General features: G+C 70.4%; 55 protein-coding genes and 1 pseudogene (1 of these 56 running past the window's edge). 26 read left to right on the plus strand and 30 right to left on the minus strand.

Annotated features, from left to right (window positions below):
* The 4 genes from J2X55_RS03065 to J2X55_RS03080 all read left to right on the plus strand — a co-directional run.
* Positions 1-328, plus strand: the 3' end of a protein-coding gene (locus J2X55_RS03065; RefSeq protein ID WP_115916258.1) for a 6-phospho-beta-glucosidase. It extends 1,013 nt beyond the left edge of the window; 328 of the gene's 1,341 nt are visible here — the last part of the coding sequence; the start codon falls outside the window, past its left edge; the stop codon is at positions 326-328.
* Between the two features lie 125 nt (positions 329-453).
* Positions 454-3,528: a glycoside hydrolase family 38 C-terminal domain-containing protein gene (locus J2X55_RS03070; RefSeq protein WP_115916256.1), complete on the plus strand. Its 3,075-nt coding sequence runs from the start codon at positions 454-456 to the stop codon at positions 3,526-3,528.
* Entirely contained in the window at positions 3,525-4,808 is a 1,284-nt protein-coding gene (locus J2X55_RS03075) for a nitrate/nitrite transporter (protein WP_115916254.1), read from the plus strand. Before J2X55_RS03070 ends, J2X55_RS03075 begins: the two co-directional genes overlap by 4 nt.
* An 88-nt stretch (positions 4,809-4,896) precedes the next feature.
* Positions 4,897-5,166 (plus strand): DUF6457 domain-containing protein, encoded by a 270-nt coding sequence (locus J2X55_RS03080; protein WP_309821774.1) that lies wholly within the window; start codon positions 4,897-4,899, stop codon positions 5,164-5,166.
* A 47-nt stretch (positions 5,167-5,213) separates the two neighbouring features.
* On the opposite strand, the gene J2X55_RS03085 is transcribed toward J2X55_RS03080, so the two are convergent.
* On the minus strand, positions 5,214-5,603 hold the full coding sequence (locus J2X55_RS03085) for a hypothetical protein (protein ID WP_309821775.1): 390 nt from the start codon (positions 5,601-5,603) through the stop codon (positions 5,214-5,216).
* Positions 5,604-5,742: 139 nt separating this feature from the next.
* Entirely contained in the window at positions 5,743-6,924 is a 1,182-nt protein-coding gene (locus J2X55_RS03090) for a citrate synthase (protein ID WP_309821776.1), read from the minus strand.
* 52 nt (positions 6,925-6,976) lie between these two features.
* Between J2X55_RS03090 and J2X55_RS03095 the strand changes: the two genes are divergently transcribed.
* Positions 6,977-8,059: a citrate/2-methylcitrate synthase gene (locus J2X55_RS03095; RefSeq protein WP_309821777.1), complete on the plus strand. Its 1,083-nt coding sequence runs from the start codon at positions 6,977-6,979 to the stop codon at positions 8,057-8,059.
* Between the two features lie 86 nt (positions 8,060-8,145).
* Positions 8,146-9,342, plus strand: a complete 1,197-nt coding sequence (locus J2X55_RS03100; protein ID WP_309821778.1) for an MFS transporter — start codon at positions 8,146-8,148, stop codon at positions 9,340-9,342.
* A gap of 39 nt (positions 9,343-9,381) precedes the next feature.
* On the opposite strand, the gene J2X55_RS03105 is transcribed toward J2X55_RS03100, so the two are convergent.
* A complete protein-coding gene (locus tag J2X55_RS03105; protein WP_309821779.1) occupies positions 9,382-10,269 on the minus strand; it encodes an AraC family transcriptional regulator in 888 nt (295 codons plus the stop codon).
* Between the two features lie 43 nt (positions 10,270-10,312).
* A complete protein-coding gene (locus J2X55_RS03110) occupies positions 10,313-10,684 on the minus strand; it encodes a hypothetical protein (RefSeq protein ID WP_115916244.1) in 372 nt (123 codons plus the stop codon).
* 83 nt (positions 10,685-10,767) lie between these two features.
* Between J2X55_RS03110 and J2X55_RS03115 the strand changes: the two genes are divergently transcribed.
* Positions 10,768-11,517: a DUF429 domain-containing protein gene (locus J2X55_RS03115; protein ID WP_309821780.1), complete on the plus strand. Its 750-nt coding sequence runs from the start codon at positions 10,768-10,770 to the stop codon at positions 11,515-11,517.
* A 9-nt stretch (positions 11,518-11,526) separates the two neighbouring features.
* Positions 11,527-12,600, plus strand: a complete 1,074-nt coding sequence (locus J2X55_RS03120; protein ID WP_309821783.1) for a DUF4241 domain-containing protein — start codon at positions 11,527-11,529, stop codon at positions 12,598-12,600.
* 65 nt (positions 12,601-12,665) lie between these two features.
* On the opposite strand, the gene J2X55_RS03125 is transcribed toward J2X55_RS03120, so the two are convergent.
* The 5 genes from J2X55_RS03125 to J2X55_RS03145 form a co-directional block, all read right to left on the minus strand.
* Complete coding sequence (locus J2X55_RS03125; protein WP_309821785.1) at positions 12,666-12,878, minus strand: hypothetical protein; 213 nt, start codon at positions 12,876-12,878, stop codon at positions 12,666-12,668.
* Between the two features lie 172 nt (positions 12,879-13,050).
* The gene (locus J2X55_RS03130; protein WP_309821787.1) at positions 13,051-13,830 is read right to left on the minus strand and encodes a DUF6671 family protein; all 780 of its coding nucleotides are present in this window, start codon (positions 13,828-13,830) and stop codon (positions 13,051-13,053) included.
* Positions 13,831-13,883: 53 nt separating this feature from the next.
* Complete coding sequence (locus J2X55_RS03135; protein WP_115916234.1) at positions 13,884-14,207, minus strand: P-II family nitrogen regulator; 324 nt, start codon at positions 14,205-14,207, stop codon at positions 13,884-13,886.
* Positions 14,207-16,753: a DUF2309 domain-containing protein gene (locus tag J2X55_RS03140; protein WP_309821789.1), complete on the minus strand. Its 2,547-nt coding sequence runs from the start codon at positions 16,751-16,753 to the stop codon at positions 14,207-14,209. Before J2X55_RS03140 ends, J2X55_RS03135 begins: the two co-directional genes overlap by 1 nt.
* Positions 16,753-18,228, minus strand: a complete 1,476-nt coding sequence (locus tag J2X55_RS03145) for a proton-conducting transporter membrane subunit (RefSeq protein WP_309821790.1) — start codon at positions 18,226-18,228, stop codon at positions 16,753-16,755. Before J2X55_RS03145 ends, J2X55_RS03140 begins: the two co-directional genes overlap by 1 nt.
* A 98-nt stretch (positions 18,229-18,326) precedes the next feature.
* On the opposite strand from J2X55_RS03145, the gene J2X55_RS03150 reads away from it, so the two are divergent.
* The 4 genes and pseudogenes from J2X55_RS03150 (at position 18,327) to J2X55_RS03170 (ending at position 21,035) form a co-directional block, all read left to right on the plus strand.
* The gene (locus tag J2X55_RS03150) at positions 18,327-18,599 is read left to right on the plus strand and encodes a winged helix-turn-helix domain-containing protein (protein ID WP_115916228.1); all 273 of its coding nucleotides are present in this window, start codon (positions 18,327-18,329) and stop codon (positions 18,597-18,599) included.
* Between the two features lie 34 nt (positions 18,600-18,633).
* A pseudogene (locus J2X55_RS17350) lies at positions 18,634-19,538 on the plus strand (arginase family protein).
* A 138-nt stretch (positions 19,539-19,676) separates the two neighbouring features.
* Positions 19,677-20,039 carry an ArsR/SmtB family transcription factor gene (locus J2X55_RS03165; RefSeq protein WP_396653239.1) on the plus strand — a complete coding sequence of 121 codons (363 nt, stop codon included), beginning with the start codon at positions 19,677-19,679 and terminating at the stop codon, positions 20,037-20,039.
* An 18-nt stretch (positions 20,040-20,057) separates the two neighbouring features.
* The gene (locus J2X55_RS03170) at positions 20,058-21,035 is read left to right on the plus strand and encodes an SRPBCC family protein (protein WP_309821795.1); all 978 of its coding nucleotides are present in this window, start codon (positions 20,058-20,060) and stop codon (positions 21,033-21,035) included.
* A gap of 144 nt (positions 21,036-21,179) precedes the next feature.
* On the opposite strand, the gene J2X55_RS03175 is transcribed toward J2X55_RS03170, so the two are convergent.
* The 4 genes from J2X55_RS03175 to J2X55_RS03190 form a co-directional block, all read right to left on the minus strand.
* Complete coding sequence (locus J2X55_RS03175) at positions 21,180-23,165, minus strand: Ig-like domain repeat protein (protein WP_309821796.1); 1,986 nt, start codon at positions 23,163-23,165, stop codon at positions 21,180-21,182.
* A 451-nt stretch (positions 23,166-23,616) separates the two neighbouring features.
* Positions 23,617-24,060 carry an iron chaperone gene (locus tag J2X55_RS03180; RefSeq protein WP_115916220.1) on the minus strand — a complete coding sequence of 148 codons (444 nt, stop codon included), beginning with the start codon at positions 24,058-24,060 and terminating at the stop codon, positions 23,617-23,619.
* 178 nt (positions 24,061-24,238) lie between these two features.
* On the minus strand, positions 24,239-24,694 hold the full coding sequence (gene sufU, locus J2X55_RS03185; RefSeq protein ID WP_115916218.1) for a Fe-S cluster assembly sulfur transfer protein SufU: 456 nt from the start codon (positions 24,692-24,694) through the stop codon (positions 24,239-24,241).
* On the minus strand, positions 24,691-25,932 hold the full coding sequence (locus J2X55_RS03190; protein WP_309821800.1) for a SufS family cysteine desulfurase: 1,242 nt from the start codon (positions 25,930-25,932) through the stop codon (positions 24,691-24,693). Before J2X55_RS03190 ends, sufU begins: the two co-directional genes overlap by 4 nt.
* A 112-nt stretch (positions 25,933-26,044) precedes the next feature.
* On the opposite strand from J2X55_RS03190, the gene J2X55_RS03195 reads away from it, so the two are divergent.
* From J2X55_RS03195 to J2X55_RS03205, 3 genes are all read left to right on the plus strand, one after another.
* Positions 26,045-26,476, plus strand: coding sequence for a chemotaxis protein CheY (locus J2X55_RS03195; RefSeq protein WP_115916214.1), 432 nt, complete (start codon positions 26,045-26,047; stop codon positions 26,474-26,476).
* Complete coding sequence (locus tag J2X55_RS03200; RefSeq protein ID WP_103211037.1) at positions 26,473-26,784, plus strand: transcriptional regulator; 312 nt, start codon at positions 26,473-26,475, stop codon at positions 26,782-26,784. Before J2X55_RS03195 ends, J2X55_RS03200 begins: the two co-directional genes overlap by 4 nt.
* Before the next feature lie 155 nt (positions 26,785-26,939).
* Positions 26,940-27,416: a hypothetical protein gene (locus J2X55_RS03205; RefSeq protein WP_309821802.1), complete on the plus strand. Its 477-nt coding sequence runs from the start codon at positions 26,940-26,942 to the stop codon at positions 27,414-27,416.
* Positions 27,417-27,700: 284 nt separating this feature from the next.
* Here J2X55_RS03205 and J2X55_RS03210 read toward each other — a convergent pair whose 3' ends face one another.
* Genes J2X55_RS03210 through J2X55_RS03245 form a run of 8 tightly spaced genes read right to left on the minus strand, consistent with a single transcriptional unit; the run spans position 27,701 to position 35,726 of the window.
* Complete coding sequence (locus J2X55_RS03210; protein WP_103211041.1) at positions 27,701-28,372, minus strand: response regulator; 672 nt, start codon at positions 28,370-28,372, stop codon at positions 27,701-27,703.
* Positions 28,369-30,891, minus strand: a complete 2,523-nt coding sequence (locus J2X55_RS03215; protein WP_309821805.1) for an ATP-binding protein — start codon at positions 30,889-30,891, stop codon at positions 28,369-28,371. The genes J2X55_RS03210 and J2X55_RS03215 overlap by 4 nt, the downstream gene beginning before the upstream one ends.
* Positions 30,888-31,043 carry a hypothetical protein gene (locus J2X55_RS03220; protein WP_181906379.1) on the minus strand — a complete coding sequence of 52 codons (156 nt, stop codon included), beginning with the start codon at positions 31,041-31,043 and terminating at the stop codon, positions 30,888-30,890. The genes J2X55_RS03215 and J2X55_RS03220 overlap by 4 nt, the downstream gene beginning before the upstream one ends.
* 18 nt (positions 31,044-31,061) lie before the next feature.
* Positions 31,062-31,646, minus strand: a complete 585-nt coding sequence (kdpC, locus tag J2X55_RS03225; RefSeq protein ID WP_309821807.1) for a potassium-transporting ATPase subunit KdpC — start codon at positions 31,644-31,646, stop codon at positions 31,062-31,064.
* An 11-nt stretch (positions 31,647-31,657) separates the two neighbouring features.
* Positions 31,658-33,811, minus strand: coding sequence for a potassium-transporting ATPase subunit KdpB (gene kdpB / locus J2X55_RS03230; RefSeq protein ID WP_309821808.1), 2,154 nt, complete (start codon positions 33,809-33,811; stop codon positions 31,658-31,660).
* A complete protein-coding gene (kdpA, locus tag J2X55_RS03235; protein ID WP_309821810.1) occupies positions 33,811-35,496 on the minus strand; it encodes a potassium-transporting ATPase subunit KdpA in 1,686 nt (561 codons plus the stop codon). The genes kdpB and kdpA overlap by 1 nt, the downstream gene beginning before the upstream one ends.
* 3 nt (positions 35,497-35,499) lie before the next feature.
* Entirely contained in the window at positions 35,500-35,589 is a 90-nt protein-coding gene (gene kdpF, locus J2X55_RS03240) for a K(+)-transporting ATPase subunit F (RefSeq protein WP_074696280.1), read from the minus strand.
* Positions 35,586-35,726 (minus strand): hypothetical protein, encoded by a 141-nt coding sequence (locus J2X55_RS03245; RefSeq protein ID WP_309821811.1) that lies wholly within the window; start codon positions 35,724-35,726, stop codon positions 35,586-35,588. Before J2X55_RS03245 ends, kdpF begins: the two co-directional genes overlap by 4 nt.
* Positions 35,727-35,992: 266 nt before the next feature.
* Between J2X55_RS03245 and arfB the strand changes: the two genes are divergently transcribed.
* Positions 35,993-36,430, plus strand: coding sequence for an alternative ribosome rescue aminoacyl-tRNA hydrolase ArfB (gene arfB / locus J2X55_RS03250; protein WP_309821812.1), 438 nt, complete (start codon positions 35,993-35,995; stop codon positions 36,428-36,430).
* A gap of 188 nt (positions 36,431-36,618) precedes the next feature.
* Here arfB and J2X55_RS03255 read toward each other — a convergent pair whose 3' ends face one another.
* The 3 genes from J2X55_RS03255 to J2X55_RS03265 form a co-directional block, all read right to left on the minus strand.
* Positions 36,619-36,987 (minus strand): PLD nuclease N-terminal domain-containing protein, encoded by a 369-nt coding sequence (locus tag J2X55_RS03255; RefSeq protein ID WP_115916200.1) that lies wholly within the window; start codon positions 36,985-36,987, stop codon positions 36,619-36,621.
* A gap of 247 nt (positions 36,988-37,234) precedes the next feature.
* Positions 37,235-39,328, minus strand: a complete 2,094-nt coding sequence (locus J2X55_RS03260; RefSeq protein WP_309821815.1) for an APC family permease — start codon at positions 39,326-39,328, stop codon at positions 37,235-37,237.
* A 100-nt stretch (positions 39,329-39,428) separates the two neighbouring features.
* Complete coding sequence (locus J2X55_RS03265; RefSeq protein ID WP_309821817.1) at positions 39,429-40,277, minus strand: serine hydrolase; 849 nt, start codon at positions 40,275-40,277, stop codon at positions 39,429-39,431.
* A 44-nt stretch (positions 40,278-40,321) separates the two neighbouring features.
* On the opposite strand from J2X55_RS03265, the gene J2X55_RS03270 reads away from it, so the two are divergent.
* Genes J2X55_RS03270 through J2X55_RS03280 form a run of 3 tightly spaced genes read left to right on the plus strand, consistent with a single transcriptional unit; the run spans position 40,322 to position 41,989 of the window.
* Positions 40,322-41,413 (plus strand): VanZ family protein, encoded by a 1,092-nt coding sequence (locus J2X55_RS03270; RefSeq protein ID WP_309821819.1) that lies wholly within the window; start codon positions 40,322-40,324, stop codon positions 41,411-41,413.
* Positions 41,414-41,444: 31 nt separating this feature from the next.
* Complete coding sequence (locus J2X55_RS03275) at positions 41,445-41,678, plus strand: type II toxin-antitoxin system ParD family antitoxin (protein ID WP_210111750.1); 234 nt, start codon at positions 41,445-41,447, stop codon at positions 41,676-41,678.
* Positions 41,675-41,989 (plus strand): type II toxin-antitoxin system RelE/ParE family toxin, encoded by a 315-nt coding sequence (locus J2X55_RS03280; protein ID WP_309821821.1) that lies wholly within the window; start codon positions 41,675-41,677, stop codon positions 41,987-41,989. The genes J2X55_RS03275 and J2X55_RS03280 overlap by 4 nt, the downstream gene beginning before the upstream one ends.
* A 7-nt stretch (positions 41,990-41,996) precedes the next feature.
* Here the strand turns inward: J2X55_RS03280 and J2X55_RS03285 are convergent, their stop codons facing one another.
* Both J2X55_RS03285 and J2X55_RS03290 read right to left on the minus strand, forming a co-directional pair.
* Complete coding sequence (locus J2X55_RS03285; RefSeq protein WP_309821823.1) at positions 41,997-42,581, minus strand: GNAT family protein; 585 nt, start codon at positions 42,579-42,581, stop codon at positions 41,997-41,999.
* Between the two features lie 100 nt (positions 42,582-42,681).
* Positions 42,682-43,203 carry a hypothetical protein gene (locus J2X55_RS03290; RefSeq protein ID WP_309821825.1) on the minus strand — a complete coding sequence of 174 codons (522 nt, stop codon included), beginning with the start codon at positions 43,201-43,203 and terminating at the stop codon, positions 42,682-42,684.
* Between the two features lie 403 nt (positions 43,204-43,606).
* On the opposite strand from J2X55_RS03290, the gene J2X55_RS03295 reads away from it, so the two are divergent.
* The 3 genes from J2X55_RS03295 to J2X55_RS03305 all read left to right on the plus strand — a co-directional run bounded on the left by J2X55_RS03295 (position 43,607) and on the right by J2X55_RS03305 (position 45,630).
* Positions 43,607-44,197, plus strand: coding sequence for a hypothetical protein (locus tag J2X55_RS03295; protein WP_309821827.1), 591 nt, complete (start codon positions 43,607-43,609; stop codon positions 44,195-44,197).
* 69 nt (positions 44,198-44,266) lie between these two features.
* Complete coding sequence (locus tag J2X55_RS03300; protein WP_309821829.1) at positions 44,267-45,019, plus strand: YcnI family protein; 753 nt, start codon at positions 44,267-44,269, stop codon at positions 45,017-45,019.
* Positions 45,019-45,630: a copper resistance protein CopC gene (locus J2X55_RS03305; RefSeq protein WP_309821831.1), complete on the plus strand. Its 612-nt coding sequence runs from the start codon at positions 45,019-45,021 to the stop codon at positions 45,628-45,630. Before J2X55_RS03300 ends, J2X55_RS03305 begins: the two co-directional genes overlap by 1 nt.
* Positions 45,631-45,757: 127 nt before the next feature.
* Here J2X55_RS03305 and J2X55_RS03310 read toward each other — a convergent pair whose 3' ends face one another.
* On the minus strand, positions 45,758-46,465 hold the full coding sequence (locus tag J2X55_RS03310) for a neutral zinc metallopeptidase (protein WP_309823004.1): 708 nt from the start codon (positions 46,463-46,465) through the stop codon (positions 45,758-45,760).
* Positions 46,449-46,634, minus strand: a complete 186-nt coding sequence (locus tag J2X55_RS03315; protein WP_309821833.1) for a hypothetical protein — start codon at positions 46,632-46,634, stop codon at positions 46,449-46,451. Before J2X55_RS03315 ends, J2X55_RS03310 begins: the two co-directional genes overlap by 17 nt.
* Before the next feature lie 258 nt (positions 46,635-46,892).
* Here J2X55_RS03315 and J2X55_RS03320 point away from each other — a divergent pair, with 258 nt between their 5' ends.
* Positions 46,893-48,464 (plus strand): fibronectin type III domain-containing protein, encoded by a 1,572-nt coding sequence (locus tag J2X55_RS03320; protein WP_309821835.1) that lies wholly within the window; start codon positions 46,893-46,895, stop codon positions 48,462-48,464.
* Positions 48,465-48,592: 128 nt separating this feature from the next.
* On the opposite strand, the gene J2X55_RS03325 is transcribed toward J2X55_RS03320, so the two are convergent.
* Positions 48,593-49,807 (minus strand): amidohydrolase, encoded by a 1,215-nt coding sequence (locus J2X55_RS03325; protein ID WP_309821837.1) that lies wholly within the window; start codon positions 49,805-49,807, stop codon positions 48,593-48,595.
* A 205-nt stretch (positions 49,808-50,012) separates the two neighbouring features.
* On the opposite strand from J2X55_RS03325, the gene J2X55_RS03330 reads away from it, so the two are divergent.
* From J2X55_RS03330 to J2X55_RS03340, 3 genes are all read left to right on the plus strand, one after another.
* A complete protein-coding gene (locus tag J2X55_RS03330) occupies positions 50,013-51,206 on the plus strand; it encodes an FAD-dependent oxidoreductase (RefSeq protein ID WP_115916188.1) in 1,194 nt (397 codons plus the stop codon).
* 137 nt (positions 51,207-51,343) lie between these two features.
* Positions 51,344-52,594, plus strand: coding sequence for a septum formation family protein (locus tag J2X55_RS03335; RefSeq protein WP_309821839.1), 1,251 nt, complete (start codon positions 51,344-51,346; stop codon positions 52,592-52,594).
* A 405-nt stretch (positions 52,595-52,999) separates the two neighbouring features.
* On the plus strand, positions 53,000-54,988 hold the full coding sequence (locus tag J2X55_RS03340; protein ID WP_309821842.1) for a ricin-type beta-trefoil lectin domain protein: 1,989 nt from the start codon (positions 53,000-53,002) through the stop codon (positions 54,986-54,988).
* A 124-nt stretch (positions 54,989-55,112) separates the two neighbouring features.
* Here J2X55_RS03340 and J2X55_RS03345 read toward each other — a convergent pair whose 3' ends face one another.
* Positions 55,113-55,544, minus strand: coding sequence for a hypothetical protein (locus J2X55_RS03345; protein ID WP_309821845.1), 432 nt, complete (start codon positions 55,542-55,544; stop codon positions 55,113-55,115).
* Positions 55,545-55,587: the final 43 nt, after the last annotated feature.

The raw sequence follows: 55,587 nt of genomic DNA on the forward strand, positions 1-55,587 counted from the left end.
CGACCAGTCGGCGCGCCTCATCCTCAACGTGCCCGGTGGCGGTGTGCTCGCCGGCCTCGACGATGAGGCCGTGGTCGAGGTGCCGTGCGTCGTCGGCGCCGACGGCCCCCGCCCGATCGCGAGCGCGGCCGTTCCCGACTTCGGTCTCGGGCTCGTCACGACCGTGAAGTACGTCGAGCGCCAGACCATCGAGGCAGCTCTCCACGGCTCGCGCGCCGCCGCCCTGCGCGCGCTCGCGCACCACCCGCTCATCGACTCGGTGCGGGTCGCCCGGGCGCTGCTCGACGACGCCGGCTCCAGCTTCGCCGACCTGTCGTACCTCCGCTGACCCGGGGGTGCGGTGCCGACCCGAGGCGCCGCACCCCCGCACCACGTCCTCGCTCCCACCCGAAGAACCGCGAACCCCGAACCGCGCGGCCCCGAACCCCGCGCAGCCCCGAATCGGAGACCACCGTGCACCAGAACCTCACGCTCGTCGAAGAGCGCATCCACCGCGTCCTCACCGAGCGCATCGTTCCCGCCGTCTACTCGGCCCGCGTCCCCGTCTCCCTCAAAGCCTGGATGGTCCCCGACGAGCCGGTCCCGGCATCCGAGGCCCTGGCTGCCGAGTACACGCCCTTCGCCGTCGGTGACAGCTGGGGTCGCGCATGGTCGACGTGGTGGTTCGAGGTCACCGGTGAGATCCCCACCGACTGGGCCGGTCGTACGGTCGAGCTGCTGCTCGACCCCGGCTTTCAGGGCGACTGGCCCGGCAACCAGGCCGAGGCGCTCGTGCACACCCCCGACGGCGTGCAGGTGAAGGGCATCCACCCCCGCAACCACTACGTGCGCCTCGCCGATGAAGCGGCGGGCGGCGAGCCGGTGCACTTCTTCGTCGAGGCCGCGGCCAACCCCGACATCCTCGTGAACGATTTCGTCCCCACGGCCTTCGGCTCGAAGAAGACCGCTCCCGAGAAGCCGATCTACACCTTCCGCACCGCCGAGCTCGCGGTGTTCGAGCCCGAGGTGTGGGCGCTGCAGTTCGACGTCGAGGTGCTGTACCAGCTCCTGAAGGAGCTGCCCGAGACCGAGCCCCGCCGCCACGAGGTCATGCGGGCGCTCGAGCGGGCGCTCAACGTGCTGCGCCTCGACGACATCGTCGGCACCGCAGCCGCCGCCCGCGCCGAGCTGGTCGACGTGCTCTCGCGCCCGGCATCCGCCTCCGCTCACCGCCTCTCGGGGATCGGTCACGCGCACATCGACACCGCGTGGCTCTGGCCCATCCGCGAGACCAAGCGCAAGACCGCCCGCACGTTCTCGAACGTCCTCGCCCTCGCCGAGCAGTACCCCGACTTCCGTTTCGCCGCGTCGTCGGCCCAGCAGTACGCGTGGGTCAAGGAGCGCTACCCGCACGTCTGGGAGGGGATCAAGGCCGCGATCGCGAAAGGCCAGTGGATCGTCGTGGGCTCGCAGTGGGTCGAGCCCGACGGCAACCTGCCCAGCGGTGAGGCGATGGTGCGCCAGATCACGCAGGGTATGCGCTTCTTCCGCGACGAGCTCGGCGTCGAGACGCACGGCATCTGGCTACCCGACTCGTTCGGCTACACCGCCGCGTTCCCGCAGATCGCGAAGCTCGCGGGGCTCGACTGGTTCCTCACGCAGAAGATCTCGTGGAGCCAGACCAACAAATTCCCGCACCACACCTTCTGGTGGGAGGGCATCGACGGTTCGCGCATCTTCACGCACTTCCCGCCGATCGATACCTACAACTCCACGCTCGAGGGCGAGGAGCTGCACCACGCCGTGCGGCAGTTCCGCGACAAGGGCAAGGCGACGACCTCGCTCGTGCCCTTCGGCTACGGCGACGGCGGCGGCGGACCCATCCGCGAGATGATGGAGCGCCAGCGCCGCGTCGAGTCGCTCGAGGGCTCTCCCCGCGTCGAGATCGAGCACCCCGACGACTTCTTCGCCGCCGCCCGAGCCGAGTACCCCGACGCTCCCGTGTGGGTCGGCGAGCTGTACCTCGAGCTCCACCGCGGCACGTTCACCTCGCACGCCCGCGAGAAGCGGGGCAACCGCGAGGCCGAGAACCGCCTGCGCGAGGCCGAGCTGTGGTGGACCGCCGCCGCGCTCAAGGGCGCCGAGTACCCCTACGGGGCGCTCGACCGCCTGTGGCAGGGCGTGCTGCTGCAGCAGTTCCACGACATCCTGCCCGGCTCCTCCATCCAGTGGGTGCACGAGCAGAACGAAGAGGACTACGCGATCGCGCTCGCCGAGCTGGAGCGCTTGATCGCGGAGGCTCTCGAGGCTGCGGGTCTCTCGGCCGCGGTCGTGAACTCGGCCGATCACGCGCGCCGGTCTCTGGCCCTGGATGCCGAGGGCACGCCGCTCGCACTGGTGGAGGCGCCGGCGCTGGGCGTGGCATCCCTCGTTCCCGTCGTCCCCGCGCACCCGGTCTCCGCGCAGCGCGACGGCGAGACCATCGTGCTCGAGAACGGCCTCGTCCGCGTGACGGTGGACGCCCGCGGTCTCGTCACCTCGATCATTGACCTCGTCGAGCAGCGCGAGCTCGTGCCCGCCGGCCGCGTCGCCAACCTGCTGCAGCTGCACCAGGACCTGCCGAACGCGTGGGACGCGTGGGACATCGACGCGCACTACCGCCACACCTTCGACGATCTGGATGCCGCCGACGCGGTCGAGCTGCTCGTCGACGGCGATCTGCGAGCCCGGGTGGTCGTGACCCGCGCGTTCGGCACGTCGCGGGTGACGCAGACCATCGCGGTGCAGGCCGACGACGTGCGCGTGCACTTCGCCGTCGACCTCGACTGGAACGAGCGCGAGAAGCTGCTGAAGGCGTCGCTGCCGTTCGTCGTGCACGCCCACCACCACAGCGCCGAGATCCAGTACGGGCACGTTCGACGCGCGACCCACACGAACACCTCGTGGGAAGACGCGAAGTTCGAGGTCATGGCCCACCGCTGGGTACACGTCGAGGAGCCCGGTTACGGCATCGGCGTGACCAACGCGGCCACCTACGGTCACGACATCACCCGCACCGTCGGTGCGTCGGGCGAGGTCGAGACCGAGGTGCGCCTGAGCCTCGTGCGCGCCGCGAATTCTCCCGACCCGATCCAGGATGCCGGCCACCACACGTTCGCGTACGCGGTGCACCCGGGAGCCGACATCGCGGCGGTCGTGGCATCGGGTTACGAGCAGAACCTGCCGCTGCGCCGGCCCGCCGCCGAGGGCGGCGTCGAGTCGTGGAGCGTGCTGCGCTCGACCAACGAGGGCGTCCGGATCGAGGCCGTGAAGCTCGCCGACGACCGCTCGGGTGATGTGATCGTGCGTGCGTACGAGGCGCTGGGTCGCCGCGCGGCGACGACTCTCGTGCCCGGCTTCGCCGTGGCATCCGTCGACGAGGTCGACCTGCTCGAGCGCCCGCTCGGCGCCGACATGGCGCGTTCGCGCCACCTCGCGCACGAGGGCGACGAGCTCCAGCTCGAGCTGCGGCCGTTCCAGGTCGTGACGCTGCGGTTGACCCGCGGATGAGCCTCAGCACGACCCCGACGGCCCCCTGGCGACAGCGCATCGGCGTGCTCGCCGTGTGGCTCGTCGGGGTCGTCGCGTACGTGGTCTCGATCGTCAACCGCACCTCCCTCTCGGCCCTCGGGCTCGAGGCGGCGGACCGGTTCGCGATCACCGCGGCGACGCTGTCGCTTCTGGCCGTCGTGCAGCTCGCCATCTACGGCGCGCTGCAGCTGCCGGTCGGGCTGCTCCTCGACCGATTCGGGGCGCGTACCGTGCTCACGGTCGGCATGTTCGTGATGGCGGCGGCGCAGGTGCTTCTCGCGGTCGCCCCGAGCGTGGGCCTCGCGATCGCCGCGCGTCTGCTCATGGGTGCCGGCGAGGCCGCGATCTTCCCCGGCCTGCTGAGGGTCATCGGGATGCGCTTCCCCCGACGCCTCGCACCGACGGCCGTGCAGGTGACCGGACTCCTGGGGCAATTCGGTCAGATCATCAGCGTCGTTCCGCTCGCGGCCCTCGTCGGTCTGTCGGGGTGGACGTCGGCCTTCCTCGCGGTGGCCGCGGTCACGGCTTTGGTGGGCGTGTTGGTCGTGGTCGTCGTCCACGAGCGCGGGTCGGCCGCCGGCGCACGGGAGCCGATCGGCCGGTCCGTGCGCGCGGCCTGGCGTGCGGCGGGCACCCGGCTGGCGTTCTGGGTGCACTTCGTCACCTCGTTATCGGGCAACGCCTTCGCGATCCTCTGGGGCTTCCCCTTCCTCGTGGCCGGACAGGGCCTGGATGCCGCGACCGCGGGCGGACTGTTCACGGTCTATGTCGTCGGCGGTATCGTCTTCGGGCCGCTCGTGGGTGCCGTCTCCGGGAGGTTCCCCCGTGCTCGGACCGCCCTCGTGATGGCTCTCGTCGCCGCGCAAGCGGCGTCGTGGGCGGCGGTTCTGGTGTTTCCCGACCGGGCGCCGCTGCCCCTTCTCGTCGTGCTCGCCATCGCTATGTGCGTTGGGGGGCCCGCGTCGATGATCGCGTTCGACATCGTGCGCGACCACAACCCGCCCGAGCGGCTGAGCACGGCGACGGGGGTGGTGAACGGCGCGGGTTTCCTCTCGAGCATCCTCGTGATCCTGGCGATCGGCGCCGTGCTCACCCTGCAGGCCGGTGGGGGAGAGTTCTCGCTCGCCGCGTTCCGTCTGGCGGAGCTCGTGCAGGTGCCCTTCTGGGCGATCGGGCTCCTCCTCGTGATGCGCGCGCATCGCCAGGTGACGAGCCGCGGCATCGTGGCGTCCCGCGCGGGAGTCGGCGTCGTCGGATAGCGACGGAGCGATCGGATGGACGGCGGCCGGATGCCACCTTCTCCGGCCGTCCTCGTGGGACGATCTCCCCACGGCCCGAGGAGGAACCATGACCGAGTCCCGCACGCTGCCCCCCGAAGCGCTGAACGACTGGAGCGCCGCTCTGGCGGAGCGCTTCGGCCTCGCCGAGGGCGACATCCCCATCTCTCTGATCCTCGACCTCGCGCGCGACGTCGCGAACGATGTCGCCCGGCCCGCGGCCCCGCTCAGCGCCTTCGTCGCCGGTCTCGTCGCCGGCCGGGCGGGCGGCTCACCCGCCGACACCGAGGCCGCCGTGGCGGCGGTGGTGCAGATGGCGCGCGAGTGGGAGAACCGCTGAGGTCGGATACCCAGCAGCGTGACCCCGGCGCGCGTCGCCTGCCGGTGTCACTCGAAGAGGCCCGACAGCACGATCGTGCGCGCGCGAGGATCCAGGGCGACGGTCGCGCTGTGACCGGACGCCGAGAACAGCTCGTCGAGCGCGGGGCTGCCCTCGAAGGGCCCGGCCGGCAGTTTCGCGCGCATCCCCGACACGAGCTCGGGCGGCTGCACGGAGTCGAGGTCTCCCGCCGCCTGCAGGGCGTCGACCTCGGACTGTGGGACGACCGCCACGACGTCGACCCAGTACGTCGTCGGCCCCACGTCGGAGGTGCCGGTCGTGCCGCCCATCCACTCGATCGACTCCGCCGATGCGAGCTGCGGGTAGCGCGTCGCGATCGGCGCGAGGTCGGTGCGCAGGGTGCCGTCCCCCTGCTTCGCCGCCGGGTCGCTCGTCATGTCGTTCCCCCTGGGGTGTGGTGAGGTGGGCGCGCAGCCCGTCGTGCTCGCGATCGCGACCGCGAGAAGAGCGATCGCCAGATATCGACGCATCATCTATCGACCTTCGTTCGGTGGCGAAACGGGCGGAGGCGACCGGTCACGGCCCCACGTACTCCCCGCGGGGGCGCAGCCGCATCGCCGGCTCGGCGTACTCCGCGGCGATGTGCGCGATCCATCCGGCTATCCGCCCGAGCACGAAGATCGTGCTCGCCGCGTCCTCGGGGAGGCGGGCTCCGGATGCCAGGGCCGCGAGCGCCAGGTCCACGTTGGGCCGCAACCCCGCCCGGTCGGCGACGACGTCGGACAGCCGCCGCACGGCATCCATCGTCCGTTCCCCGTCGGGCAGCTCGGCGAGGAGCGGGAAGAGGGCTTCGGCCCGGTCGTCGCCCCCGGAATAGAGGGGGTGCCCGAAGCCCGGGATGCCGTTGCCCTCGTGCAGCGTGTCGGTCAGCGCCCGCTCGGGTTCCTGGCCCCGCCGCACGCGCGTGAGCAGGCGGGCGGTCCGGGTGGCCGCGGAGATGTGCAGCGGCGAATCGGCCGCGCCGAGGGCGGCGCTGACGGCGGCGTATCCGTCGGCGCGTGCCGAGGCCGCAACGCGTGCGGCGAAGGTCGACACCGCGAGGTCGTGGTCGATCAGCAGCACGAGCGCGGCGTTGACGGCGGCGATGGTCGCCGGGCCGGTCGGCGCGTTCCAGACGCTGACCAACGACCGCGCGATGTCGGCGTCGGGGTGGCCGCCGAGCGCGACGGGAAGACCCGTGAGGAGCGTCCACCCGATGCGGTGGGCCGACGCGGTCGACGCGTCGTAGCGCAGCGGGTCGTCGGAGGCGAAGCCGGTCACCGCGGCGCGCAGGCGGTCCATCGATCCCGCGTGCAGGGGCAGGGCCTCGACCATCGCGCGGGCGCTGCCGATCGCGGGGTCGGGGGCGTCGACGCGGGGCGCATCCCACAGCCAGGCGACGATCTCGGCGAAGGGCTCGGTCATCAGGTCGCGGGCGCGGCGGCCGCGGTACAGCAGCTCATCGTCTTCGATGTCGGCGATGTCGGTCTGCACGATGCCGAGGGGCATGCCGGTCGTGGGGTGCGTCGGCGTTCGCGGCGCCGTGCGACGGCGGCCCGAGGCGAAGGCCTCCACCTCGAGCGCGTCGAACGTCGAGCCGCGGGCGTCGCGCTCGCGGTGGAGCAGTCCGCGCGAGACATACGCGTACACGGTCTCGGCTTTCACGCCGAGGCGCGCGGCGACCTGGGCTGCGGAAAGACGGGGGAGGGATGCGGTCATCTTGATCCGATCAACGTTGACGCTGAGATCGTCATGTTCGCACACTGAGCGCATGAGCGACCTGATCGATGTGCCCCGCGGACTGAACGGCGTCGTCGCGGCCGAGACGACCATCAGCGATGTCGACGGCGACGCCGGCGTCTACCACTACCGGGGCTCCTCCGCGGTGGAGCTGGCGCGCACGCGTTCCTTCGAGGACGTCTGGCAGCTACTGGTGGTGGGGGAACTCCCGGATGCTACGACCCGAGCCGCCTTCGCCGCGCGCGTCGCGAATGTCCAGGCCGACCCCGCCCTGCCCGGGCTGATCGCCGCGGTCACGGCCCGCACCGATCAGCCGCTCGCGGCGCTCCGCGCGGTGTGGACGCTCGCGGCATCCGCCCGCTCGTCCGCGGCGCTGTACGACCTCGATTCCGATGCGCGGCTCGACGAGGCGATCGCCTTCGCCGCCCTGGCCCCGCTCGCTCTCGCGCCCGGGGCGGCGGGCGGTCGCGGCGTGGTGGCCGACTACCTCGAGCGCGTGACCGGGACGGCTCCCGACGACGCCCACGTCCGGGCGCTGTCGGCCTACCTGGTCGCGGCGATGGACCACGGCTTCAACGCCTCGACCTTCACGGCCCGGGTCATCGCGTCGACGGGGGCCGACATGGCATCCTGCCTCTCCGGCGCGCTCGGCGCGCTCTCGGGGCCGCTGCACGGCGGAGCCCCGGCCCGCGCCCTCGACAGTCTCGACCGCGCGGACGACGACCCCGCCGCCTGGATCGCGGGAGAGCTCGATGCGGGACGCAGACTGATGGGCTTCGGGCACGCGGTGTACCGCACGGCCGATCCGCGCTCCGAGCTGCTGCGCGAGGTCGCGCGCGGCCTCGGCGGCGACCGCGTGACCCAGGCGCTGGCCTTCCAAGAAGAGGCCGAGCGTCAGCTCGCACAGCGCCGGCCCGAGCGCCCGCTGCACGCCAACGTCGAGTTCTACGCCGCGGTGGTGATGGAGCAGTGCGGTATCCCGCGCGCGATGTTCACCCCCACCTTCGCCCTCGCCCGCACGATCGGATGGACCGCGCACGTGCTCGAGCAAGCGCGGGACCCGAAGATCATCCGGCCGGCGGCGCGGTACGTGGGGCGCGCGTACGGGCGCTGACGGCCCGCCGGGATGACCGGACGAATGGTCGGATGCCGCGGACGATCGGTCGGGCGCGGAGGGCGACACCGGATGAGCATCGGAACATGACCACGACCGCTCCCGTTCCGACCTCACTCCCCGCCCCGCCCTCGCTGCGGTACGGCGGCCTCATCGTCGTGATGCTGCTCAGCTTCCTGCTCGTCACGGCGGAGTTCCTCCCCAATGGCGTGCTCACCGAGATGGCAGCCTCGCTCGGCATCACCCCGGGACAAGCCGGTCAGACCGTCACGGTCACGGCCCTGGCGGGTCTGCTCGTCGCCCCGACGGTGGGCCTGCTGCTGCCCCGACTCGACCGTCGCACCCTGCTCGTGCTGGCGGCGGCCGCGGCCGCGCTCTCGAGCCTCGTCGTCGCGATCGTGCCGAGCCTTGTCGCCATCCTCGTCGCGCGGTTCCTGCTGGGGGCTGCGATCAGCTCGTTCTGGTCGATGTCGATCACCGTGGCGGCACGCCTGTCGAGCCCCGAACGCATCGGCCGCGCCGTCATGTTCGGCTCCGCGGGGCTGTCGCTGGCCACCGTGGCGGGCGTCCCCCTCGGCGTCGCGCTGAGCGAGGCGCTCGACTGGCGGCTCGCGTTTCTGCTCGTGGCCGTGGCGACCACGGCGGTCGGCATCGCGGTGCGCCTCGTGCTGCCGCCCGTCCCGGCGGCCGCGGCGTCGAGCCTCGGCATCCTGGTCGACACCCTCCGTCGCCGGGGAGTGGCCGGCGGCATGGTCGGGCACGTGCTCGTCGTCCTCGGCCACTTCCTCGCCTACACCTACGTGCGCCTGTCGCTCGAGCGCATCCCCGACGTCGACGCGGGCACCATCGTGCTGCTCTTGGCCCTGTTCGGAGTCGGCGGGTTCGTGGGGAACATCTTCGTCGGGATCATCGTCGACCGCGCCTTCGCGCGTCTGGCCGTCGTCGGTCCGCTGGTCATCGCCCTCGCCGTGGCCACCGTCGTCCTGCTCCCCTCGGCGGTGGGCGCGGTCGCGGCCGCCGTCCTGGTCTGGGGCTTCTTCTTCTCGTCGTGGCTCATCATCGTGAACACCTGGGTCGGGCACCGCATGCCCGACCGTCTCGAGGCGGGCGGCAGCCTCATCGTCACCGGCTTCCAGCTCGCGATCACCATCGCGGCCGGCCTCGGCGGCCTGCTCGTGGACGCCGCGGGAGTCGTGACGGTGGATGCCATCGGCATCCTGCTGCTCGTGATCGGCGCCGTGCTGTTCGGTCTCTCCCTGCGCCGGCGTTCCCTCGCGGGCTGACGATGACGACCCCGTCGCTACCGAGGGGGCGGCGGGGTCTCAGGCGGTGAGCGATCTACGAGCGCTGCGCCACTCCGACGGGGCGACCCCGGCGTGACGCCGGAACGCGCGGCGGAATCCCTCGTCGGAGGCGTAGCCCAGAGCCCGCGAGGTCTCCGAGACGGGCGTCCCCGCGTCGAGAAGGTCTTCCGCGCGGCGCATCCGCACCGCCGTCACGTACGACGCGGGTGAGGTGCCGAACACCTCGCGGAACCGGGCAGCGAACACCGAGCGCGACATCGCTCCGAGCGCCGCGAGCTGATCGATCGTCCACTCGCGACCGGGGTCGTCATCGACGGCGGCCGCCACGCGGGCGAGGAACGGGTCGGCGGTCCGCGGCGGCCACGACGCGTCCTGCTCGGACGCGGCCCACGCGCGCAGCGCCGACAGCAGAACAGTCGTCACCATGAGCTTGCAGATCGTCTCGTCGCCGTGGCGGTCGAGGGCGGCCCCCGGCGCGGGGACGCCGAGATGGGCGGCGAGACCGGCGGCCGCGGGCTCGGCGCGAGCGAAGCCGCTCACGAACACGACCGGCGGCAGAGCGCGCGTGTGAACGGTCGGAACCACCTCGAGCGGCACGACGGTCACCTCGGCGCCCGACTGCGACGCCAGCTGGAGCGGGTGGCATCCGAGCGAGACGAACGCGTCTCCGGTGAGCAGGGTGCGCCCGCCCTCGACCGCCATCGCGGCTCCGGAGGGCGCGTTCACGGAGCATCCGGCTCCCGCGGCGCTGACGCCGGTGAGCTCGCCGGAGCGGACGTACACGATCGCCGCCTCGCCGCGGGCCAGCGTCACCCTCTCACCCGTAGACAGCGACTGCCGCCAGGCCTGCCCGGGGTGGACGTCGATGTTCGACAGAGCGCTCTCGAGCGCGGCACGGGACGTCATGAGAGCGGCAACCCCGCTCGTCTCGGCGCTATTCCGCGCGTCGTCAGCCCAACAGCTCGAGGCCGCTGAACAGCCCGATCGTCACCGAGAGCAGACCCGCCGCCACGCCCGCGATGAACCCCGCCGCGGCGAGTTCGCGCGCCATGCGCGCGTTCAGGCTCAGGATGCCGCACACGAACGAGATCAGAGCCAGCACCCACATGCCGATCTGGATCCACATCAGGTTGTCGACGTCGGCGATCGCGCTCGCCGTGGCGACGAAGAGGTACCAGGCGATGACGATGGCGCCGGTCACGATCGCGATGACGGACGCGATCCGCAGGTCGCCCTTCGGTGCGGGAGGGGCGGGCGGCTCGTCCCGCGGGGGGATGTCGACGGCCGGTTCCAGCGAATCGGGGAGGTCGTCGTCTGCCATGCGTCGATCCTCCCAGGTCGGGCGCTCATCCGGGGGAGGTCTTGACGGCCTCGGGGCGTGCGAGCGCGCTTAGGCTCGACGCGATGAGAACCGTGGGAGTCGACCTGGCGGCCGGAGCCCCCGGCACCGCCCTCGCCGAGATGGTGTGGATGAACGGTACGGCGCGGCTCACCCGGCTCGAGATCGGGATCCAGGATGCCGACATCGTGGCATCCGTCGCTTCTGGCAACGCGTGGCTCGGGGTGGACTGCCCGCTCGGCTGGCCCGACGCGTTCGTCGACTTCGTGCAGGCGCACCACGCCGAGGCGGACCCCGCGCTCGGCCCGGTCGACGGAGGGGCGGAGTGGCGCCGCTCGCTCGTCTATCGCCACACCGACCACGTCGTACGCGAACGCATCGGGCGCTGGCCGCTGAGCGTCTCGACCGACCGACTGGGCGTGACGGCGCTGCGCGGCGCGGGACTGCTGCGGCGGTTGGCCGAGGCCGGATTCCCGGTCGATCGCGCGGCCGAGGGGCGCCTGTTCGAGGTGTATCCCGGCGGTTCGCTGCGCCTCTGGGGCTTCGACACGAGCGGGTATCGAGTGGATGCCACCCGCCGGGCGCTCCTGTTCGACGCCCTGACCGAGCGGGTACCGTGGCTCGACGTCGGCGGGTTCGCTCCCCTGGCGATCGCGAAGGCCGACGCCTTCGACGCCGTCATCGCCGCTCTGGCCACGCGCGCTGGAGCCCTCGGATCGTTCGAGCGCCCGGCGTCCGGAATGCTCCCCATCGTTCGGCGCGAGGGGTGGGTCGTGCTGCCGGACGGGCCCCTCGAGACGCTGGCGGCGACATAGGCTGGCGCCATGTGGGGCGATCGCGGGGCGAAAGCGGCGGAGAAGCGCGTGCAGCGCTTCCTCGAGGATTACGACATGCAGTGGCGGCGTGTAGCGCCCGTCTTCGCGGATCGTTCCACGCGGCGGGACGCGTTCTCGCAGTGGCGAGAACTCGTCGTCCCGCTGACACGTGATCACGTGGTGGGGGAGCACGTCCGCTTGGACTCCTCTTTCGGTACGCCGCCGGGCTACGGGGTCGCGGTGGAACGGATCGTGCGTTCCGAGGTCGAGGGCGATCGCGCGTTCGTCCTGACCGAGATGATCGACTCGCCGACGCGTCAGAAGCACGAGTACGTTCTCGAGCGCGAAGGGCGCGGGTGGAAGATCAGCGCCATCGAACAGCACTTCGACGACCCCCGCACTCCCTTCGCCGATGCGGCACAGGCCCGGGCGCTCGCCGCCGACGCGGCACCGGACGCCTCTCTCGACGAGGTGCCCGACGAACAGCGAACCCTCGACGAGGTGCGCAACTTCACCGAGCGCTCGGTCGTGCACCGGCGCAGCGGAGAGGAGTCGGAGGTACGCGTCTCGCCCGCGGGAACCCTGGTGACGACGTCGGGTGTGCTCGCCGTGCTCGACTTCGGATACGACAACGACGACGCGCGACCCCTGGCCCGCAGCGTGGCCCCGGGGGCGTACCCGGTCGAAAGAGTGACCGGTTTCGGCCGCAACGCCGCCCTGCGGGTGCGTTTCAGCGATCGAATGCCGGTGACCTGGCATCCCGCCGATCTGCCGTCCGGCCCGGGGCACTTCTTCGGCGTCGACGCGGGCTGCGCGTGCATCGTCGATCTTCCCGCGTACGCGACCATGAGCCGTCGAGCCAAGGCCGCGGCCTTCACCGAGTACATGTACGCGCCCTCGCCGAGCGTCCAGGAGGTCGCTCTCGGGCCGTCCGACGTGGGCATCGTCGCGGAGTCCGGGTACGGCGACGGTCAGTACCCGGTGTACTGGGGGATCGACGAGACGGGCGCGGTCGCACAGCTCGTCGTCGACTTCCTGGTGCTCGTCACCGCGGACGAAGAGGGGAACCTGCGGCACCTGTGAGGCGACCGGCCGCGTGATGGTGCGGCCGGCCTCTTGCGGTCGTCTCGCAGGGGCCGTTGCGTTGCTCAGATCGAATTGCGCTGCTGACTCAGAGCGGCAGCCGGAGCCGCCGCGATGAGCGCGGCGATGAGGAGCAGGGCGCCGGTATCGCCGCGAACGGTGAGCATCGCAAGACCCGACAGGCCAAGGACGAACACGGACGCCCACAGAAGGAACACCGCCACGGCACTCGTCCACACGGGCTGCCCGAACGGCCTCTGGTTCAGATCGGTTCGCACGGTGCCTCGCCTTCGGGTCGCTCGTAGAGGAGGAGGTGTCATACAACGACGCGGCGCCTTCGCCGATCGCCGCTCGATACGGGGTCAGCATAACCGGGGCCAGGTCCCCCGAATGGGGGACATTGTGCGGCGAGTCGCGGAGCGATATAGGCGATGTCCCATCGGCGCTCTCTCACGGGTTGCAGGCATCGCACGTCGCCGGGTCTGCGCGGCGCTGGGGCCGCCGGCGCTCGCGCTGCTCGTCGCAGGCCGGGCAGCCGTCGACGTCGATGCGCACCTGCGAGGTGGCGTTGCCGCACGCGCCGCAGCGGAGTCCGCGCACGACGCCCACCGGTCCGAAGCCCGGGCAGCCGCACCCCGGGCACGGCTCGGCGAGCCGGGCCGCGAGCAGCCACGACAAACGACGCAGCACCCGCCGCCGAGTGGGGTTCATGTGGGCGCGGAGGTCGGGCTCGAGCTCGACGGGGCCGCGGCGGAGCAGGGCGTCGATGATCGCGGCATCCTGGATCCCCTTCTGCATCCCGGTGTCGGTGTGCGCGACGACGGCCTGGTGCGGGAAGCCCGCGCGGGCGAGGTAGCGCCGTGCTTCGCTCTCGGTGCGGACGGTCCGCGCGGGTGCGACGTGCGTGTACTGGCGGATGCCGTGACGCACGCGGATGCCGCGTTCGAGGTCGACGAAGACGGCGAGCTCCTCGTGCACCATGGGGCCGAAGCCCCCGAGTGCCGGGGCGTACGACGCCTCGGTCGCGAGCCCCGTGGAGGTACCGAGCTCGAGAGCGGCGGCCCGCGCCTTAGACGTGGCCGCCTGTTCGGGGGTGCCCGCCCTCGGCACGTCTCGGGTGAACGTGCCGAGGGAGTCTGTGTCGAGTTGCGCTGTCGGAACGACGCCCGCCCCGAGCCACCGGGAGAAGGCCGGGGCGAAAGCAGCCTCCTTCCCGTGCAAGGTGCCCACGGCGATCGTCTCGCCCGAGTACGCAGAGCGCGGGTGACTGGTCGCGGGGCACATCAGGCGAAGTAATCCGCGCGGCTGACCGACGTCGGCGAGACGAACATCACGCCGGAAGCCTGGTCGAGGAGGGGCCGGATGCCGGCGACGATGGCGTCCGCCTTCTCGGGCGCCACGACCGTGACGAGCAGCGTGAGGGTGTCGTGGTCGTTGAAGAGCAGGCGGCCACCGCGCGGGCCGTGGTGGCCCACGCCGGCCACACCGGTGATCGCGGTGTAGCCGCGCGCGCCGAGCGACTGCATCAGCGCGGACACCTCGGCGACGTCGTCGCTTGCGACGACCACCTCGATCTTGGTCATCGGGGTCAATTCGGACAGGCTCATCAGCGGGTCTCCTTCGTGGTGGATTCTTCGGTGGCGGCGGGGATGCCGAAGGGGGCGGGGGCGTCGAGGTCGTCGGCCTGCCAGCCGTAGCGGCCCCACCGCATCCAGCGGGCGCTGTCGTGCTCGCGGACGCGCAGGGTGATCCAGCGGTTGGTCACCAGGGTGCGGACGGCCTCGGAGGCGTCGATGATGGCGTTCACCCGGGCGAGCGGGGCCTCGACGAACACCTGCAGCCGGATCGGTTCGTGTCGGGCCGCGCGGCCGACCCCCACCGACTGCCAGGGCAGGCCGAGACGCAGGTCGCCGCCGTAGCCCGAGAGCACGCCGACGGCGCCGACGACGTTGTGCAGGGGCTTGGGCCCCGCGCCGAAACGGTCGGGGGCGACGGTCGATGCGGAGTACTGGGCATTGATCCACTGCGCCACGATCATCGGTGCGGTCAGGATCGTCTCGAGGCCCGCGCCGTCGGGGTCGGCCGCCGCGTCGTAGCTGTGCAAGAAGGCGCGACGCCCCAGGTCGGTGCCCGCGGTGATCGAGCGCGGCCCCACGATGAAGGCGGCGTTGCCCACCAGGCCCCACTCGGGGTACGCCTCGGCCCAGTCCGCGGACCGGCGCTCGGTGTCGCGAATCGCGCCGTGCCGCCCGCCCGCGCCGGGCAGGCCGGCGCTGCGGTCGGCCGTGTTGGCGGCGCGTGCGGCCTCGAGCCGCCGGGTCAGCTCCAGCACGATGGTCTCGTGCGTGGCCGGGATGGCCCAGGGCTCGAGCACGGTGACCTCGTCGGTCACGGTGTCCATCTGCGCCGCGACGAAGAGCGTGTCGGCCGGTATCGAGACGCCGCGACCGGCGAGGGCGGCGCGCGTCTCGGGGTCGTTGAAGATCATGGCCGCCGCCCGGGCGTTCGGCTCGCCCTCGTGTCCGCCGCACGCGCCGCACTGCAGCGATGAGGCGAAGGGGTTGTTCGTCACCGAGGCGCCGTGCCCCGTCAGCAGAACGATGGGCGCGAAGCCGTCGACGAGGCCCATCATGCGCAGCGCCGTCTCGGCGTAGAGCACGCGCTCTTCGAGGGTGAAGACGACGTTCGCGTCGACGTGCGTCGACGGCTTCGCAGGGCGCATCCGCGACACCAGTGCCCGCCAGGCCTCGGGAGCCAGCGTCCGCGCCGCGCTCGCCGCGCCGAGCACCCATCCGGCGGTCTCGGCGAAGGCGTAGGGCGCGACGGCGGACTCCTTGAGCGCGTCGATCGTGGCATCCCGCTCCACGCTCGCCGCGTGCTGCCGCCTCCAGCGGGCGATCGCGTCGCGCTGCACGGACGACTCGGTGATCGCGACACGGGGGGTCAGCAGCACCGGGCACGACGCGACCTCCGCGGAGCCGTCGGCGGGCCGGAACGAGATGGGAGCGGCGAAGAAGCCGGCGAAGCCGAGGGTCTCGACCCCGCCCGCGGCTTCGAGGTGCCGGCGGAAGCTCTCGGACCGCGTGTCGATGCAGAACACCGCCTGCGCGAGGGGCCGCTCGACCGGTGCGCTCGGGCGCAGCACCGGCGCGGTCGACGGGGCGAGCTCGCGCGCGATGCCCCTCTCGAACGCCTCCTGCCAGACGGCGAGCCGCGCCGCGGGGTCGATGAGCGAGAGGACGGGCCGCAATGCGGCGCGCACCTCGCCGTCGGTGGCGTCGACGCCGAGGGCGAGAGCGACGGCGCCGACCCGGGCGGTGTCGTCGGCCCGAACCTCTTCGCTCGCAGCCCGCGCGGGAAGGGCGGCGTCGGCGGGCAGGAGCAACCGCTCGAGCGTCACGCGGATCGCGACCAGCGAAGTGAGGTCGACACCCATCGTGCCGCCGTGCCGGACGAGCGCCGCCCACCCCGGCAGCGCGAGCACGTGCGCACACAGGAAGGACTCCGCGGCGGCCCCGTCGAGCTCCCAGCGGGTCAGCGCTTCGCCGACAGCCGCGGCCGGGTCGTCGGGAGAGCTCCGGATGCCGCTGCGCACCCGCCGCGACAGGGTCGGGTCGAGCGCGGCCAGGCGCCGCCAGGCCGTCCACATGCTCTCGCCGTTCGTCCGCGACCAGGGCGCCGAGCCCAGCGCGGCGGCGGCCCACCGCGCGGTGAGGTCGTCGACCCGCGCGTGGACCCGCGGCGAGATCCGTGCCGCCGGCGTCGGCTGCGGGGACGCCGCCGTCATCGGGGGAGCAATGAGCAGGTCGTGCCCGAGCACCTCGCCGACGGTGGTGGCGAGGCCGCCGACGCGCAGGACGCGGGGCGAGCCCGCCTCGGGCACGGTGAAGCGCAGAGCCGCTTGCAGGTCGTCGCTCGAGATCCGCCCCTGCGCGTGCAGGTCGCGGAACCGTTGTTCCGGAAGAGACAACAGGATGCCGTGGTCTCGCGCGATCCGCCCGATCGCCTCTTCCCAATCGAGGTTCTCGTAGCCGGCGACGGGGTTGCGGGCGATGAAGGTCTCGAGGGGGAAGTGCGGCGAGATGCGGCGGCCGGCGGCGATGATCCAGCCCCGGATGACGGCGGGCGAGGGAGGGGAGGTGAGCGTGGTCATCAGAATCTCCGGTACTCGAGGGGGCCGTCGGCGGGCGCCGGGGTCCAGGGCGTGTCGATGCGGGGCGCGGTCGGGGGCAGGGGTGGTCGTCCCCACGAGAAGGCGAAGGCGAAGAGGCGGTCGGCCGATCGGCCCGAGCCTCGCGCGGCGAAGCCCGAGGCGGCGGCGATCACGAAGACCGCGACGGCGAATCCTGGAGGCACGGGGGCGGCAGCGGTGATCGGGGCGAGGGCTTCGGCGGCGGGGAAGACCACCGCGAGATAGGCGGCGGTGACCGCGGCCAGACCGGCGAGCAGGGCCGCACGGGTCGCGGCCGGCGATGACCCCCCGCCGATCCGCGCCCCGGCGATCACCGCGGTGGCCCAGGTGAACAGGAGGAGCGCCGCCGCGCTGTGAGTCATCGCACCGGATGCCGCCAGCGCCGCCGCCCCGGTCAGGAGCACGACCGCGCCGCCGACGACGGCGCCGCCGCGGGACGGCGCCGGGAGCGCGATCGCCCGGCCCTTCAGCGCGTGCTCGACCGCGGATCCGGCACCGAGGAACAGGCTCGCCTTGTAGAGCGCGTGGCCGATGGCGTGGACCACGGCGACCCCGAAGGCCCCGAGCCCGCAGGCCAGGAGCAGGAAGCCCATCTGCGCGGCGGTGGACTGCACGAGGCGGCCCTTCACGTCGGGGCGGGTGAGCATGGCGAGGGTCGCGACGATCATCGTGATCCCGCCGGCGGCGGCCACCACCCATGGGCCGACGGTGGAGGGCACCGCTGCGTAGCGGAGCAGCAGCAGAGCGCCCGCGTTCACGAAGCCCGCGTGCAGAAGCGCCGAGACCGGGGTGGTCGTCGCGGCGGTCGCGGGGAGCCATCCGTGCAGGGGGAAGGAGCCCGCACGGGCCACGGCCGCGACCGCCACGAGCACGCTCACCACCGTCGCCGAGGTGGCGTCGAGACTCCCGAGCGCGGCCAGCGAGACGGAGCCGGTGGATGCCACCGCCACGAAGACGGCCGCCCAGAGGGCCGTGTCTCCGAGCAGCAGGGCGACCGTGCTGCGCGACACCGCGATCCGGGTCTGCGGCCCGGCGCCGCCGGTCGAGATGAGGGCGATCATGCTGACCGTTCCGATGGTCCATCCGGCGGCGAGCAGGACGACGTCGTTCGCGGCGATCGCGGTGGTCGATCCCACGGCCGCGAGAGACGACAGCGCGAAGAAGCTGCGCGAACGGGGGTCGCCGCGCAGGTTGCGGCTGGCGTAGGCCTGCACGACCACGGTGAGGCCGACGACCAGCAGCGCCAGAGCGGCACCGGCGATGTCGACGTCGGCGGCGAAGGCCGACGCGAGGCCCGCCGCGGCGAACGCCGCGGCGACGGCTGCAGGCCAGACGGCGAGGGAGCCCGGGGTGTGGCGACGCGCGACATCCGGGAGGAGGGCGGCGACGACCGCGGCGAGCAGCGCGGCGATCGTGAGCGGGACGAGAAGCGACATGCGCAGCACGTTACCTGCAAAAAATTGCTGGTGTCAAAAAACAGGTAACAAATAACCGGTGCTTTGATTCCGGTACAGCAGGTCAGTATGCTGTGGCGATGACGACATGGACGTTCCTCACCAACCACGCCCATGTGTTCATCTACGTCGCCCGCGACCCCGGTGCCCGCGTGCGTGAGATCGCGGATGCCGTCGGCATCACGGAGCGCACCGCGCACGGCATCCTGGCCGACCTCGTCGACGCCGGGTATCTCAAGCGTGAGAAGGAGGGCCGACGCAACCGATACGAGTGCGTCGAGGACCTGCCGTTGCGTCACCCGATCGAGAGCGATCACCCCGTGGGGGCGTTGCTGCAGGCATTGCGGGGCTGAGCTCGCTCGACGGCACGCAGGGCAAGATCGAGACATGATCACCGTCGTTTCGTCCCCGACCAATCTCGGCTTGAGGCCGCCGCGGCGGGGGAGCGTGCCGGGGGCGTCCAAGGCGCCGGACGCATTGCGTGAGGCCGGTCTTTTCGAACGCCTCGCTCATCGGGGGGCCCGAGACGGCGGAGTCGTGCTCGCCGGCCGGTATGTCGACGACGACGACACGCGCGCCCCGGGTCTCGTTCGCAATCAGGCTCAGCTCGTCGACCATGCGCGGCGGCTCGCTGATCGCATCGATGGCGTGTGGGCGTCGGGCCGGTCGCCCCTTGTCATCGGTGGCGACTGCAGCGTCCTCATCGGGGCGGGAATTGCCAACGCGCGTGGAGGTGGCGGCGGTCTGGTGCACATCGACGGGCACACCGACTTCCGGCACCCGGGCAACAGCGACGACTGCGCGAGCGTTGCCGGGGAGGATCTCGCCGCGGCTGTCGGTCTTCATTGGCCGGCGATTGCGGACATCGGCGGCCTGTCGCCCTACTTCGACCCGTCTCGTGTTGCGCACATCGGGCACCGGGGCGACGACCGCACGTCGCCGAGGCTCGTCGCGTGCTGGGGCGTGTGGTGCCCGCCGGGGACCTTCTGGCGCGAGGTGCCGCCCCCGTTGCCGCCGAGATCCGACGCGTCGTCGGACGCGGATACTGGGTCCAGGTCGACGTCGATGTCCTCGACCCCGCCGTCATGCCCGCTGTCGACAGCCCGGATCCGGGCGGCCTCGACGCCTCGCAGCTGACCCGGCTCCTCGTCGAACTCGCGCCGTTCGCTCGCGGCGCCTCCGTCACCGTCTTTGATCCCGACCTGGACCCCGACGGCTCTCACGCGCGCGTCGTGGCGGACATCGTCCTGAACGGTCTGGGAGAGCTCGGGAGCGCGGTCCGGATGCCGTGACGTCCGGAGGGCGACGAAATCACCGAACAGTCGGGATTGCAGTCAGTTGACACGGGATGCCGAGCGAACGGTGCTGTTTCGGGGCGCTCTTGCAGGCGTGTGGTCACCGCGCTAACGTGCAACCAAATGGTTGAACAAATGAGCGATGCGGACATCGACCGGGTCTTCCACGCCTTGGCCGATGCGACCCGTCGCGACATCGTGCGGCGCACACTCGTCGCCGAGCAGTCGGTATCAGAGCTCGCCGCGGCCTACGCGATGTCGTTCGCCGCCGTGTCGAAGCACATCGCCGTGCTCGCCGAGGCGCGGCTCATCACCAAGCGCGCGGAGGGGAGGGTGCGACTCGTGTCCGCCGACCCCGCCGCTCTGGCGAACGCTCAAGCGCTGCTGCGCTCCTACGAAGACCTCTGGCGCGGCCGCGTCGACCGACTCGACGCGATCCTGCTCGAAGACGCCGGGATGCCGGCATCCGATCCTCTCTCCGAACCCACCGAAAACTGAACCGACGAAGGAGTCGTCATGCCCGTCACATCCGTCGAGAGCGACACCGAATCTCTCACCATGACCCTGGTCGCCGACTTTCCGGTCGGCCCCGAACGCCTCTGGGCGGTCTTCACCGACCCGCGCCAGCTCGAGCGCTTCTGGGGCCCTCCCGGGTGGCCGGCGACCTTCGACGCGTTCGACTTCCGTGTCGGCGGCCAGGCGAAGTACCACATGACCTCGCCGCAGGGGCAACGAGCCGGTGGCGCGTGGGAGTTCACCTCGATCGATGAACCGCGCGGGTTCGAGGTGATCGACTCGTTCGCCGACGAGGACGGCACCCCCATCGAGGGGATGCCGTCGATGCGGATGGTCTTCACCTTCGAGGCCACGCCCGAGGGCTCGCGGCTCACCAACGTCAGTCACTTCGCCTCCGTCGAAGCGCTGGAGCAGGTTGTCGCGATGGGCGCGGTCGAGGGCTCGACGCTCGCGATGAACCAGCTGGACGCGGTGCTTCCGGGTCTGCGCGACTTCGCGCAGGGCAAGGGCACGCGGCTCGAGGTCCTCGACGACCAGCACGTGCGCATCACGCGGCTCATCGACGAACCGCGCGAGCTCGTCTGGCGCGCGCACGTCGACCCCGAGCTGATGCGACAGTGGATGCTCGGCCCCGACGGCTGGCGCATGACCGAGCGCGAGGTCGATCGCACCGAGGGCGGGACCTACCGCATCGCGTGGGAGCCCGAGCCCGGCACCGAGGGCGAGGCGTTCGGGTTCGACGGCGAGATCCTGCTGCTCGACGAACCCCGCCGCATGGTGCAGACCGAGCACATGACGGGCACCGACTACCCCGCGACGATCAACGACCTGTCGCTCTACGAGGAGGACGGAGCCACCCTGGTGACGCTGTTGATCGAGTACCCGGATGCCGCCACCCGCGACGCCGTGCTCGCCACCGGCATGGTCGAGGGGATGGAGCAGAGCTTCCGGCGGATGGAGCGCGTGGTTCTGGGGTGACGGGGGCGGCCGGATGCCGGGCCAGTGGAGCCCACGTGGAGGGAAGGCCTGCCAGGGGGTGGCGAGAGGCGTCGAGATGCCGTGATGTGCAGAACCCCAGGGTGCACCTTGCGGCGCAGGCCCCTGGGGTTCTGGCGCTTTCGGTCAGTCGACCCGTCGCGTCGTGCGGCGGCGCTGAACAAGCGTCACGGCGATGCCGGCGGCGAGGATGCCGAGTGCCCAGCCGATCGGTGCGAGGGGTGCGGATCCCGTGGTGGCGAGCTGGCTCGAGGCGCTGGCGCCGCTCGTGCTCGGGGTGATGCCCGCGCTCGGGGTGGGGGTCGGTGAGGGAGTCACGGTAGGGGTGGGGGTGACCTGGACGGTGAAGGAGTTGGTGAGGTTCCCGACCTTGAAGGTGATGGTGTGGGGGCTGGCGTGGTTGAACGTCACGGTGGTGAGGTTCGTGACCGGGTCGTAGGTGATGGTGTCGGTGTCGACGCTGGAGGTGGTCACCGGCTGCACGTTTCCTCGGGTGGTGGGGTTGCCATACTGATCGACCGGCATCGTGTCGAACACGATCGAGTCGCCCTGGTTGGCGGTGATCGTCGTGGCGACGGTCCCGTCCGGGGCGACGGCCCACAGCGTGGTGCTGCTGCTGTCGCCGGGAGACACGAGGGCTTCAAGAGCGGTGGCGGTGCCGGGGGCGATGGTGAGCTTCACGTACTCGGTGGCAGTGCCGACGCTGTTGGTCGCGGTGACCTTGATCTTCCAGGTTCCGGCGCGGGTCGTTGACCCGGAAAGGATGCCGTCGGCGAAGGTGACACCGTCGGGCAGGATCGTGCTGTCGGTGTCGTCGTTTTCGACCATGTAGATGGGGGTGGGGGTGCCGGTCGCTTTCAGATCGAACGAGAACGTTTCTCCGGCGGCGGCGCTCTTCTCGATCGGTTCTGCCGTGGAGGAGTCGGTGCTGAAGGAGGGGGCCGTGTAGGCGGTGACCGTCACCGTGGTGCTGGTGGTGGAGGGGCCGTGCGAGGTGTCACCGGAGTATGAGGCGGTGATCGTGTGAGTACCGGCAGAGAGGAAGTTCAGGAGGGTAACGGTCCCATCGATGAGGGTGATCGACCCGAGCTCGGTGCTGCCTTCCGTGAACGTCACGCTCCCCGTTGCGGTGGCGGGCGATACCGTCGCGGTCAGTTCCGTCGCGGTGGCGTCGTTGGGGTTGTCGCTCGCTTTCAGCTCGATCGTGGTGGCGTCCTTCGGATCGTCGTAGGTGATGACGATGCTGCCGTTGCCGGAGTTGCCGTCCAGAGCGCGGACGTTCGTAGCAGACTTCGCGACGAAACCGGACCCGCCGCCACCTGAGCCGGTCTGCCCTCCCGGTGAGTCAGACCCACCACCGCCACCGCCGTAGAAGCCGCCGCCGCCACCACCGGCGGTGCCGTAGTTGTAAGCGGTCTTGTTGTCGGAGCCGGCGCCGCCCTGTCCGAAGGCCGTCGAACTCGAGGCGGGGCTGTTACTGCCGGCTGCTCCCGGATAGTCTCCGCCTCCGCCGTTGCCGGGGCTCGAGCTCGTCGCACCCCCGCCGGAATATACCCACGAGGAGGCGTTTTCCGGTGCGTTTCCCGGGTCACCTGCGCCGGTAGATCCGCCTGCGCCTCCGATCACCGCCTGGGAACCCGCGTTCGAGCCGCCGCCTCCGCCGCCGGTTGCCAGGAGGAGCGAGCCTGAACTGAACAAGAAACTCCCGCCGCCACCTCCACCGCCGCTCGAGTGCTGTAGTGCAGCGTCCTTGGTGCCGGCTGAGCCGCCGCCGCCGAAACCGCCCGCAGCGGGAGCGAGCGAGTCCGGGACGCCCCTTTTCCCAGCCCCTCCGACGACAGCGGTGAGCTTCTCGCCTGGCTCTACAGTCAGCGTTGCCCGTACGGAGCCGCCGAGGCCGCCGGCACCCGTCTCGGCCTGGTAGCTGTTAGGCGCGCTCGCGCCGCCGGATCCAGCCGAGATGGTCGCCGTGACACTTGTCACACCGCTGGGAACTACCCATTGTTCGGCGGCCCCCGAATAGGCGAACGTGACGGTGCAGACGCCGGACACACACGAGGTATCGGCTGCCTGCGCGGAGACTGCTCCCGCGAAGGTCAGGGCGGCGGTCATGGCGACGCCGACACCTCCCGCGACCAGACGACGAACCGATAGGGACGAGGGAGAGCGCATACGGAGCTTCCTTAGGTGAAGGGGCAGAGGCTATGTCCGGCACGGCAGCCGGCCGGTGCCGAATCTACCGTACAGGTCGGTTATGACCCGTTTAATACCGTTTCGTAACAGAATCTACCCCGGCGGTTCGGCGCACTGACGGCTGGGCACGAGATTCTCTCCGCGCACTGGTTCGACAAACGGCGCCATGACCTCCGGCATCCACACCCCGCATCAGAGTGAAAGGATGCATCGAGCGCGTCGAACGCCGCGGCCCGGAGACGCGGCATTCGGTTCCCGCTGGCCGGTCGTCGCGGAATCGGAGAACCGCACCGGAATCGGATGCTGGGTCTCGCTCGGTCCGATTCTGCTGCGTTCGTCCGATTCCGGGCGCGCGGTCGGGATCCGGAACTCAGGCCGCCGGCGCCGCCCGCCGCACCTGCGCGCGGATGTGCTCCTCGACCTCGGGGGTCACCTCGAGCACCGCGAACGACACCGGCCACATCGGGCCGTCGTCGAGCTGGGCGGTCTCGTCGAAGCTGACGGTGCCGTAGCGCGTCTTGAACTTCGATGCCGGCTGATAGAAGACGACGACCTTGCCGTCTTTCGCGTAGGCCGGGAAGCCGTAGTACGTCTTGGGGTTCAGATGCGGCGCCTCTTCGAGCACGATCACGTGCACCCGCTCGGCGATGGACCGGTCGGTTCCCTCGAGCTTGTCGATCGCCTCGAGGCAGGCCTCGTTCTCCTTCTGCAACTTCGCCAGGCCCTTCAAGCCCTTCATGGCCTTGAGCTCCTCGGCGCGCTGCTTCATCGCCGCGCGTTCTTCGTCGCTGAATCCCGCTCCGCCCGTGGCCATGGCATCCGTCCCCTCATTGGTGTGGACGCAGGATATCGCCGCAGGAGGGCGTTTTCAGCGTCGTGCGCCACCGGGATTTCAACTCGACTGTCCAGAACACCCGGGCGATAGTGCGTGAGGTCCGGGTGTTGTGGACGCTCGACGGGCGCGGACGGGTGTGCGCGTCACCGCGTGACGCTCAGGCCTGCCGCAGCCCCTCTTCCAACGCGACCCACGCGAGCATCGCGCACTTCACGCGCGCCGTGAACTTCGAAACACCCGAGAGGGCGGCGGCGTCGGCGAAGGTCTCCTCGTCGAGGGGGATCTTGCCGCGGGAGCGCAGCGACTCACGGAACGACGCGATCAGCGCTTGGGCATCGGCGCGCGGCATCCCTTCGTCTCCGCCGTCTTCCTGCAGCAGGGCGACGAGCATCGAGGCGGAGGCCTGCGAGATCGAGCAGCCGGCGCCCTCCCAGGTCACCGAGGTGATGCGGTCACCCTCGACGTTGACCCGCAGGGTGATCTCGTCGCCGCAGATCGGGTTGCGCTGGTGCACGGTGGCGCTGTGAGCGCCGGGCTCGGCGAGACCGAACCCGCGTCGGTTCTTCGCGTGGTCGAGGATCAGCTCCTGGTACAGGGACTCGAGGCCGCTCACGCGCCCACCCCGAAGAAGCCGCGCACGCCTGAGACGGCGTCGAGGAGGGTGTCGATCTCGTCCTCCGTGGTGTGGATCGCGGCACTCGCGCGGACCGACGCCGTCATGCCGAAGCGGCGGTGCAGCGGCTGCGCGCAGTGATGGCCGACGCGGACGGCGACCCCGCGCGAGTCGAGGAACTGACCCACGTCGTGTGCGTGCACCCCTTCGACCTCGAAGGCCTGCAGGGCGACGCGCTCCGCGGCATCCGTGTCTCCGAGAAGACGGATGCCGTCGATCGAGCGGAGGCCCTCGCGCAGGCGTGTCTCGAGTCTCGCTTCGTGGGCGTGGGCGGCGTCGAGGTCGTGCTCGCCAAGCCATCGGACGGCGGCGGCGAGGGCGACCGCCTGCGACACCGGCTGCGTTCCCGCCTCGAAGCGCTGCGGCGCGGGCAGGTACTCGGCCTTGTCGAGGGTGACGGTCGTGATCATCGACCCGCCGGTGGTGAAGGGCGGAAGGCCGTCGAGCACCTCGTCGCGACCCCAGAGCGCCCCGATGCCATACGGTCCGTAGATCTTGTGCCCCGAGAACACGGCGAGATCGACCCCGGATGCCGGCAGGTCGAGGCGCAGATGGGGTGCCGACTGGCACGCGTCGAGCACTGTCAGTGCGCCGACGCCGCGAGCCAGCGTCACGAGCTTCGCGACGGGGTTCACGATGCCGAGCACGTTCGACACGTGCGGGAAGGCGAAGACCTTCGTGCGCGCACCGATGAGGTCGGCAGCGGCGTGCAGGTCGAGCATGCCGTCGTCGAGCACGGGGATGTGGCGCAGACGCGCCCCCGTGCGGGCGGCCAGCTCTTGCCATGGGATGAGGTTGGCGTGGTGCTCGGCCTCGGTGACGACGATCTCGTCGCCCTCGCGCAGACGCCCGGCGTACCCCAGCGAGCCGGCCACGAGGTTGAGGCCCGCGGTGGCGCCGCTCGTCCAGACGAGTTGCTCGGGCTCGGCGCCCACGAACTCGGCGACGGAGACGCGCGCGTCTTCGAACAGCTCGGTGGCCTCGGCTGCGAGGGTGTGTGCTCCGCGGTGCACGGCGGAATTGGCCGTCTCGAGGAAGGCGCGCTCGGCGTCGAGAACGGCGCGCGGCTTCTGGCTCGTCGCGCCCGAGTCGAGGTAGACGAGGGGGCGACCGTCGATCTCGGTCTCGAGGATCGGGAAATCGGCGCGTACGGCGTCGACATCGAAGGGGAGGGTCACCCCTCCAGGCTACGTCGCGTTGTGGGGCGGGGTGCCGCGAGGCGAAGAAAAGGAGAAAGTACTTGCCAAAGCGGAAAGTAGTTGCGATGATCGAACTAACGAAAGGATCGCCATGGACCACACGCCCGCGATGACCGCGTCGGAAGCCCAACTGCTGCTCGATCGCGCCGACCGCCTCAGCCACGCCGCACACAACGCAACGCGGTGGCCGTACATCAGCTTCATCCTCGCGCTCGGGGTGGCGACCTCGATGGGCACCTTCGCGATGGCCGTCACGACCGGAGATACGTTCGGCCTCGCCTACGTGAGCTTGCTGGCCGTCGTATTCGCCCTCATCATCTTCTTCGTCGTCAGCATCCAGGGCCGCGCCGCCTTCGCCCGCGGCCGCCGCTGGACCGCCTACATCGCGAGCTGGTTCGCGTCCTACGCGCTCGCCCTGGCAGTCGTCATCTGGGCGCACGGCAACGTGCTGCTCGCGGCGCTGGCCTCGGGCCTCGTGCTCGTCGTCTCCCTGGTCTGCGCGGCGCGCGAGGCTCGGTCGTGACCACGTCGACCCCGCATCCTCGGCACCGGCTCGACGAGCTGCTCCAGAACTCCGTGCGGTTCTCGATCCTCGCGGCCCTCGACCGGGCGACCACGCTGAGCTTCAAGGAGGTTCGGGATGCCGTCGAGGTCACCGACTCCGCGCTGAGCAAGCAGGTCTCGACGCTCGAGGGCGCCGGCTACATCGCTGTGGGGAAGTCGTTCGCGGGCAAGATGCCCCGCACCTCGCTCACCCTGACGAAGGAGGGGCGAGCGGCGTGGAGGAGCCACCTCGACACGCTCCGCGAGATCGCGGGGACGTCGGTCTGAGCCGTTCGATCGTTCGACACCGCGTCTCACCGTCTCCTCATGGACGAGTCGATGAGACGCGGTGTCGTGCGCGAAGAGTGAGGAAGCCGGACCGTCCCGTTCGGGAACCGTGAGCACACGCTGATCGCGCCCGCCGCGGGCGTAGACCGGATGCCATGACGCTCACGGCCCTGCTCCCCACCCTCCGCTCCAGCATCCCCGCGCCCTTCGACGCCGCGGCCTGGCCCGCCGGCTCGACTCCCACGCTCGACGACGTCACCGTGCGGGCCATGTCGGTCGGCCGCTACGCCGACATCTGCGGCACGCCCTGCCTCTGCACGGGCCCCGCCGTGATCCCGGCGTCGGGCGGGGTGGCATCCGCGACGCTGTCGACGACCGTGGTGGTGGCGACGGTGACGGATGCCACGCCCGACACGCTGCGCCTCGACGCCTGCGTCGCGGGGCTCGAGGCCGTCTGGCGCGAGGCGCGGCTGATCGGCCGCGTGTCCCACGCGTACGACGAACCCTTCGCCGTGGTCGACGCGCACGGCGAGGAACCGTGCGGCACGGTCGTGCTGCCCGGCGATGTCCGCGCGGGAGACCGCATCGCCTTCCCCTGTCCCGGATGCCACACCGTCGGCGAGGTCCGCTGATGCTGCTGCACTCGATCGTCTTCGCCTCCCGCTGCGCCCGGGTGCAGGCGGAATTCCTCGCCGCGGAGGCCGAGGACGAGCCGGCCGACGTGCGTAACTCCTGAGTTTCGGGGGCCGCGGCCGTTCCGGCCTCCGGTGTTTCGGGGGTCGGTGCGTGCTTCCGGCCGGCGGACGAGTCGGCGCAGCGCCGGATCTCAGGAGTTCGGCGCGCCGCCCCCGACTAACAGCCCGGCACCCGCCCGACCCCGCAGCCCGAGACCGGACCCGCCGCGGGAACCGCCCCGTCACACGACGAGCCGGTACCCCATCCCCTGTTCGGTGAGCAGGTGCGCGGGCGCCGAGGGGTCGACCTCGAGCTTCTTGCGCAGTTGCGACATGTACAGCCGCAAATAGCCGGAATCGGCGACCTGCTCGCTCGCCCAGATCTCCTTCAGCAGCGTCTGTCGCGTCACGAGAGAACCGGGGTTGCGGGCGAGGAACTCGAGCATGCGCCACTCGGTCGGGGTGAGATGCACCCGGGTGCCGCCGCGCAGCACGGCTTTCGCCGACAGGTCGACCTCGACGTCGCCGAAGCGCACCACGGCATCGCCCGCCGACGGCACCGAGCGTCGCGCGTGCACGCGCAGCCGCGCCAGCAGCTCGTCGATCTGGAACGGCTTGGTGACGAAGTCGTCGGCCCCGGCGTCGAGCGCCTCGACCTTGTCGGCCGAGCCCGTGCGGCCCGAGACGACGATGATCGGGGCCGTCGTCCACCCGCGCAGGGCGTGGATCACCTGCACCCCGTCGAGGTGCGGCATCCCGAGGTCGAGAAGGACGATGTCGGGGTGCGATTGCGCGGCGAGGGTGACCGCCGCGGCACCGTCGGCCGCCGCCACCACGTCGTAGCCGTGCGCGGCGAGCGTGATGCGAAGGGCCCGCACCAACTGCGGGTCGTCGTCGGCGATGAGTACCTTCACGGCATCCTCCTCGAGATTCCGGATGCCATGGCTTCCGCATCGGCCACGGGCAGCGCCACGACCATGGTGAGGCCGCCACCGGGGGTGTCCTCCGGGGTGAGCGTGCCGCCCATGCCCTCGGCGAAGCCGCGGGAGAGGGCGAGGCCGAGGCCCAGGCCCGCGGTGTTGTCGGTGTCGCCGAGGCGCTGGAACGGCGAGAACATGTCTTCGCGGCGCTCGGCGGCGATGCCGGGGCCGTGGTCGATCACGCGGATCTCGGCGGTGCCGCCGAGGCGGCTGGTGGCGATGCGGACGCGCTCGCCGTCGGGCGAGTAACGCTGGGCGTTGGTGAGCACATTGACCAGCACGCGCTGCAGCAGCACGGGGTCGGCGTGCAGCAGCGGCAGGTCGGGGTCGAGGGCGAGCTCGACGTCGTCGGGGCCCAGGTCGAGCTCGTCGAGGGCCGAGAGCACGACGCCCGCGGCATCCGTCGCCGTCAGCGAAACGGCCAGCACACCGGCCTGCACGCGGCTGACGTCGAGCAGGTCGGTGACCAGCACCGAGAGGGTTGCGAGGCTCTCGTCGGCGGTCTCGAGCAGCTCGCGGCGGTCGGCGTCGGAGAGCTGGTCGCCGGCGGCGCGCAGGCCCCCGAGCGAGGCGACGGCGGCCGCGAGCGGCCGGCGCAGGTCGTGACTGACGGCCGACAGCAGGGCGGTGCGCACCTGGTCGGTCTCGGCGAGGGCGCCGGCTTCGGCGGCGGTCTCGGCAAGGTCGGTGCGCTCGAGGGCGGCGGCGAGCTGCGCCACGACCACGTCGAGCAGGCGCCGTTCCGAGGCATCGAGGTCGCCGCCGTGCAGCTCGAGGGTCGCGCGGCCGTCGCCCACGGGCACGATGACCGCGCGATCGTCGCGCACCGGCTCCCCGTCGGTGGCGAGCACCGTGCCGTCGGTCGCGATCAGGCGGACACCGGCGAGGCCGAACGCCTCGCGCGCGCGGCTGATGAGCGCGGGCACGGCGCTCTCTCCCCGCAGCACGCTGCCGGCGATCGTGGCGAGCATCTCGGACTCCGCCGCGGCTCGTCGGGCCGCCCGCGCGCGGCGGGCGGCCTGGTCGACGACGACGCTGACGAGCACGGCGATGACGACGTAGAGCGTCAGCGACAGCGCGTGCGCAGGGTCGCTGATGGTGATCGTGTAGATGGGGGCGATGAACAGGAAGTCGAGCGTGACGCCCGACAGCACGGCCGCGAACACCGCCGGCCAGATGCCGCCGACGAGCGCGACGACCACGACCAGCAGCTGATAGGCCAGCACGTCGGCGGTGATCGACTCGTCGGAACCGGTCGCGATCATGAGCAGCGACAGAAGGGGCCCGCCGACCAGAGCCGTCACGAAGCCGAGGATGCGCCGCTTCGCGCTCAGCGCCGGGCCCGCGAGCCGGGGGAGCGTGAACCGGCCCCCCGCACGCGCGTGGTTGACGATGTGCACGTCGATGTCGCCCGAGGCGCGGATCACGGTCGCCCCGATGCCCGGTCCTGTCAGGGCCGCGCCGAGACGCCCGCGACGGCTCACCCCGATGACCAGCTGAGAGGCGTTGACCGATCGCGCGAAATCGACCAGGGCGGTGGCCACGTCGTCGCCGACGACCTGGTGGTACGTCCCACCCAGGGTCTCCACGAGGGCGCGTTGTGCGGCGAGGGCGCCGGGGGCGCTCGCGCGCAGGCCGTCCTGCGTCGACACGTGCACGGCGAGCAGCTCGCCGCCGGCGGAGCGTGCCGCGATCCGGGCGCCGCGGCGCAGCAGCGTCTCGCCCTCGGGGCCCCCGGTCAGGGCCACCACGACGCGTTCGCGCGCTTGCCACGAGCCCTCGATGCCGTGCTCGGTGCGGTACCGCTGCAGGGCGGAGTCGACCTCGTCGGCGAGCCACAGCAGGGCGAGTTCGCGCAGCGCCGTGAGGTTGCCGAGACGGAAGTAGTTCGAGAGGGCGGCGTCGATCCGCTCGGCCGGGTACACCGAGCCCGCCGCGAGGCGATCGCGCAGGGACTGCGGTGCCAGGTCGACGACCTCGATCTGATCGGCCGCCCGGACCACGGCATCCGGGACCGTCTCGCGCTGCACCACGCCGGTGATCTTCTCGACGACGTCGTTGAGCGATTCGATGTGCTGCACGTTCACGGTCGTGATCACGTCGATGCCCGCGTCGAGCAGCTCCTCGACGTCGGTCCAGCGCTTGTCGTTGCGAGAGCCGGGGACGTTGGTGTGCGCCAGTTCGTCGACGAGCGCGATTCTCGGGAGCCGTTCGAGCACGGCATCCAGGTCCATCTCGTCGAGCGCGACGCCGCGGTGCGCCACGGCACGGCGCGGAACCACCTCGAGGCCTTCGGCTTGAGCGGCGGTGGCGGCGCGGCCGTGCGTCTCGACGATCGCGATGACGACGTCGTGGCCCTCGGAGCGGAGCCGGCGCCCCTCCTCGAGCATCTCGTACGTCTTGCCGACGCCGGGGGCCATGCCCAGCAGCACGCGCAGGCGCCCGCGCTTCACGAGGCGTCCCCCGTGCGCGTTCCGTCGAGTGTCCAGAACACGCCGCGCCCGCGAACGGCCAGCGGCATGTTGTGGACACTCGACCGGCGTTCCCGCACACGGCGCCGCCGCCGCACGGAGGGTGCGACGGCGGCGACGGGCGACAGGGTCATGACAGTGATTCTCGTCTCTCAGCGGGCGTCGAGCGCGCGGTTGAGCTCCACGACGTTCACGCGCGGGTCGCCGAGGTACCCGAGATCGCGGGGCAGCGTGTGCTCGGCGACGAGGGCGGAGACCTCGGATGACGGGATGCCGCGGGCTTGCGCGATGCGCGCGACCTGGCGTTCGGCGTTCTCGACCGAGATGTCGGGGTCGAGGCCCGAGCCCGAGGCGGTCACCGCGTCGGCGGGGATCGAACCCGCGCCGTTCAGCTCGCCGAACGCCGCACGGCCCTCTTCGATCGAGGCGATCAGGTCGGGGTTCTCGGGCCCCAGGTTCGATCCGGTCGAGGCCGAGGAGTCGTAGCCCGCGGCGGACGGCCGCGACTGGAAGTACTGCGGGAGCGCGGTGCCATCGGCATCCTGGAACGACTGCCCGATCAGCTGCGAGCCGGTGACGGTGCCGTCGGCGGTCTTGACGAGGGATCCGTTGGCCTGGAACGGCAGGGCGACCTGGCCGATTCCGGTGATCAGCAGCATGTAGGCCACGCCGAGCAGCAGGGTGAAGACGACCATCGCGCGGACGGCGACGGCGGTGGTACGCAGGGTGGTGCGCATGACGGGACCTTTCAGAAACCGGGGAGCAGGCTCACGACGAGGTCGATGAGCTTGATGCCGATGAAGGGGACGATGACGCCGCCGAGCCCGTAGACGAGCAGGTTGCGGCTGAGGATGCTCGACGCGCTCGCCGCGCGGTATTTCACGCCGCGCAGGGCCAGCGGGATCAGCACGATGATGACGATCGCGTTGAAGATGATCGCGCTCGTGACGGCGGATGCCGGGGAGTGCAGACCCATGACGTTCAGGGCCGCGAGACCGGGGAAGACGCCCATGAACATCGCCGGGATGATCGCAAAGTACTTCGCGATGTCGTTGGCGAGCGAGAACGTCGTGAGCGCGCCGCGCGTGATGAGCAGCTGCTTGCCGATGCGCACGATGTCGATGAGCTTGGTCGGATCGGAATCGAGGTCGACCATGTTGCCGGCCTCTTTCGCCGCCGAGGTGCCCGTGTTCATCGCGACGCCCACGTCGGCCTGCGCCAGGGCGGGAGCGTCGTTCGTGCCGTCGCCGGTCATCGCGACGAGGTTGCCGCCCTCCTGCTCGCGCTGGATGAGGGCGAGCTTGTCCTCGGGCGTCGCCTCGGCGAGGAAGTCGTCGACCCCGGCCTCGGCGGCGATCGCCTTCGCGGTGAGCGGGTTGTCGCCCGTGATCATCACGGTGCGGATGCCCATCGCGCGCAGTTCCTCGAAGCGCTCGCGCAGTCCGTCCTTCACGACATCCTTCAAGTGGATGACGCCGAGAACGCGGCCGCGGTCGTGCGAAACTCCTGAGGAATCGGGGGCCAGGGTGGCAACCACCAGCGGGGTTCCGCCGGACTCCGCGATTCCGTTGGTGAATCTCAGGAGTTCGGCACGGGTGGCGTCCGGAACCGTCGAGCCCGAGCCGTCGAGCCAGGCCACCACGGCGGATGCGGCGCCCTTTCGCACCTGCGTGCCGTCGACCAGGTCGAGGCCGCTCATGCGGGTCTGCGCGGTGAAGGGCACGGGCTCCGCGCCCCGAGGCATCTCGGCGACGATCCCCTGGGCTGCGGCGAGCTCGACGACCGAGACGCCCTCGGGCGTGGGATCGGCCTGCGACGACAGCGAGGCGTACTCGGCCAGCATCGGGCCGCCGACACCGTCCAGCGGCACGAAGGCCGACGCGCGGCGGTTGCCGTAGGTGATCGTGCCGGTCTTGTCGAGCAGCAGGGTCGTGACGTCTCCCGCGGCCTCGACGGCGCGGCCCGACATCGCCAGGACGTTCCGCTGCACGAGGCGGTCCATGCCGGCGATGCCGATGGCGCTGAGGAGCGCCCCGATCGTGGTCGGGATGAGGCAGACGAGCAGCGCCACGAGCACGGGGATCGAGACGGGGGATGCCGCGTACGAGGCGATCGGGTTCAGCACGAGAACCACGACGACGAACACGATCGACAGGCTCGCGAGAAGGATGTTCAGCGCGATCTCGTTGGGCGTGCGCTGACGCGAGGCGCCCTCGACCAGGGCGATCATGCGGTCGACGAAGGTCTCGCCGGGCTTCGACGTGATCCTCACCACGATGCGGTCGCTGAGCACGCGCGTGCCGCCGGTGACGGCGCTGCGGTCGCCGCCCGATTCGCGCACGACCGGGGCCGACTCGCCCGTAATCGCCGACTCGTCGACCGTCGCGATGCCGTTGACGATGTCGCCGTCGCCGGGGATGAGCTCGCCCGTCTCGACGAGCACGATGTCGCCGACGCGCAGGTCGCCCGAGGGGACGTCCTCGACCGCGACGTTCGAGGCGGCGGGGTCGTCGGGGGAGTACGCGACCACGCGACGGGCCGAGGTCGTGGTGCGGGTCTTGCGCAGGGTCGCGGCCTGCGCCTTGCCGCGGCCCTCGGCCACCGACTCGGCGATGTTCGCGAAGAACACCGTGAGCCACAACCAGACGGCGATGCCCCAGGTGAAACCGAACGGGAGACCGGAGTCGCCGCCGCCGAGGAACGGTTCGGCGATCGCGATGAGCGTCGTCAACGCCGCACCGACCCAGACGAGGAACATCACGGGGTTGCGCCACTGGGCGGCGGGGTTGAGCTTCTTGGCCGCGCCCGGAAGGGCGGCGACGACCTGGGCGGCGCTGAACGCGCGACGCGGAGACGCGGCGGCGGGGGCCTCGGCGGCCGGCGCGTGGGTGAGGGTGGACATCAGCGGGTAAGTCCTTCGGCGAGGGGTCCGAGGGTGAGGACCGGGAAGTAGGTGAGGGCCGTGACGATCACGACGACGCCGGCGAGCAGACCCGCGAACTGCGGGCGGTGCGTCGGCAGGGTTCCGGCGGTGGAGGGCACGGCATCCTGGGCCGCGAGGGAACCGGCCAGGGCCAGCACGAACACGATTGGCAGGAACCGTCCGAGGAGCATCGCCACCCCCAGTGCCGTGTTGAACCACGGGGTGTTGGCCGTGAGACCGGCGAAGGCGGAACCGTTGTTGTTCGCCGCGGACGTGAAGGCGTAGAGCACCTCGCTCAGGCCGTGGACGCCCGGGTTCAGGATCGAGGTGGTCTCGACGTCGTCGCGGATGCCGGGAACCCCGAAGCTCAGCGCGGTTCCGGCGAGCACGAGCGTGGGTGTGACGAGGATGTACAGGCTCGCGAGCTTGATCTCCTTCGGCCCGATCTTCTTTCCCAGGTACTCGGGTGTGCGGCCGATCAGCAGACCGCCGACGAACACCGCGATCACGGCGAGGATGAGCATGCCGTACAGGCCCGAACCGACGCCGCCGGGGGCGATCTCGCCGAGCATCATGTTGATCATCGGCATCATGCCGCCGAGCGCCGTGTAGCTGTCGTGCATCGAGTTGACCGCACCGGTCGAGGTCAGCGTGCTGGTCGTGCCGAACAGCGTCGAGCCGAAGATGCCGAACCGCACCTCCTTGCCCTCCATGGCGCCGCCCGCGAGCATCGGCGCGGTGCCGTTGCCCGCCGTCTCGGCCCAGGTGAGCAGAGCGGTGGATGCCACGAAGATCGCGCCCATCACACCCAGGATCGTGTAGCCCTGGCGGTTGTCACCGACCATGCGCCCGAACGCGCGGGGGAGCGAGAACGGGATGACCAGCATGAGGAAGATCTCGAAGAGGTTCGTCCACGGGGTGGGGTTCTCGAACGGGTGGGCGGAGTTCGTGTTGAAGAAGCCGCCGCCGTTGGTGCCGAGGAGCTTGATCGCCTCCTGGGAGGCCACCGGCCCGCCGGGGATGGACTGGGCCGCGCCCGCCACCGTCGTGGCATCCGTGAAGCCCGAGAGGTTCTGGATGACGCCGCCGGCGAGCAGCACGACCGCCGCGACGACCGAGAACGGCAGGAGCAGACGGGAGGTGCCGCGCACCAGGTCGACCCAGAAGTTGCCGATAACGCCGCTGCGGCGGTACGCGAAACCGCGCACGAGGGCGATCGCGATGGCGATGCCCACGGCGGCGCTGACGAAGTTCTGCACCGTGAGCGCGGCGAACTGCACGGTGTAGCCGAGGGTGGTCTCTCCGCCGTAGGACTGCCAGTTCGTGTTGGTGACGAACGAGACGGCCGTGTTGAACGACAGCGCTTCGCTCGGGGCGTCGAAGCCCAGCGAGAGCGGCAGCACCGCTTGCAGGCGCATGATCGCGTAGACGAACACGACACCGACGAACGAGAACAGCAGCACCGAGCGCAGGTAGGCCTGCCAGGTCTGGGCGCTGCGGGGGTCGACGCCGATCAGGCGGTAGATGCCGCGCTCGACGGCGAGGTCGCGTTCGCCGGTGTAGATGCGGGCGATGTAGTCACCGAGGGGGCGGTAGGCCAGGCCCAGGGCGAGGACGAGGGTGACGCTGGTCAGGACGATGGACCAGATGGTTCCGCTCTCCATGGGTCAGAACTTCTCCGGTCGGACGAGCGCCACCACGAGGTAGACGACGGCGGCGACCGCGAGGACCGCGGCCAGGATCGAGAAGAAGATCACGACTGTTCTCCCCCTCGCGAGGTGGGGCGAGCGGACGAGGGGCGAGCCCCGGGGCCCAGCTTCTCGACCCCCTTCGCGACGAGGGCGATCAGCGCGAAGATCGCGACGGTCGCGGCGAGGAAGACGGCATCGAGCACGACGACTCCAGATTCGGGTGAACACACCGCGGAGATCCGCGGGCACCGCGGGGCGGCACATCTGTCGATACAACTCCCCGGGCACACGGCATCCGGGCGTCCTTACGTTTTCCCTACGGGGCGGCGGCGGACGCATACGGCGCGCTTACGGGGGTGCCGGGCTCCGGAGCGCTCGGTCTCGTGTGCACGGAGGTCAGCCCGTTCGGGCCATGAGAAAGGTGCGTTCCGGAGTGCGGCACGCCACCCGGGCGACGCATGATGGAGGCATGCTCTTCTCCGACGGATCCGACGTGCGCGTCAGCGCGTCGCTCGTGATCCCGGCGGCGGAGCTGTCGTGGCGGTTCTCGCGCTCCTCGGGCCCGGGCGGTCAGGGCGTGAACACCGCCGACTCGCGGGTCGAGTTGATGTGGGATGCCGCGGCGTCGAGCGTGCTGTCACGCGTGCAGCGTGAGCGGCTCATCGAGCGACTCGGTGACCGGCTCGTCGGCGGGGTGCTGACGATCGCGGCATCCGAGCATCGGGCGCAGCTGCGCAACCGCGACGCCGCGCGCGCCCGGCTCGCTGCCCTCGTCGCCGAGGCCGTGCGTGCGCCCGCCCCGCCGCGCCGGGCGACGAAGCCGACCCGCGGGTCGACCGAGCGTCGCCTGCAGGCCAAGCAGCGCCGCACCGACGTGAAGCGCATGCGCCGGCGGCCGACGGACTGACCCGCCCCGCGCCCGCCCTCCCGCCCGCCCTACGCCCCGCGCCCCCGTGCCCGACGTTGAGTGTCCAAAACACCCGGACGCTTTCGAAAACCGTCCGGGTGTTTTGGACACTCAACAGGGGGAAGGGGCAGCGAGGCCAGGGGGAGGGGGGCAGCGAGACCGCGGGGAGGGTCGGGACGGCGCGGGCGTCAGCTCGCGGCGCCGCCCTCGGCCCGGCGGCGGCGCACCTGTTCCTCGAGGTCCGCGAGGTGCATCTCGCGCTCGAGGTCGGCGATCTGCTGCTCGGTGGTGCGGGTGTCGCGAGCGGCAGCCGGCGGGGGAGTGGCCTCGGCATCCTTCTGCCAGCGCCGCGGGTCGCCGAAGGTCATCGGTGTCGATCGCGCCTCGTACTCGCGGCCGAGGGTGAACCACAGGATCGACCCGATCAGCGGGAGCAGCACGATGAAGAAGATCCACGCGAACTTCGGCAGGTGCTTCACCTGGTCCTCGCGCCGGGTGATGGCGTCGATGAGGGCGACCACCATGACGGTGAGTGTCAGCAGGGCGAGGACTGGCATGGCATCCACCCTGTCGGAGACGCGCGGCGGCGTCCAGTGCCCGGCGATGCCGTCACGTGTGCGGGAGCAGTGGGCGGGAGAGGTGTGCCGCACTCCGGAGACGACGCGCGCGGCCGGGCCGGTGGGGCTGGTTCGTGCGGCCAGGGTGGGATTTTTCCGGAGCCCGGCACGGCCCTCCGCCCGGCTCGGGTGGACGCCCTGCAAACGCCGACGCCCCCACCACGCGGGCGGGGGCGTCGGACGGGACTCAGGATGCCGAGCCGGGCGGCGTCTTCTTCGGCTTGTGCGACGTGACCTGGGCCACCGGCTGTCCACCGCGCTGCTGACCCGGGAGGGGCCGGGAGCGGCGACCGTAGATGACCTCGGACGAGTCGAGCAACCACGGCACGAGCGTGATCGAGACACCGTGCACGAGCATGAGCTGGTGCGCCAGGCGGCGCGAGCGGCGGTTGTGCAGGATCGACTCCCACCAGTGGCCGACGATGAACTGCGGCAGGTACACCGTGACCACGGCCGAGCCGTTGTTCTCGCGGTACTTCTTGATGAACGTCGACACCGGCGAGGTGTACGTGCGGTACGGCGAGTCGATGATGACCAGGGGGATGGGCATGTCGTGCTCGGCCCACTCCTTCTGCAGCTTCGACGCGTCTTCGTCGGTGATGGCGACGTGCACCGCGAGCGTCTTCTGGTGGTTCGCTGCCAGGGCGTAGTCGATCGCCTTCATCACGGGCTTCTGCAGACGGTTCACCAGCACGATCGCCACGTCTCCCGACGAGCCGAAGTGGACGGTCTCGTCCATGCGGATCTCGTGCTCGACGTCGCGGTAGTACCGGTTCACGCCGATCATCAGTACCGCGAGGATCGGGATCGCGATGAACACCAGCCACGCACCGTGCGTGAACTTGGTGATCGTGACGATCAGCAGCACGAGCACGGTCATCGCCGCGCCGACGGAGTTGATCCAGAGGCCCGAGATGGCGGAGCGCCGCTCGATCGCGGCGGACTGCTGCTTCGCCGCCTCGGGAGTGAGGTCCTTCAACCCGCGCAGCACGCGACGCCAGTGTTTGACCATGCCGATCTGGCCCAGCGAGAACGAGACGAACACACCGATGATGTACAGCTGGATCAGCGTCGTGAGGTTCGCCTGGTAGACGATCAGCACGCCGATGGCGACGATGCCCAGGATGATCATGCCGTTGGAGTAGACCAAGCGGTCGCCGCGGGTGTTCAGGGCCTTCGGGGCGTAGCCGTCGCGCGCGAGCACGGCGCCCAGCAACGGGAAACCGTTGAACGCGGTGTTGGCCGCGAGCAGCAGCACGCACGCGGTGGCGGCCTGGATGATGAAGAACGGAATGCTCCCCATGCCGAACGTGGCGGCGGCGACCTGCGCCATAAGGCTCGGCTGCGGGTTGTTGGCGCAGTCGAAACCGATCAGATGGCAGGGGTTCTCGGCGTAGTGCACGCCCGAGATGAGCGCGAGGATCGTGAGCCCCGCGAACAGCACGATCGCGATGCCGCCCATGAGGGTCAGCGTCGTCTGGGCGTTGCGGATCTTCGGCATGCGGAACGCGGGCACACCGTTCGACACGGCCTCGACGCCCGTCAGCGCCGAACAGCCGCTCGAGAAGGCCCGCAGCACGAGCAGGATGAGAGCCGCCTGCGTGAGGGATTCGGCCTGCACGGCATACTGCGCGCTCTCGGCCACGGGTGCGTCGCCCAGCAGGGTGCGGGCCAGACCCACGACGATCATCACGCCGACCGACCCGATGAACAGGTAGGTCGGAATCGCGAAGACGCTCGATGCCTCGCGCACGCCGCGAAGGTTCACGATCACGATGAGGATGACGAAGCCGACGGCGATCTCGACCCGGAACGGGTTGAGTTCGGGCAGCGCCGAGATGATGTTGTCGACACCGGATGCCACCGACACGGCGACCGTGAGCACGTAGTCGACCAGGAGCGCCGCGGCCACGATCACGCCCGGCACCTCGCCCAGGTTCTTGCTCGCCACCTCGTAGTCGCCGCCGCCCGAGGGGTAGGCCTTGATGAGCTGCCGGTAGCTCAACACGACCACGACGAGCAGCGTCACCACGGCGACGGCGACCCATGGACTCAGGGTCAGCAGGGCCGTTCCGCCGATGAGCAGGATCATCAGCAGCTCCTGTGGCGCATAGGCCACGGAGGACAGCGCGTCGGAGGCGAAGATCGGCAGCGCCATCTTCTTCGGGAGGAGCTGCTCGTCGAGTTTCTCGGAGGTGAGGGGCTCGCCGATCAGGATGCGTTTCGCGATCGGCGTCTCTTCGCCGTCAACGCGACTTTCGTCAGTCACGGCGCGCGACACTACGCGCACTGGAGGCCATGCGCAATCTGACGCGCACGCTGTTCAATGCATGGTCGCCAGACCGTGACCTATCGGTGCATTCTTGCAATTCAAGAAACGCTCACTTCGCGGCCGTATTCCCGATGAATTCCGCGACCGCGTCGGCGCCGCCGTGATCGCGCGCGGTCACCGTGACGACGGCATCGCCGGTGAAGACGACGAGCTGCCCGTGGGCACCGTGCAGGCGCCAGGCGTCGCCCGGTCCGTCCCATCCCGCGAGGGCGTAGCGGCGGTACCCGGCGCCGGGGCTGCCGGTGTCGATCCACCCCGAGTGCATGGCATCCACGATCCCCTCCGAGACCACCCGATGGCCGTCGATGACGCCGCGGTCGCGGATGAGCAGACCGAGACGCGCCAGTTCGGCGGTGCGCAGCTCGAGGCCCTCGCCGCCGAGGACGCGACCGTTCGGGCAGCGGCGCCACGACACATCGGTCCATCCCAGCGGGGTGAACAGGCGTGGGCGCAGGAAGTCCTCGATGTCGCCGGTCCGCTGCGACAACGCGGCCATCGCCGTGTAGGTGCTGGCGTTCGAGTATTGGAACACCCGGCCGCTCGAGGGGCGGGACAAGAACTCCGCGGCGAGATCGGGCCAGTCGGTCATCATCGTCTCGGACCAGGGCAGATCGATGCCGCTCGACATCGAGAGCAGCTCTCGCAGAGTGACAGGCGTTGCGGCGGGAAGCATCGAGCGAACCGGGTCGTCGAGCGACACGAGCCCCTCGTCGGCGGCGATTCCGGCGGCCAGCACCGCGACGGCCTTCGCGACGGAGTGGATCTCTTCCCGCACATCCGGCGTCCACCGGTGCATCGCGACGTCGTCGCCCACGCGCACGTGCACGCCGTGCGCGGCGAAGCCGGTGTCGTCGATATGAGCGACGAGCGCGTCGCAGAGGTCGGCGGCGCGGGTCATGCGCCCAGGCTACGGGCCCGAGTGATTCTGCCTAGGCTCTCGGGGTGGACAACATCGTGGGCTCGGGCGTACTCGCTGTCGTCGCGGGCGCCGTGGTCGCGATCCTCGCCTTCGTACCGTTCGTCGCGGTCAGCTATCGGCGTCGCGGTCGGCTCACGGTGTGGCGCTCGCTCCTGTGGGCGGGGGCGGCCGTGTACTTCTGGGCGATCTGGACGTACACGCTCATCCCCCTGCCCGACTCCGAGGTCTACCGCTGCGCGGGCGTGAACCTGCACCCCTTCGCGTTCGTCGACGAGGTCCGCGCGGCCGTCGCCGCCTCGGGCCGGTACCTGACCGACCCCGTCGTTCTGCAGGTGGCGCTGAACGTGCTGCTGTTCGCCCCGCTCGGCTTCTTCTTACGGGTGCTCGGGGGTCGCGGCATCCTGATCGCGGGTCTCGTCGGCTTCGCGACCTCGGGGATCATCGAGACGACGCAGCTGACGGGCGTCTGGGGTCTGTTCCCCTGCGCCTACCGCGTCTTCGATGTCGACGATCTCATCTTGAACACCAGCGGCGCTCTGATCGGGTCGGTCCTCGCGTTCGTCGTCCCGGCGCAGCACCGGGGTGTGGAGAGAGCTGCGGATGCCGACACCCCGCGCCCCGTGACGCGTCGCCGCCGCCTGCTGGGACTGGTGTGCGACGTCGTGGGCGTCTGGCTGGTGGGCTTCGCCGTGGCCGTGGTGGTGCGGGCCGTGCTCGTGCTGCTCGTCGGTGAGAGGTCGTCGTTCTCGACCGACCAGGTCGCCTCGCTCGCGGGGACGATCGCCTCGGCGGGGCTCTGGCTCGGGGTGGTGCTGGCGACCGGCCGCTCGATCGGCGACCTCGCCACGCGCGTGCGCTTCACGAACGGCGTCCTGCCCGCGTGGGTGGCGCGCCCCGTGCGTTTCGCGACCGGGGCGGGGGCGTACGCGGTCCTCGAGGCGCTGCCGGCGCCGTGGTCGCTGCTGGCCTTCTTCCTGGCGTTGACGACCGCGGCGCTTCTGCTGGTGTGGCCCGACGGTCGCGGCCTCACCGGGTGGATCGGCCGGCGCCGCTTGGTCGACGACCGCGCGGGAGTGGTGAGCCCGTCGGTCGACCGGGGCCTACGAGTACGATGACAAGCTTTGCCATCGCGGGTATTCTTCTCGCATGGCCACGATGAACATCTCGCTCCCCGACGAGCTGCGGGCGTTCGCCGACCACCAGGTCGCCTCGCACCTTTACTCCTCGAGCAGCGAGTACGTGCGCGAACTCATCCGGCGCGACCGTGACAACGCGCGTCTCCGGGAAGCCGTTCTCGACGGTATCCGCTCGGGTGACGGCTCTGAGATGGACGCCGCGTACTTCGATCGTCTGCGGGTGCGTGCCATCGACGCCCGATGACGCATCGCGTCGTGCCCTCGAACGCCGCCGACGAGGATCTCATCGGCGCCATCGAGGTCTATCGGAAGACCGCCGACGCGGAGACCGCTGCGCGGTTCGTCGATGCGGTCGCGCAGTGCACCCGCCGCATCGCCATCTTCCCCTCGACGGGATCGTTGACCGCCGAACTTCTCACCGGGATTCCGGGACTACGTAGCCTGGCTGTCGAGAAGTTTCCGTACCAGGTCCTCTACACAGCCGATGACGACGTCGTCCGCGTTCACCGCGTACTGCACGCGCGCCGCGACGTCGAGGGCGCTTTCGCCGACTGAGGCGCTGTCACCCCGCGCCGAACTCCTCGGCCAGCACGCCCATCAGCACCTCGTCGTGGAACCGTCCGCCGTGGAACGCCACCGCGCGTCGCACGCCCTCGCGCACGAAACCGGCCTTCTCATAGGCGCGGATGGCCCGGTCGTTGAAGGCCCAGACGCGCAGCTCGACCTTGTGCACCGCGAGTTCGTCGAACGCGAATCGCAGCATGGTGCGCGTGGCATCCGCGCCGTATCCACGACCGACGGCGTCGGGGCTGAGGATGATCGCGAACGTCGCGATGCGCGCCGGGAGGGCGGCTCCCCAGAGCGTCGCGTGACCGATGAGCTGACCGGTCTCGTCGTCGATGCTGAACCCCGCGCCGCCGGAGGAGTCGTTGCGGCTCCACGCCTGGAACATCTCGCGGACGGATGCCGCGGGGCGCAGGCTCACGCTGTTCTGTTGCAGCACGGCGCTGTCGCTGCGCTGCCACCAGTCGACGAGAGGGTCGAGGTCGGCGTCGGTCAGCCCGCGTAACCGCACGCGCTCGCCGCGCAGCAGGGCGGAGCCGTACGCCAGGGCGGTGTCGGTGTCGTGGATCGCGTCATCGGCCATGGTCCGACGCTACCCAATTCGATCTGGGACGCTACCGGGACGACATGAACGAGGCGGCGACGCGTGTCGCAGAGAGCCCGGTCCGGCACCGAGGATGGGCTCAGGCGAACATCTGGCGCAGCGCCACGAGATCACCGGCCGCAAGGGCGTGGCGAATGACATCGGCCTCGGCGGGGTCGGGGAAGAGCGCCTCGAGGTCGTTCGCGAAGATCGAGCGGAGCGCATCGAGATCGTTCGCGTGGGCGGCGGCGCTCATCGCCTCGACCGCGCGCTGGTAGGGGATCTGACGGTACCCCTCCGTCGCGCTGTTCGGATTGAAGTACGGAATCCAGGGGAGAGTGCTGTCCGGCCGCAGCAGCAGCAGTTCGCCGGGCTGAATGACGCGCGTGTGGTTCAAGGTCGAGACGGATCCGGGGTTTGCCAAGCAGAATCGATCGCCGATGGCGTCGAGGGCATCGCCCGCCGCGACGGTGTACGTCACGACGCGCCCCTGGTCATCGAGGCCAGCGGTACCCGCCGCATACTCGCGGGGGCCGCTGTCGATGAGGTCTCGGTTCAGGCTGGCGCTCGCCCGTCCGAGCTGCAGCAACGCCGGTTTGTCGCAGCCGTCAGGATCATTCACGGGGATCGATGAGCCGCCGGCATGTGCATCGTCACCGGGCAGCGGGGTCGGGGACGCTTCGGGAGCCGTCGTCGAAGCGTCGGCGCCGGCCTCGGGGGAGGGCGACCCTGAGACGGTCTGCCACTACGACACCAGCGTGTAGACGCCCGCCACGGCTGGCGCGGCGAGAGCGACGAGACCGCCGACCACCAGGGCCGAGATGCCCGTCGTGATCACCGTCGCCTTCTTCACCCCTTCACTGTAGGAGGCCGCCGCCCGCACGTCGACGGGCCGTGAGTGCGGCGGCCTCCTTCTGCGGCACCCGTGTCCCGTGTGCCGGCGGGGCTCCGTAGTGTCTCGACGACGGGACAACGCCCGCCATCGGAGCCGCCCCCGCCGCCTAGGCTGGACGCAAGGGAGTGAGATGTCGTCGAGAGCAGGGCGCGCGCAGCGGGTGGGGCGCGGCATGGCCGCAGCCGCGGTCGCCACGTTTGTGGCGACCCTGTCGCACTCCGCCGTGTCGGCGGAGCGGCCGTCGCTCGGCAACATCGTGCTGGCCCTGTGCCTCGCCGCTCCCGTGTGCGTGCTGCTCGCGGGTCGTGCGATGTCGTGGACGCGGCTCTCGCTCGCGGTCGTCCTCAGCCAGGCGCTCTTCCACGCGCTTCTCGTGCTCGACCTGAGCGGCGAATTCGTGCCGGCCGGTCACCACTCCGCGACGTCGCTGTTCAGCGCCGCCGGCGGACACAGCGCCTCGGCGCATGCCTCGGAGTCCCCGTGGATGTGGGCCGCGCACGCCGTCGCCGCTCTCGTGACGATCGTCGCCCTCGGTCGGGGCGAGCGCGCGGTGCAGGCGATCGCCCGGTTCTTCGTCGCGGTGCTGTCGGCGCTGCGGCCCTTCCAAGGTCTTCCCCCGCGGACGGATGCCGTTCCCTCGGCGCCCGAGCCGCTGCTGCTGACGACGGCGATGACCGTGCTGTCGTCGATGAGGCACCGGGGTCCGCCGCTCGCGGCCTGACCTCGACCCCTCATCCTTCGCGCGTACCCAACGCCTCTTCGGCGTGCGCATTTCGCAGAAAGCAGCACCATGTCTCGAAAGACCACTCTTCGCCGTGCCCTCGCCGGCCTCGCCGCCGGCGCGGCCCTGGCGATCGCCGTTCCGCTCGCGGCCTCGGCCCACGTCACCGTCAACCCCAACACGGCCACCCCCGGCAGCTACGCCACGGTCAACTTCCGCGTTCCCACCGAGTCCGAGACGGCCTCCACCGTCAAGCTGGAGGTCACGCTGCCCACCGACACCCCGCTGACCTCGGTGCTCGTCGAGCCCGTCCCGGGCTGGACCGCCACGGTCGAGAAGGGGGCGTTGCCCGCTCCCGTCGAGGTCGACGGCAACACCATCTCCGACGGCCCGCTCAAGATCGTGTGGCAGGCCGACCCCGGCGTGGGCATCGGTCAGGACCAATTCCAGATCTTCTCGGCGGTGCTCGGTCCCATCCCCGACACGGGGCACCTCGTGCTCCCCGCCGTGCAGACCTACTCCGACGGCTCGGTCGTCGATTGGACGAACACCCCCGAGCAGGTCGCGGCTGACGACACCCTCGAGCCCGCGCCGGTGCTCTACATCAACGACACCCCGCCCACGAGCGGCCATGGTGGTCACAGCGGTCACAGCAGCGCCTCGGCCGCGCCGACGATGGACGACCACTCCATGGAGGCTTCGGCTCAGACCAGCGACTCCTCCGGTCTGTCCCTCGGCCTCAGCATCGCGGCCCTCGTGATCGCGGTCGCGGGCGCCCTGCTCGGCGCCTTCGCCGTGGCTCGTCGCCCGAAGCGCAGCTGATGATGGGCACCCGGAACGCTCTGCGCCGGGCCCTGGTCGGGGCGGTGGTCGTCGCTGCGGCGATGACCACCGCCCTCGGCGGGGCGTCGGCGGCGTCGGCGCACGACAGCCTCGTGTCGTCGACGCCCACGGAGCGCGCAAGCGTCGCGACGCTTTCGGAGGTCAGGCTCGACTTCAGTGCCAACCTGCTCGGGTACGACGGCGGCAACATCGTCATCGTGATCGGTCCCGACGGCAAGCACTACGAGAGCGAGTGCGTCACCCTCGCGGGTCCCACCTTGACCCTCCCGGTCGCCCTGGGGGCGCCGGGCGCGTACACGGTCGAGTGGCGCGCGGTCTCGTCCGACGGGCACCCCGTCTCGGGCGAGATCCCGTTCACGTACACCGGCGAGAGCACGTCGGCCGGAGCGGACTCCTCACCGTGCGCCAGCGCCCAGGGGGCGGCCCCGGCCGAGACCCCGGTCGCAGACCCCTCCCCTTCGGGCGGGATGTCGGGCCTGACCGTCGGCCTGCTGATCGGCGGCGGAGCGGTCGTGCTGGTCGGCGTGATCGTCGTCGTGATCCTCAGCCGCCGCCCGCGCGACGACGAGGAGCCGTCCGACACCGAGTGATTCCGGATGCCAGCACCCGGCGCGTCCGCCCCACCTCCCGTTCCGCGGAGTCGGGGCCGGACGCGCCGGGTTTCGGCATCCGGGACGAGGTCGTCCGCCCTCGAGTCCGCAGGGCGGCCGGTCGGACCTACAGGCTCCCGCCGGGCACCGAGAACGTGTCGCAGGCGTTGACGCCGCCCTGACGCCCTTCGTCGAACCAGCGCGTGCGCTGCGCACTCGAGCCGTGCGTGAAGCTGTCGGGGTTGGAGATCTGGCCCGCTTCGGCCTGGATGTGGTCATCGCCGACGGCCGATGCGGCGGAGAGGGCGTCGAGGATCTGCTGCTCGGTGGGTGGCTCCAAGTACGGGGTGCCGTTCTCGTCGACCTGCTCGCTTGCGGCGGCAACCCAGGCGCCCGCGTAGCAATCGGCCTGCAGCTCGGTGCGCACACCGTTGCTGTCGGCGCCCGTGCCGTTGTTCGGGTGCTGCTGCATCACGCCGGTGAGGTTCTGCACGTGGTGGCCGTACTCGTGGGCGAGAACGTAGAGCTGGGCGAGGGGCCCCGCTGTGGTGTCGTACTGGGCGCGCAGGATCGAGAAGAAGGTCGGGTCGACGAACACCGTCTCATCCGGCGGGCAGTAGAACGGACCCGTCGCGTTCGAGGCGGTGCCGCACGAGCTCCCCGTCTGCCCGTCGACGATGACGAGCTGCGGCGGGCGGTACCCGTCGAGGCGTTCGGCCCAGAACTGGTCGATGTCGAGTGAGGCCGCCGCGAGACGACAGGAGTCGTTCTCGTTGGCGTCCTGGCCCGTCTCGCAGCTCGCGATCCGTTCGCCGCCGCTACCGGGGGGCGGCAGCGCCGCCGCCCGAGCCGAGCAGGCCCGTGAGGTCGGTGCCCGTGAACATCGAGATGAGCAGCACGACCACCGCGCCGAGACCAACGGTCCCGCCGCCGACGGCCGCCACGGTTCCTCCGCGGCGCTTGGCCGAGTTGCCGCCCACGCGGGCGTTGTCGTTGAACGTCACGACGTTCACCGTATGCGTCCCCGCAAGAGTGCCGAAGGGGCTGGACTTCGGGCGCGCGAACGGTTCGCGGGGTACTCGCCGTCTCCGCGCTACGTCGCGGTTCTCGGCCGGACGTCGAGCTGCCGAATGTCGGATGTTTAAACCGTTTTGACCCGTTTCGGTCCATATCATGCTTTTTAGGCTAATTTCGGTGTATCCGCGAGAAGTGCCGTAAGTACCGGTCTTCGCTCCTGCCACCGAACGACCCGGAAAGGTCCCATGCGTCACCAGCTCTTCACCCCCAAACTCCTCGGTGCGGCAGCAGCCGCTCTGCTGGTCCTCGGCGGACCCGCCGCTGCCGCGTCAGCCGCACCCAACTCCTCAGACTGGCCGGCGGAGATCTCCGTCCCCGGCGCGTACGGGATGGCATTCAGTCAGGACGGTTCCATGCTGTACGTCGCGCAGCGAGAGAAGGGGGTCGCTGCGGTGACATCGTCCGGCGTCGTGAGCGAGATCATCACGTCGCCCGACGACTTCATGGCCGTCGCCACCGAGGCCAACGGCGACCTTCTCCTCACCGTCGACAGCAAGCCCAACATCTACCGCATCGACATGGCGGACGTCGCGAAGAACCCCGAGGTCTACCAGCAATCGGGGATGTGGAAGGAGCGGGCGGCGGTTGTCTACACGTCCCCCTCCAGCTCCTTCCTCTACTCTCTGGCGGAGACGCCCGACGGCACGATCTATTACTCGACGTTCCAGGACCGCCAGATCAACGTCCTCCGTGACGGGGACTCCACGTCCTTGCTCACCTCGGCGGCGACCTCCCCGTTCGTCGGCTTCTCGTTGCTGCCCGACGGGGGTCTCGGTGCGCTGGACGAGAACGGAGTCATCTGGGAAGTGTCCGCGGCGCAACTCGCATCGGGGTCTGTCGAGCCCTCCGCACTTACGGTTCTCACCACGGGTATGCGCGGGAACGGCTTCGCCGCTTTCGACGACGGCACCTTCTACAGCACCTCTGGCACGAAGCGGACCTTCCAAGAAGCTCCTGTCGACGTCCCCGATGCGCCGACCGGACTCACGGCGACGACGGGTGATGGCGAGGTCACGCTGAGCTGGAAGGCCCCCGAGAACGACGGCGGCGCCGACGTGACCGAGTACACCGTCCTCATCTACAACAGCGACGATGACGACTTCGAACCTGTCATGGGGACGACAACCACCACCGCGACGGTGACGGGGCTCAAGAACGGGACGTCCGCCGAGTTCGTCGTCAGCGCCTCGAACAGCGCCGGTGAGAGCGACTACTCCGACAGTGTCACGGCAACCCCGTTCGCGCTGGACGTGGCCTACACGACCGGCGGGGCGACCCTCGCATCGGACGGCACGGTCGAAGCGGGGCATTCCGTGACGGCGACCGGGAGCGCCCTGCCGCCCGGCGCGGCCCTGAGTCTGGTGCTGCACTCCACCCCGGTCACCCTCGCCACCGGAGTGGTCGCCAGTGACGGCACGTTCACGCTCACCGGTACCGTCCCCGCGGACACGGTCGCGGGGGCGCACACCCTCATCTTGACGGTCGCGCCCGCGGGAGACGACGCCCGCTCGGTGGAGCAGTCCATCACCGTCACCAATGCGACTCAGATTCCCTCGCAAACGGTGATCCCGCCCTCGGGCACGTCGTCGGCGACGCCCGGTACGCCGACCTCCGCTGTCGGCCCGGCTGTCTCGGCAGGGCACCTCGCGGCGACGGGGACGGATGACCCGGAGCCGGCACTTGCGCTCGCTGCGTTCCTGGTCGCTGCGGGCCTCGTGTTCTCCGTCCTCAGCCGCTCGCGCGCTCGCCGCGCCTGAGGTTCGGCGAGAGAAAGACGCTCAACGCGAGACGGCACCCCGCTCGGGGTGCCGTCTCGTCGTTTCGCCTCTCACCTCTCTCGAGGTCGGTCCGACGACGTCGGACACCGCGGAGAGGCGGAACGCGTTCAGCCCAAGAACTCCCGCGCCGCGACCACGAGGTTCTCGACGCCGCGATCGATCGTCGGCTGCATGACCGGCGCGAAGTACGGGGAGTGGTTCGTCGGGATGTCGCGCTCGATCGTGCCGCCCGCGAAGGCCTTCTGGAACGTTTCGGGATCGACCCCGCCCCAGAACCAGAACACCAGGGGTGCGCCCGATTCGCGCGCGAACCACGACACGTCCTCGCTGCCGGTGAACATGCCCGGGTCGACGACCGAACCCTCGCCGAACGAGCGCTGGAACGCCGCGGTCAGGCGGGTTGTGGCATCCGCGTCGTTGATGGTCGGCGGCAGGGTGTGGTCGGTCGTGATGGTCGGCGTCTGCTCTGCGCCCGAGGCCTCCGCCTCGGCACGGATGATGCGCTCGACCTTGGTCATGACCCGTTCGCGCGCGGCATCGTCGGGGTAGCGCAGGCTGAGCTCGAGCTTCGCCTCGGCGGGGATGATGTTGTTCTTCAGTCCGGCGTGGATCGAGCCGACGGTGACGACGGCGACGTCGCGCGGGTCGACCTCGCGCGAGACGACGGTCTGCAGGCGCATGACGGTGGCGGCGGCCATGACGACCGGGTCGATCGTGGAGTGCGGGCGCGAGCCGTGACCGCCGCGGCCGTGCAGCACGACGGTGAGGCCGTCGGATGCCGCCATCTGAGTGCCCGGGCGCACGCCGATCATTCCGGTGGGAAGGGGCGTGACGTGCTGGCCGAGCACGATGTCGGGCTTCGGGTACCGCTCGAGCACGCCGTCGGCGATCATCGCCTTCGACCCCGCGCCGTACTCCTCGGCGGGTTGGAAGACCGCGACGACGGTTCCCGACCACTCCTCGCGCGTGGTGACGAGGCGCTCCAGGGCGCCGATGAGCGCGGTCACGTGCATGTCGTGGCCGCACGCGTGCATGACGGGGACGACGTTGCCGGCGGGGTCGGTGCCGCGCGCGGTGCTGGCGTAGGCGAGGCCCGTCTGCTCCTCGACGGGCAGGCCGTCCATGTCGGCGCGCAGCCACACGACGGGGCCGTCGCCGTTGACGATGCTCGTGACGAGGCCGGTGCGGCCCACGCCCTCCTCGACCTCGAGCCCCAGGTCCGCGAGATGCCGGGCGATGACACCCGCCGTCCGCGTCTCTTGGAACGACAGTTCCGGGTGGGCGTGCAGGTCGGTGTAGAGGCTTTCGAGGTCGACGCTCATGCCCCTGAGCCTAGTTCTCCACGCCCGCGCGCGGTCGGCCTCCTCCCCGTCGAGTGTCCAGGAAACGCCGTACCGAGCGGCGCAGGGACGGAGTGTCGTGGACACTCGACGAGAGAGCGTCGGCGCGCCCGCCGCATCGCTACCGGATGCCGCACACCCCCGCAACCCATCCGCTCCGCTCAGGTCGAGCGGTCACGCTTTCGCCATGACCACCACACACTTCGACTACCTCATCGTCGGCGGCGGGATGGTCGCCGACACCGCCGCCCGCGGCATCCGCGAGATCGACCCCGACGGCTCGATCGGCATCCTGAGCGATGACGTCGACGAGCCCTACACGCGCCCCGCTCTGAGCAAGAAGCTGTGGACCGACGACGAGTTCACGTGGGACAAGGTGCCCCTCGGAACGTCCGACGATACGGGCGCCGATATCCGGCTGCAGACGCGCGCCACGGGGATCCGCCCGAACGATCACGAAGTGGATGCCGACGGCGACACGTTCTCGTACGGCAAACTCCTCATCGCCACCGGCGGCAAGCCCGTGTCCCTGCCCGTCGAGGACCACTCGAACGGCGAGCGGGCGCTGACCTTCCGCACCGCCGAGGATTACCGACACCTCCGCGCCCTCGCGAAGGACCTCGACCGCATCGTCGTCGTCGGCGGCGGTTACATCGGCTCCGAGCTCGCCGCCGCCCTCGTGCAGAACGGCGTCGAGACGGTGCTCATCCACACGGGTTCTGTGCTTGGCGATGCGGTGTTCCCGGCCGCGCTGGCGGAGCGCTTCGAGAAGCTCTTCCGCGACGCCGGCGTCGAGATCGTCTCGGGCTCCAAGGTCGCAGGAGGAGAAGTGGATGCCACGGGCGCCCGCCTCGAACTCGAGAACGGCGATGAGGTGCGTGCGGACGCCGTCGTGAGCGGCCTCGGCATCGAAGTGGCCGTCGACCTGGCCGAGAAGGCGGGTCTTCAGGTCGACGACGGTGTGCACGTCGACGCGCAGTTGCGCACATCGGCCGACGACGTCTACGCCGCGGGCGATGTCGCGAGCTACCCCGACCGTCTGCTCGGGCGCCGTCGCGTCGAGCACGTCGACAACGCGAACGAGCAGGGCAAGGCCGCCGGTCGCAACCTCGCGGGGGCTGCCGAGCCCTACACGCACACCCCCTATTACTACTCGGCGGTCTTCGGCATCCGGTACGAGGCGGTCGGCACGCTCGACTCCTCGCTCGAGACGGTCGAGGACTGGATCGACACCGACCGCGGGGTCGTCTACTACCTCGACGACGACCGCGTCGTCGGCGTTCTGCTGTGGAACGTGGAGGAGGCTCGGGATGCCGCCCGCTCGGTGCTTGCCGAGGCCGACACCCTGACGCGTGACGACCTGGTGGGCCGCATCCGCTGACGCGGCCGGGCGGCGCGGCGCGAGAGCGGTCTCGTGCGGCGCCGTGCGGATGGCGGGCAGGTCGTGCGGACGACGCCGCAGGACTAACCTGGACGCGCGCTGAGTGTCTTCAGCCCGCGATCCCCCAGGAGCATCCGATGGCCACCGCCGAACTTCGCCTCTCCGTCCCCGTCGACTCCGCACGAGACGCCGTCGGCTATGCGCTCGCCGAGCAGGGCTTCACGGCGCAGCCCACGGCATCCGGATCCCTCGACGTCTCGCGCGGGAGCATGGGCACCACTCTCGTGGCAGGGGCCTTCGCGGGGCAGGACATGCACGTCCGCTTCGACGTGCATTTCTCGGAGATCGCCGAAGGGACGCTCGTGTCGTTCGAGCACTCCACTCTGGGCGGCTTCTTCAAGGGCGGGGCGATCGGCGCCGCCAAGGTCGGAGATGTGGTGCGCGAGGCGGCCCACCGCGCGGGGGCCCGTCTCGCCCAGCAGGGCCTGCTCGTCGGCGACGTGCCCGACTCCCTCTCCGACGTGGGCGCTGGCGAGCAGCCGGCCGCGACCGGCGGCACCTGGGCGCCCCCGGTACCGCCCGCCCCTCCCGGGTACCCGGGCGTCTCTTCCACAGGCACCGGCTCGCCCGCCGCTCCGGCCTACAGCGCTCCCAGCGGCGACGCTCAAACCGGGCCCCCCGCTTACGCGGCATCCCCTTACGGCACCGCGTCAGCCGCATCGGACCGCACCAACGGCATCTCGATCCTCGCGATCATCCTCGGCTTCGTCTTCCCCCTCGGCGGCATCATCGCCGGTGCGGTCGCCCTCGCCCAGATCAAGCGCACGGGCGAGAAGGGGCGCGGCCTCGCGATCACCGGCATCGTGGCGGGCGCGGTCATCAGCGTCCTGGCGATCCTCGCCGTCATCGGCCTGTTGATCTTCTCGTTCACCGTCGGTTCGAAGGCGTCCTCCGCCGACCCGTTCGATGTCCCCACGTTCCCGCAGGACGGTGGCGTCACCGTCGGTCCCAGCGAGGCTGCTCCGGGCGACGAAGACACCTTCACCCTGCCCGTCGGGGTCTGCCTCGACGACGTCCCGAGCGGATTCATCAGCTCGTCCAACATCGTCGAGTGCGCCACCGCGCACACCTACGAGGTGTTCAGCAGTTTCCTCCTCCCCGAGGGGGCATTCCCCGGCGACGACGCCATCGCCTCCGCCGCTCAACAGGGCTGCGATGCGGCGTTCCCGTCCTTCGTCGGCATCCCGTACGAGCAGTCCGCTCTGAACTACCAGTACGTCGCCCCCACCGAGGACACCTGGACCGACGGCGACCGCGAGATCTCGTGCCTGCTCTACGACCCCGCCGTGCAGGAGACGACCGGGTCGTTGGCGGGTTCGGCGCGCTGACGACGGTCGGGGACGGCGGCGGACGCGCCGTCCTTCGACGGGCTGGTCGGATTCAGCCTTCCGGAATTCACTCCGAAAGCTGCTGACTCTCGGCAGCACGGGCTCGCCGGCAGGAACGTCAGCGGTCACACGACCGACCGGTGATGTCCGCATCGGACGGCGTCTTGCTTTGACGCCGAGCCGAGCTCTGGCTGCGGTCGTTCCGAGGCTCGCGTCGATGCCGTTGCTGGTGACCCGGATCGCTTGGGCGACCCGACAGGCTGCGATCGGGCTCTCCGCGCCGCTCGTCGCAATTTATTCAGGCGAATTGTTCCGTTACGACCCGTTTCGATGCGATGATGCATTTACGCACCGTTCAATCCCCCTAGATCCGGGCCTACGTCGCGGTGTGAATCAGGAGACCTCATGCCGCTGGGCCGTTCCCCCGTCAGTGCTTCACGGAGGCGCGCGCGTTTCAGCGGGCGGGTGTCGCTGTCCATTGCCGCGGCGGTCGTCATCGTGTTGAGTGCGGGGGCAGGCGGCACCACGGGGGCGTGGTTCACGGCCACAGCCTCTCGGGACGGCTCGCTGGCGTCAGGCTCGATCAGCTCGGTGACGGGAACCGCCGCGGGTACTCGCCTTCAGGGCGTCAATGTCACCTGGAATAGCGCGCTCAGCCAGACCTGGGCGACTGCGAACCAGATCACGACCGATCCCGTGTACACGGTGACCCGCAGCATCGACGGAGGCTCCCCGACAACCTTCTACACGGGTCGAGCGACCACCGCAGCCGACCCGTTCCCGCATGCCGCGCTGTCCCTCGGGCACTCCACCATCTCCTCTGGTCAGGGGGTGTCTGGAGCCATCAGCGGGGGGAAGGTCTACACCTGGGGCAAAGACACCGGAGGATACGGACAGCTCGGCACGGGCAGCAGCGCGGCCGCGACCCCCACCGCTGTGACCATCTCGGGCAGCCGTCAAATCACAGACCTTTCGATGGGAAGCACGGGGGCTGTCGCCCTCGCCTCCGACAACACCGTCTGGGCCTGGGGATCGAAGATCTCCACCGACTGCAATACAGCCTCCACCCGGCCCATGCAGATCACCGTTCCGTCGGGCGTCACGATCACGTCTGTATCGGTGTTGCCGGACTGCGGGAGCATCTTGCTCTCCTCGGACGGACGGCTGTTCACCTATCTCGGCAACGGGTTCGACACGGCATCCCTGCCTGGCGGCCGCAAGATCAAGCAGATCTCGAAGGGCTTCTGCGTCCTCGCCACCGATGGCACCGTATGGTGCCGAGGTTCGAACAATCACGGTCAACTCGGTAACGGGTCGACCGCCAGCTCCTCGTCCGACTTCGTTCAGGTCCCGCTGCGGTCCGATCTGCAAGCCTCCCAGATCGCGTCGAACGGTTCGACCGTAGCGGTCGTCCTGAGCAACAACGCCGTCTGGGGATGGGGCGACAACAGTTCGGGACAACTCGGTAACGGCTCCACCGGCAGCACGGTGAACACGCCCGTGCAATTCAAGGGTGAGGGAGCGCTGGATTTCATCAAGGTCGCTGTCGGAGGATCCCACATCAGCGCCTTAGCTCGAGACGGATCCGTCTCGAGTGCGGGGCAGAACAGCTCGGGGCAGCTCGGCAATGGAACGACGACCTCCAGCACCACACCCGTGATCGCTACACGGAACAACGTTCCCGCTTTCAGCGACATCACGGACGGCGCCTCTCAGACCTATGGAGTCACCAGTAGCGGTGCGGTCTGGGGCTGGGGTACCAACCTCGTCAATGGATCACCGACTCTGGGGGTCAACGACACATCCAATAATGTGTGGACGTCGCCCCGCTCCGCTGCCACCAATCTCACCGTCGACGACGGGTCGAACAGGCTCACCTGCTCCAACGGAGCTACCCCGAACAAGGCCGCGTATTGTGCGCCTTCCGGCACCATCACCTACTCGGTGACGTACGCGTACTACGGGTGGAAGGCCGCGGCGGCGGAGACGGATGCATCATCGTCCGCAACTCAGACCGGTTCTCTCGTATTCGGTGCCCCCGGTTCGACCACGTTGTGCCTCGGGCCTCAGAATGGTGCATCGGCCAGGGGGACAGCCGTTGTGCTGGCAACCTGCGACTCGTCTGCCAGCCAGAAGTGGAGTGCATGGTCCGACGGCACGTTCCGATCGGGCGGAATGTGTCTGGACGCTGACGGCAGTGTCCCCGGCAGCAAGGTTCAGCTCTGGGATTGCAACGGTTTGGGTTTTCAGTGGTGGACGGTCAGAGACGACGGTACGGTGTACAACCCCAATTCCGGCCTCTGTCTGACCGACCCCGCTGGTTCCGCGGAAGCCGGAACCCGGCAGATCATCGACACGTGCAACGGGTCATGGACACAGAAATGGTCCTTCTGATCGTCTGAGACGCCACGCGGGACCGCCGGGTTCATTACTGGCGGGGGAGCTCCTCTGGGCGGCGATAGGCGGGTGTGCAGCCAGGCGCGTTCGCCTGCATAGTCTCGTACGCGGTTCCGAGGCCCTACGTGCAGCGTGTCACGCCGAACCAGAGGAACGAGGTGGTCGTGACCTGCACAGACGATGCGGTGGTCGCGGTCCATTCCCGGGTGAGGTTCGTTCGGATGCGAACGACGGACGTCCGCCCGAACGAGAGGGCGTTCGGCGAGATGACGAACTCTCGGGCGTCAGGGCCCGGGCGAGCGAGCGATCCCCGACCGTCCACGAGAACGTCGAAGTCCAGAGGCCGCTCCCCCGCGTACGACCAGGACACGGTGGCCGTACCGTCTGCGTTGTTCCGACAAGCCAGCGAGTCGACGGGGCGTGCCGTAGCCGCCGTGAACCAGCCCGACGTGCGCGACGAGGCCCAGAATGATCCCCCGAACGCAGCGCCGGGGAGAGCGATGAGGGCCAGGCTGAGAGCTCCCGCCGTCACAGGCACGTAGCGGCGACTCATGTATTCCGACTTGGCTCGGGCACGAGCGATCGACGATCCGTCT

It is taken from the genome of Microbacterium sp. 1154, assembly GCF_031455375.1.
GTDB lineage: Bacteria > Actinomycetota > Actinomycetes > Actinomycetales > Microbacteriaceae > Microbacterium.

Bases quoted from the DNA above. Each gene is read 5' to 3' on its own strand.
- J2X55_RS03275 (WP_210111750.1), top strand. From the start codon at position 41,445: ATGGCCACGATGAACATCTCGCTCCCCGACGAGCTGCGGGCGTTCGCC.
- J2X55_RS03100 (WP_309821778.1), top strand. From the start codon at position 8,146: ATGACCACGACCGCTCCCGTTCCGACCTCACTCCCCGCCCCGCCCTCG.
- J2X55_RS03145 (WP_309821790.1), bottom strand. From the start codon at position 18,228: ATGTCGCTTCTCGTCCCGCTCACGATCGCCGCGCTGCTCGCCGCGGTC.
- J2X55_RS03325 (WP_309821837.1), bottom strand. From the start codon at position 49,807: ATGAGCGTCGACCTCGAAAGCCTCTACACCGACCTGCACGCCCACCCG.
- J2X55_RS03330 (WP_115916188.1), top strand. From the start codon at position 50,013: ATGACCACCACACACTTCGACTACCTCATCGTCGGCGGCGGGATGGTC.
- arfB (WP_309821812.1), top strand. From the start codon at position 35,993: ATGCTCTTCTCCGACGGATCCGACGTGCGCGTCAGCGCGTCGCTCGTG.
- J2X55_RS03090 (WP_309821776.1), bottom strand. From the start codon at position 6,924: ATGACCGCATCCCTCCCCCGTCTTTCCGCAGCCCAGGTCGCCGCGCGC.
- kdpB (WP_309821808.1), bottom strand. From the start codon at position 33,811: ATGTCCACCCTCACCCACGCGCCGGCCGCCGAGGCCCCCGCCGCCGCG.
- J2X55_RS03300 (WP_309821829.1), top strand. From the start codon at position 44,267: ATGTCTCGAAAGACCACTCTTCGCCGTGCCCTCGCCGGCCTCGCCGCC.
- J2X55_RS03085 (WP_309821775.1), bottom strand. From the start codon at position 5,603: ATGACGAGCGACCCGGCGGCGAAGCAGGGGGACGGCACCCTGCGCACC.
- J2X55_RS03140 (WP_309821789.1), bottom strand. From the start codon at position 16,753: ATGACCACGCTCACCTCCCCTCCCTCGCCCGCCGTCATCCGGGGCTGG.
- J2X55_RS03320 (WP_309821835.1), top strand. From the start codon at position 46,893: ATGCGTCACCAGCTCTTCACCCCCAAACTCCTCGGTGCGGCAGCAGCC.
- J2X55_RS03345 (WP_309821845.1), bottom strand. From the start codon at position 55,544: ATGAGTCGCCGCTACGTGCCTGTGACGGCGGGAGCTCTCAGCCTGGCC.
- J2X55_RS03305 (WP_309821831.1), top strand. From the start codon at position 45,019: ATGATGGGCACCCGGAACGCTCTGCGCCGGGCCCTGGTCGGGGCGGTG.
- J2X55_RS03280 (WP_309821821.1), top strand. From the start codon at position 41,675: ATGACGCATCGCGTCGTGCCCTCGAACGCCGCCGACGAGGATCTCATC.
- J2X55_RS03265 (WP_309821817.1), bottom strand. From the start codon at position 40,277: ATGACCCGCGCCGCCGACCTCTGCGACGCGCTCGTCGCTCATATCGAC.
- J2X55_RS03335 (WP_309821839.1), top strand. From the start codon at position 51,344: ATGGCCACCGCCGAACTTCGCCTCTCCGTCCCCGTCGACTCCGCACGA.
- J2X55_RS03105 (WP_309821779.1), bottom strand. From the start codon at position 10,269: ATGACGTCCCGTGCCGCGCTCGAGAGCGCTCTGTCGAACATCGACGTC.
- J2X55_RS03075 (WP_115916254.1), top strand. From the start codon at position 3,525: ATGAGCCTCAGCACGACCCCGACGGCCCCCTGGCGACAGCGCATCGGC.
- J2X55_RS03205 (WP_309821802.1), top strand. From the start codon at position 26,940: ATGACGCTCACGGCCCTGCTCCCCACCCTCCGCTCCAGCATCCCCGCG.
- J2X55_RS03080 (WP_309821774.1), top strand. From the start codon at position 4,897: ATGACCGAGTCCCGCACGCTGCCCCCCGAAGCGCTGAACGACTGGAGC.
- J2X55_RS03150 (WP_115916228.1), top strand. From the start codon at position 18,327: ATGACGACATGGACGTTCCTCACCAACCACGCCCATGTGTTCATCTAC.
- J2X55_RS03195 (WP_115916214.1), top strand. From the start codon at position 26,045: ATGGACCACACGCCCGCGATGACCGCGTCGGAAGCCCAACTGCTGCTC.
- J2X55_RS03110 (WP_115916244.1), bottom strand. From the start codon at position 10,684: ATGGCAGACGACGACCTCCCCGATTCGCTGGAACCGGCCGTCGACATC.
- J2X55_RS03295 (WP_309821827.1), top strand. From the start codon at position 43,607: ATGTCGTCGAGAGCAGGGCGCGCGCAGCGGGTGGGGCGCGGCATGGCC.
- J2X55_RS03115 (WP_309821780.1), top strand. From the start codon at position 10,768: ATGAGAACCGTGGGAGTCGACCTGGCGGCCGGAGCCCCCGGCACCGCC.
- J2X55_RS03175 (WP_309821796.1), bottom strand. From the start codon at position 23,165: ATGACCGCCGCCCTGACCTTCGCGGGAGCAGTCTCCGCGCAGGCAGCC.
- kdpC (WP_309821807.1), bottom strand. From the start codon at position 31,646: ATGCGCACCACCCTGCGTACCACCGCCGTCGCCGTCCGCGCGATGGTC.
- J2X55_RS03095 (WP_309821777.1), top strand. From the start codon at position 6,977: ATGAGCGACCTGATCGATGTGCCCCGCGGACTGAACGGCGTCGTCGCG.
- J2X55_RS03170 (WP_309821795.1), top strand. From the start codon at position 20,058: ATGCCCGTCACATCCGTCGAGAGCGACACCGAATCTCTCACCATGACC.
- J2X55_RS03120 (WP_309821783.1), top strand. From the start codon at position 11,527: ATGTGGGGCGATCGCGGGGCGAAAGCGGCGGAGAAGCGCGTGCAGCGC.
- kdpA (WP_309821810.1), bottom strand. From the start codon at position 35,496: ATGGAGAGCGGAACCATCTGGTCCATCGTCCTGACCAGCGTCACCCTC.
- J2X55_RS03285 (WP_309821823.1), bottom strand. From the start codon at position 42,581: ATGGCCGATGACGCGATCCACGACACCGACACCGCCCTGGCGTACGGC.
- J2X55_RS03165 (WP_396653239.1), top strand. From the start codon at position 19,677: ATGAGCGATGCGGACATCGACCGGGTCTTCCACGCCTTGGCCGATGCG.
- J2X55_RS03220 (WP_181906379.1), bottom strand. From the start codon at position 31,043: ATGACCCTGTCGCCCGTCGCCGCCGTCGCACCCTCCGTGCGGCGGCGG.
- J2X55_RS03255 (WP_115916200.1), bottom strand. From the start codon at position 36,987: ATGCCAGTCCTCGCCCTGCTGACACTCACCGTCATGGTGGTCGCCCTC.
- J2X55_RS03340 (WP_309821842.1), top strand. From the start codon at position 53,000: ATGCCGCTGGGCCGTTCCCCCGTCAGTGCTTCACGGAGGCGCGCGCGT.
- J2X55_RS03135 (WP_115916234.1), bottom strand. From the start codon at position 14,207: ATGAGCCTGTCCGAATTGACCCCGATGACCAAGATCGAGGTGGTCGTC.
- J2X55_RS03180 (WP_115916220.1), bottom strand. From the start codon at position 24,060: ATGGCCACGGGCGGAGCGGGATTCAGCGACGAAGAACGCGCGGCGATG.